This window comes from Duganella sp. Root198D2, assembly GCF_001428585.1.
Lineage (GTDB): Bacteria > Pseudomonadota > Gammaproteobacteria > Burkholderiales > Burkholderiaceae_D > Rugamonas.
Genome location: NZ_LMIC01000019.1, coordinates 1 through 54,599 on the forward strand (window position 1 = coordinate 1; position 54,599 = coordinate 54,599).

The following is a 54,599-nucleotide window of genomic DNA, read 5'->3' on the forward strand; positions in this document are numbered from 1 at the left end:
GGAAACACGCTGAACAGCGAAACGGAGGCGGAACCACTGACACTGAAACAAGCAGCTTGAATTATCAAATTAGGCGACAACTAGCTTGAAAATTTCCGGGTTCGCCCAGTCCTTCCTTTTCAGCCTGTACAGCGAACAGTCCCTCGCTGGTCTTATAGAAGGTCACTGCCCGGCGATTGGAGTCGCCGGATTCGGAGTTCGAGAAGTTGAAGTCATCGCCATCCATGGCTGAATTGGTGACAAGCAGCCACTGGGTCTCATTTTTCTCTGGCAGGATGAAAACCGTATATACGTTGTGGCTGCTCGCAGTCGCGGTCGAGACATAGCTCTTCACGATCCGGACAACCATATCGCCGGTTTTGATGTCGTTCACGCCGTCTTTCAGCTTCAGTTCGGTCTTTGCGGCAACTGGATTGACGGTTGCGGCCCAGGCAGGGACGGTTATGCACAGTGCCGACATGGCCAGCACAGCGAATTTGCTTTTCAATTTCATGGAGTTGGCCGCAGGTGAGTAATGTTGTTGTAATTATATGTTGTTGCCAGGAAATGCCGCGCACGGGTGCCCCAGCCGGGAGGTTCAGTTTACTAAGTAACGAGCGTTCCCGAACAGACCAGCCCCTGTAGCCGGGGCATGCTGCACGTACCTGATCTGTATCGGAGGACATCATGAACTTTCCAATCAGAACTGCGCTGGCGACCATGATCGCTCTCTTCAGCGCGCAAGCTCTTGCACAAATCACGCTTTATCCACGGGAAGGCTGGCGCGGCCGCCCGGTTAACGTTACGCGCTCTATCAGCGACCTGCGCAGTGCCGGATTCGATAACCGCGCTTCGTCCGTGGTGGTTGAACGTGGCCGCTGGGAGGTTTGCCCGCTGCCCAACTTCGAAGGCGAATGCAGGATCCTGAGGCGCGGCAGTTATGAGTCGCTGGAAGGCATGGGCCTGAATGACAATATCTCGTCGATCCGCGCCGTGTCGTCACGCCGTCGAGTGGATGAAATGGCGTATGCTCCTGAACCGGCAGCCCAGCCAAATTATGAATACCGCATGCGGCCGAGCGAACGCGTGTATGAAGCGCCGATCACTTCCGCCCGCGCCGTTGTCGGCCCGCCGGAACAGCGCTGCTGGGTTGAGCGCCAGCAGGTTGAAGCCTCGGGCGGCAGCGGCACCGCGGGTGCCATTGCAGGCGCCCTCATCGGCGGTGTGCTGGGCCACCAGGTGGGCGGCGGTTCCGGCCGCGATATCGCCACTGTCGGCGGCGCGATTGCAGGTGCGGCTGTCGGCTCCAACGTCGGCCGCAACACCGGCAACCAATACGCCCAGAACGTCCAGCGCTGCGAATCGATTCCAAGCCGCACGCCGCAATATTGGGACGTGACTTACGACTTCCGCGGCACTGAACACCGCGCCCAACTCTCGACGGAACCTGGGCGCACCATCACGGTTAATCGTGATGGCGTGCCGCGCATGTAGCTGGATCAGGCCTGCTCGGCGAGCACAGCGTGGAATAGCCGGTTCAGCTCGCCGTTCACGTCGCTGCTCCGGAAGCGGACCACATCCGGCCGTTCAAGCCGCTCGAGTTCTGTCTCAATAAAGCGGTTAAGGCATGGGACTGGCTCGGAGAGTCCCATTTCCGGCGCGCCTTTCTTCTTCTCCAGCAGTGCTGCGATGGCATCGAGCAGTTCCGTCTCGCCTTCCAGCAAATGCAGCAGCTTGCCGAACTCGATCGGTGCGGGGGTGCCATAACGCTCCAGCCAGCGAACTGCCAGCAGAGGACGCAGCACGTAAAAGTACTTCTTTAATGGCACCATATCGGCGCGTAAATAGCCTCGATAGTTGGTCTTTGCCATGCTCCTATAATGGTAAGTGCCGTTTTCGCAGGAATACACCTTGGGTAGCAGCGCGCGGGCACTGTCTGCGAAACCGCCGTGCGAACGGTACAGTATTGGAGACTGGAGCCATTCCACGAATGCAGGGTTTGACTTGCGGAACAGACGCAGCGCCTTGCGGATGTCCCAGCCATTGATGTCGATCTCATCGACGATCTCGTATTCGATGACGTCGCGTTTCTCTTCCAGGTCGACTGCCACGTACCAGTCGCGCGGGTGCGCATAAATGAAGCGCACGTCGTAATCGCTGTTCGGCGAGGCAAAGCCCCAGGCTCGGCTGCCGGACTCTACTGCCAGCAAGACGCGTACATTGTGTTCGGCTTCCGCAGCCGCGAGCCGGCGCATGATTTCGGCCCGCACATCTTCAGGTATCAATTCTCTCTCCATTGCCGCTTGGAAGCAGCGGCAGCCAGGCATTATGGCGCAATCGGGGTATGATTGCGCTATGAAAGAATCAATCCGCACCAGACTTGAATCCATGCGCGCAGCGATGCGCCGCCATCAGGTTGATGCCTGCATGGTCCCTTCCTCCGATCCCCATCTGTCCGAATATTTGCCGGCGCGCTGGCAGGGGCGGGAATGGCTGTCGAGCTTTACCGGCTCGGTCGGCACTTTCATCGTCACCCAGGATTTTGCCGGCGTCTGGACGGACGGCCGCTATTGGACGCAGGCGGAAGCGGAGCTGGCCGGTACCGGCGTGCGGCTGATGAAGATATCATCGGGCGCAAGTGTGCAGTATGTGGACTGGCTGGCCGAGACCCTGAAGCCGGGCCAGGTGCTGGCCGTGGATGGTGCGGTTCTGGGCCTGTCGATTGCCCGCCTGCTGCAGGCGCGCGGTATTGCCCTGCGCACCGACCTGGACCTGCTGGAAGAGGTGTGGACCGATCGTCCCCACCTGCCGGATGCCCCGATCTTCGAGCACCAGCGTCCTTATGCCGACATGACCCGCGCGGCCAAGCTGGCGGCATTGCGGGCCGAAATGGCGCGCCAGGGAGCGACCCACCACATCATTTCGACGTTGGATGATATCGCCTACCTGTTCAACCTGCGCGGTTCGGACGTCAACTACAACCCGATCTTCCTTTCACATGCACTGGTCGACCGGGAGCGCGCCATGCTGTTCGTCGGCGCCGGCAAGATTGAGCCAGGCCTGGCGGGCTTGCTGGCGGCCGACCAGGTCTTTGTCGAGCCCTACGAAGCAGCAGCGCAGGCACTGGCCACGATCCCTGCCGGCAGCACGCTGCTGCTGGACCCGCGCCGCATTACTTTCGGCACGCGCCAGTCCGTGCCCGAGGGCGTGAAGATAATCGAAGCGGTCAATCCCACCACCTTCGCCAAGTCCCGCAAGACCGCACGCGAAGCCGATCATGTGCGGGCGACGATGGAGCAGGATGGCGCGGCCTTGTGCGAATTCTTCAGCTGGCTGGAACAAACCCTGGCTGACCAGAAGCGCGAGCCGCTGACTGAATACGCCATCGGCCAGCATCTGCTGGAAGCACGCCGCCGCCGTCCCGGCTTTGTCAGCCCAAGTTTCGGCACCATCGCAGGCTTCAATGCCAACGGCGCGATCATGCACTATCGCGCACCGGCGGAAGGCAGCGCCGTAGTGGAAGGCGATGGCTTGCTGCTGCTCGATTCCGGCGGCCAGTACACTGGCGGCACCACCGACATTACGCGCGTGGTGCCGGTGGGGGCCATCAGTGCGGAGCACAAGCGCGATTTCACCCTGGTGCTGAAGGGCATGCTGGCGCTATCCGTCGCCCGATTCCCGCGCGGCGTGAAGTCGCCGATGCTGGATGCGATCGCCCGTGCGCCGCTGTGGGCGGCCGGCATCGACTTCGGCCACGGCACCGGCCATGGCGTCGGCTTCTTCCTCAACGTGCATGAAGGCCCGCAGTCGATTTCGCCTTCCACCCCGCCGGATGCGCATACCGCAATGGAGCCGGGCATGATCACCTCCAACGAGCCCGGCATCTACCGACCCGGCAAGTGGGGCATCCGCATCGAAAACCTGGTGCTGAACGTGCCGGCGCCGGAATCGGAATTCGGCGAATTCCTGCGCTTTGAAACCCTGACCCTGTGCCCGATCGATACGCGCTGCATCGACAAATCCCTGCTGCGCGAAGACGAAGTGCGCTGGCTGAATGAATATCACGCCACAGTGCGTCAACGACTGTCCAGGCATGTCAGCGGCGACGCGCTGCGCTGGCTGAATGAAAAGACCGAGGCAATATGAGCCGCTCCACCAAAGCATCCAACGCGCTGGCCCGCCTGAAAGAGCGCTCCGGCAACCAGGCCTATTCGCTGACCATGACCGGCAGCGGCCACTTCTTCCTGACGGAAGGACCTGGCCAGCCGCCGCTTTGCGCGCCGATGGAGCTGGACGATTTTGTCGCCTTCGTCAACGCGCAAGGACCGCAAAAAGTGAAACGCGTCAGCAAACTCGATGTAGCATTCGAAAAGCAGCTCGCAGCCAAGAAAACACCAAAACCATAAAGTGAGGCGGCTATGCCCAGCATAGAGTTCCTGCGTGCTTACTGGTCGTCCGGCGAACTGGCGACCAACCTCGTGATCTTGATGAATATCGGCGGTGCGCTCCTGCTTGGCCTGCTGGTCGGCTATGAGCGCTCGTACCACGGCCGAGCGGCGGGCATGCGTACCTATGGCCTGGTGTGCATGGCGTCGGCCGCGCTGACGGTGGTATGCGGCTACCCGTCGCTGTGGTTCGGCGGCCATATGTCCGAGCTGGTGGGCACCGATCCGACCCGCGTGGTGCAGGGTATCGTAACCGGCATCGGTTTCCTGGGCGCGGGCGTGATCATGCGCGAGGGCTTCAATATCTCGGGCCTGACGACAGCTGCGTCGATCTGGGCTTCGTCGGTGATTGGCGTGTCGGTGGGGCTGGGCTTCTACCTGGGCGCCATGGGGCTGGCTTTCCTGTGCGCGATGTCGATGATCTTCCTGTCCAAGGTTGAGGCGTGGCTGCCGTCGCGCCACGCAATCGCAATCACCATGCGCTTCAAGCCGGGCTTTGAGCCGAAGGAAGACCAGTTGCGCGCCATGGCGCTGGAACGCGGTTACCAGATCGCCGGCGGCTCGCTGACCATCGGCATGGACCAGGGCAAACTGGAATGGCGCTTTGTCGCGCTGGCATTGAGCAAGCGCAGCGGTTCGCCGCTGTCGCGCATCGCGGAAGAGATGACCCATTACGAAGGCATCGACAGCTTCCAGGTCACCCACGCACGCAACTAGGAGACAGGTTTGGTCATCCATTCACAAGACGTTCTCGATTTCTGGTTCCTGCCGATCGGCGCCAAGGGCCACAATATGCAGCGCCCCGAGTGGTGGCGCAAGGACGATGCATTCGACCGCGCGATTTTCCAGCAATTCGGCGATGTGGTCGAAGAGGGGCTGCTGGGCGGGCTGCGGCAGTGGGACGATGAAGGTACGCAGGGTACGCTGGCGCGCATCATTGTGCTGGACCAGTTCACGCGCAACGTCTATCGCGGCACGCCGAAGGCCTTTGCCGGCGATGAACTGGCGCTGGAGGCGGCCAAGGCACTGGATGATTCAGGCGCCAACCAGACCTTGCCGCCGGCCCAGCGTGCGTTTTCCTACATGCCGCTTGAGCATTCGGAGAACCTGTCGATGCAGATGCGCTGTGTCGATCTGTTCGAGATGCTCGCTGCGGATTCGACGGGCTATGCAGGCATGCTGGACTTCGCGAAGAAGCATTACGAGGTGATTCGCCGCTTCGGGCGCTTCCCGCACCGCAATGCCATCCTCGGCCGCGAGTCGACGCCGGAGGAAATTGAATTCCTCAAGCAGCCGGGGTCGAGTTTCTGATGCGCGGATTGACCGTAGTTGGCGGCGGCCACGTTGGCCGCGTCCTGGGCCGCCTGTTTTCCGCGGCGGGCGCGTTTGCCGTGCAGGATGTGCTGGCACGTTCGGCCGACAGCGCGGCGCGGGCGGCTGCTTTCATCGGCAGCGGCGCCGGCGCGGTATCGTATGCTGCGTTGCGTCCGGCCGAGGTCTATATGCTGACTGTCAGCGACGACCAGATCGTGCCGGCTTGCGAAGCGCTGGCGGCGGCCGTGCCTTTGCAGGGTGCGGTGGTATTCCATTGCAGCGGGGCGCTGGCATCCGACCGGCTGCAGGCTGCGCGTGCGGCCGGCGCGTACCTCGCCAGCGTGCATCCGATCCGCAGCTTTGCCGATGTGGAGGCGGTGGCGGCGGGCTTCGCCGGCACCTTCTGCGGCGTGGAGGGCGACCGGCAAGCGCTGGACGTGCTGCTGCCTGCGCTGGCCGCGATCGGCGCGCGGGCCGTGCAAATCGACCCTGCTGCCAAGACCGTGTACCACGCTGCCGCGGTATTCGCGAGCAATTACCTGGTCACCGTGATCGACGCTGCCTTGCGTGCTTACCAGGCGGCCGGGATTCCGGAGGCTGTAGCGCGCGAGCTTGCGCGCCCGCTTGCGATAGAGTCTATGGAAAATGCCTTCCGCCTCGGCGCGGCGCCGGCGCTGACCGGGCCGGTGGCACGCGGTGATATGGCAACAGTGTTGCGGCAGCAAGATGCCGTGATGGCATGGGATGCGGCAACTGGCCAATTGTATCGCTCGCTGGTCCCGCCCACCATCGCGCTGGCGGATCGCAAACGGGCCGGCCAGCCTTGAGACTGCCCTTGCAAATCAGCAGTGCAAAAGTATAGTTGAAGAGCAGGTAATGCTTTTTGCCCTGCTACTGTTGTGGGGGAGCAAAAAGATTGCCTCAGCGAGTGACAAAATTGGGCGTTAGCAATAAGCTTGTCCACCTAAGCCACACACAGTTCTAGGGGAACGCTATGTTATTTTTGAAATCCACGTCTGTCACCAAGGCGCCTGGCATCTACGAAGTGGACATTGCCGCCAAACCGCCTGGCAAGACTTTCGGCGTGTACATGGCAACCGACCCGGATAATCCTCCGACTTCCGTGCTCGAAGCGCTGGCCGCTGGTGGCTTCAAGCAAATGCACAGCTCCGGCTACACCCACAAGGACCGTGGCAAGGTGCTGGACCTGCACTTCCAGAAGGATGGCACCGACCTGTTCAACGGCTGGAAGGCAGATGAAGCCGAGGCCAATATGGCCATCATCAACAAGATCTTCGGCGACATCGGGGTGGCGATCACCCCGCGCGTCATGTCGCTGGCTGAAGCTTACGCCTGAACTTCAATGTGATAGAGGGCCCAAGGGCAAGAGCTGAAGCGCTCGCCGACGGGCCTGCTTGCCATTTCCGGCACCCGATCGGCATCGTAAATCGCCCATAGGGGACCCAGTCCGCCCAGCGCCATCGGGGCGCCATCCATGTGGGTAGCAACGATATAGCGCTGCGCCTTGGCGCGCGCCAGCGCCACTGCCACCGCATAGCCATCGACCGCACGCAGGATCAGGTTGCTGCTGTCGCCGGCTTGCGCGCCGGCAGCTTTCAGCAGGTCTACCAGAAGCGGCCCGGACAGGACATGCGGCTTGCTATCGTATTCCAGGGTCGGCTTGATGGTGATCGCTGGCAACGCGGCCAGGGCAGCAAAATCGAAGGTGAAGGCCTTCTCGAAAGTCAGGCGCTGGCGGTGCATCATCTGGTCCGCGACGCGGTCAAAGCTGCCACGGTTCGGCTTGGCAATGGCGCCGGTCACGGTCAGCAGTGCCGGACCACGCTCAGCCTTCGGGCTAGCGGCGCCCAGCGATGGGAGGGCGCCTGCCGCTGCCACGGCGCCGAGGAATTGACGTTTGTTCATTGTTATATGATAACGCCATGGACCTGTTTTCTGCTGAAGCCGAGTTATTCCCGATTCCGATTGATGACGGCGAGCTGTATTTCATGCAGCAGCTGCCGCTGGCTGTGGATAACGCGCAAGTTATGCAGGCCCTGCTGGACGAAACGGCGTGGAAGGCGGAAACGATTTTCCTGTTTGGCCGCGAAGTGGCACAACCGCGCCTGAGCGCCTGGTACGGCGAGCAGCGCTACACCTACTCGGGCCGTACTTTCGAGCCGCTGCCGTTCACCCCGCTGCAGCGGGAAATCAAGCATGCCGTCGAGGCCGTGAGCGGCAAGCGCTTCAACAGCTTGCTGCTGAATTACTACCGTAACGAGCAGGACAGCATGGGCTTCCATAGCGATGATGAACCGGAGCTGGGCCTGCAGCCAGCCATTGCCTCGGTCAGCTTCGGCGCCACCCGTACCTTCATCCTCAAGCACAAAAAGCAGCCAAAAACCGTCAAGCTCGATCTCACTGACGGCAGCCTGCTGTTGATGGCCGGAAAACTCCAGCATTGCTGGCGGCATGGCATCAACAAGGAGCGAAAACCCCGCGGTCCGCGTATCAACCTGACATTTAGGCTTATCTGAAGCCAAGTTCGCTCATTTTGGGTTGAATATTGGTAATTCAAGCCCGCTTACAAATGCACACAATTCTTACCGCTTCGTCTCCCCCTTGAACTTTTTGCAGTGTTATCGTGCTTTCCATCGCACTTCCATAGACGAAGCGCGATCCCAAGCAAGTCCGATTTACTTTTGCTGAAAGATCACGAACATGAAAAAAATCGCATTCGCACTCATCACTTCCGCCGTTGCCCTGGGCGCGGCTTCCGTCCAGGCCCAAGAGTTGAAGCCGTACATCGGCGCGGGCGTCGTGGCGAACTCGAACAAGTACACCCTGCCCAATGACACCAGCGACGGTGACAAGAAAACCACCGAATATGGCGGCAAGATCTTCGGCGGTGTGCAGATCGACAAGACCTGGGGCGTGGAAGCTGGTTATGTAGACTTCGGCAAGCAGTCGTACAACTACACCACCGGCGCTGGCACCGGCAGCATTGAAGGCAAAGCCAAATCCTTCTACCTGGCCGGCAAAGGCACCTTCCCCATCAACCAGCAGGTTTCACTGACCGGCAAACTGGGTGTCTCGCACAACAAGAACGATGTGAATGCCACCGGCCTGGCTGCCGCGTACAACGGCGATAGCAGCCGTAACGCGCTGTACGCCGCGGTTGGCGCAGAATACGCCTTCACCGAGAAAGTGTCGGGCGTGCTGGAGTACGAACACTTCGGCAAGAACGACATTGACCAGGGCCGCCGCAAGGGCGCGTTCAACCTGGGCGTGAAGGCAAGCTTCTGAGTCGAGGGGGAGGGCAGTTCAGCTGCTTCCCCCCGCAAAGTCCCGATCGAGGCCGGGTGCGACAACGGCAGCCTTGCGCTGCCAATGTCCTTGTGCCCGCCTCACCCTCCATTCGGACATCGGGTCCGCTGCATGGGGTAGTCGAAGGCTTTTGCCTTGCCTTTCGAGACGCCTTCGATGCGCGCCTCGATGCCATCGGCGCCATCGCGCTGGTAAATGATCCGCTGCGGGAAGTCATGCTGCGGGTTTTCAAAGATCACTTCACCGTCGCCGATCGACTTGATCGGGAAGGCCGCTTCCAGCTGGCGGCTAGGCTTGGCCACATAGGCCCAGATGCCGGGTTCTGTTTCCCGGATCATGGTGTGTTCCCACTCGACCGTTTTGCCGTTCTTCACTGTGCGGGAGACGCCCAGCATGGTGCCGCCGGCCGGCAGGGTCCACATTTCCACTGAACCTTTTTCGGCGCCGGTGTGGGACCAGCAGCCGGCCAGCCAGGATAGCTTGTCGATCGGGGCCTCGTGCGCAATGGCGCCTGCGCTGGCCAGTACCAGTCCACAGAGGAATTGCTTGCGCATTTGGGGCTCCTTTTCTAAAAACCGGTAAACCGGGGTCAGGCACAAGTGCCTGACCCCAATGATCTTGCAGCCAGCGGCTTCGGTATGCCCGTGTTAGCCGTGCAGCGGCTTGTAACGAATACGCTTCGGCTTCGCGCCTTCCTCACCCAGGCGCTTCTTCTTGTCGGCTTCGTATTCCTGGTAGTTACCCGCAAAGAAGGTAGCCTGGGAATCGCCTTCAAAGGCCAGGATGTGGGTGGCGATACGGTCCAGGAACCAGCGGTCGTGGGAGATCACCATCACGGAACCGGCAAATTCCAGCAGCGCATCTTCCAGCGCACGCAGGGTTTCCACGTCCAGGTCGTTGGACGGTTCGTCCAGCAGCAGTACGTTGCCGCCCATCAGCAGGGTCTTGGCCAGGTGCAGGCGGCCACGCTCACCGCCGGACAGGTTGCCAACGATCTTCTGCTGGTCCGAGCCTTTGAAGTTGAAGCGTCCCACATAAGCGCGCGACGGCATTTCGAAACGGCCCACGCTCAGGATGTCGGCGCCGCCGGACACTGCCTCGAACACGGTCTTCTCGTTGTCCAGCTTGTCGCGGCTCTGGTCCACCAGCGAAATCTTGGCAGTCTTGCCGATTGCCACTTCGCCGCTGTCCGGTTGTTCGATGCCGGCGATCATCTTGAACAGGGTCGACTTACCGGCGCCGTTCGGGCCGATGATGCCGACGATCGCGCCCGGCGGCACGGTGAAGGACAGGTTGTCGATCAGCAGGCGGTCGCCAAACGATTTGCTGACGTTCTTGAACTCGATGACATCGTTACCCAGGCGTTCGGCCACAGGGATGAAAATCTCCTGGGTCTCGTTGCGCTTCTGGTATTCGTATTCGCTCAGTTCATTGAAGCGCGCCATACGGGCCTTGGATTTGGCCTGGCGTGCCTTCGGATTCTGGCGCGACCATTCCAATTCCTTCTGCAGCGCTTTCTGGCGTGCGGATTCGGTCGCTTCTTCCTGCTTCAGTCGGTCCTGCTTCTGGTCCAGCCACGAAGAGTAGTTGCCCTTCCACGGGATGCCGTGGCCGCGGTCCAGTTCCAGGATCCATTCGGCGGCGTTGTCCAGGAAGTAGCGATCGTGGGTGATGCCAACCACGGTGCCTGGGAAGCGCACCAGGAACTGTTCCAGCCATTCCACGGATTCCGCGTCCAGGTGGTTGGTCGGTTCGTCGAGCAGCAGCATGTCCGGCTTGGACAGCAATAGCTTGCACAGCGCCACGCGGCGCTTCTCACCGCCGGACAGCACGCTGATCTTCTGGTCCCATGGTGGCAGGCGCAGCGCGTCGGCAGCCATTTCAAGTTGCAGGTTCAGGTTGCCGCCGTCGGCAGCGGCGATGATCGATTCCAGGCGCTCCTGCTCTTTGGCCAGCGCGTCGAAGTCAGCGTCTTCTTCCGCGTAGGCGGCGTAGACGGCTTCCAGCAGGGCTTGCGCATTAAAGGCTTCGCCCAGGCCGGATTCCACTTCCTGGCGTACGGTTTTTTCAGGATCCAGCTGCGGTTCCTGCGGCAGGTAGCCGATGTTCAGGCCCGGCATCGGGCGTGCTTCGCCCTGGATGTCGGTGTCGATGCCTGCCATGATTTTCAGCAGGGACGATTTGCCGGAGCCGTTCAGGCCCAGCACGCCGATCTTGGCGCCCGGGAAGAAGGACAGCGAGATGTCCTTCAGAATCTGGCGTTTCGGTGGGACGATTTTGCCCACGCGGTTCATGGTATAGACGTAATTGGCCACGGTATGTGTTCTTGTCGGTTCGTAAAGGCGCTAGTTTAGCGCATTGTGGTGGCGCATAAAAAAAGACCCGGCGCTTGCCGGGTCCTTTCAGTCTCTGGTGCGAGTACTTATGCTTTGCGGCGGCGCGTCGTGGCCAATGCAGCCAGGCCCAGGCCGGTCAGCAACAGGCTGGTCGGCACAGGTACCTGGGCTGGCGGCACAGCTTCCTGCGCTTCGAAGTCAAGGCGCACGTCGGTCACATTGAATTGTCCCAGGACGGAATTCACGGACAGGTTCAGGATGCCGTCCACAAGCAGGTCATTCAAAGCCAGGGAATCCAGGTTCAGTTGCACCACCAGGTCGCCGCTCAGGGAATCGTAGTGGCTGATGAACTGGTTGTACCAGCGGTTGTAGCCGCCATTCTCGCTGCCGGTCTTTTTCTTGGTGTCTTCGATTTTTCCACTGTCGCTGTTGAAGGCATTGTGATCTTCCGCAGAGTCGGTGCCCGAGGCACCACCGGCGGTGACCTTCATCTGGTCGGCGATGGAGTCGCTGTAGTTGGTGTTGAATTGCTTGACATGGAAATTGTCGTTGACGACCTTGCACTGGCCTTTGTTGCAGTCGGTGGTCACACGGTCTTCCGAGTAATTCACGTTCGTCACGGACGAACCAGTGATATCGAAGTCGGCGGAGGAAAAGCCGGATACGGTCAGCACGCCGGAGCTGATCGACGAGCTTGCCAGGCCTTTGCCCGCCAGCAGGCTGTTCACGTCGATTTGCAAGTTCCGGCTTTGGCCAGTCGTCAGGTATTGATCAAGCGACAGTGCGGACGACAGCGGCATTGCTGCAGCCTGGACAGATGCTGCGCAGAACAAGGCGGCGATACCTACCAGAAACTTTTTGCTAACCATTATTGCTCTCCCGAAGTGATACCAGGAAATAAGCAATTGCCATGCCAGAGTGCAAGGAAATTTCCCTAGGTCATTGATTCAATTACGGAAAAGTCAATTGAGTGAAAGTAATTGCGATTGCCATTGTGCTAACGCTGTAAGAATTTCCGACACTCAACTCGCCTTTCTGCTGGTTAACCATCCCTCCAGCATATAGATCGCCAACGCGCTCCAGATGAACAGGAAACCCACCAGCCGGTTCGAAGAAAACGCCTCGTGGAAGACCCAGACGCCCAGCAGCATCTGCAGCGAAGGGGACATGTATTGCAGCATGCCCAGCACCGACATCGGAATACGCCGCGCGCCTGCAGCAAACAGCAGCAGCGGAATCGCCGTGGTCGGACCCGCTGCTGCCAGCAGCCAGCGCGTGCTGTCCGATTCGGCATTCAGGAACACGCTCTGGCCGTGGTACACCAGCCAGCCGAGGTAAGCGACCGCCAGCGGGAACAGGATCATGGTTTCAAACGACAGGCCTTCCAGCGCCGCCAGCGCAGCAGTCTTGCGCAACAAGCCATAGGCACCAAAACTCAAGGCCAGCACCAGGGCGATATACGGGACCTGCCCGGCTTGCCAGGTCAGCCAGGCCACGCCCGTGGCTGCGACGCCGATGGCGATCCACTGGCCGCGGCGCAACTTCTCCTTCAGCACCAGCATGCCCAACAGCACATTCACCAACGGATTGATGAAATAGCCCAGGCTGGCATCCACCACGTGGCCGTTGTTGACGGCCCAGATGTACACAAACCAGTTCGCGCTCAACAGGAAAGCGCTGGCCAGGAAGCTGCCCACCACTTTGGGCTGGCGCAACACTTGCGGCAGCCATTTCCACTGACGCCGCACCGCCAGTACCAGCATCAGGAACAGCAGCGACCACGCCATGCGATGGGCGAGGATCTCGGACGCCGGTACATTCTTAATTGCGTGAAAATACAGGGGGAACAGGCCCCAGGACAGGAAAGCGCCTGCGGCGTACAGCATGCCGGTATTCATGAGAGCGATGATTTTCTATGCGTAAAGGTGGAAAATAGCATACTCGCCAAGTTTTCACCGGCGGCGTAAAAAACTTGCAAAAGGCCTATAGTTGGCCTATTGTGCGATGCACCAAAACCAATTTTGGGTGGAATCTTGTCACAACATAAGAAAAGCAGCGTAGCTGCACTGACGCTGGCCGCCATTGGCATCGTCTACGGCGATATCGGCACCAGCCCTCTCTATACCCTCAAAACCGTCTTCGACCCGACCCACGGGCTGGCCCTCAACCAACCCAACCTGCTGGGCATCATTTCCCTGATCTTCTGGAGCCTGACGCTGATCGTCTCGCTCAAGTACGTCAGCCTGGTGCTGCGCGCCGACAACCGTGGCGAAGGGGGCATCATGGCGCTGATGGCGCTGGCCCTCAATTCCGTCAACAAGGCCGCGCCGAAAGCACACTTCCCGCTACTGCTGATCGGCACCTTTGGCGCCACCATGTTCTATGGCGACTCCGTCATCACCCCAGCCATTTCCGTGCTGGGCGCGATCGAGGGCCTGGAAGTTGCGGCACCGGGCCTGGCACAATATGTGGTGCCGCTGACCATTGTCGTGCTGGTGACGCTGTACTCGGTGCAGCGCCATGGCACGGCCGGCATTGGCCGGTTCTTCGGGCCGATCATGCTGATCTGGTTTGTCGTGCTGGCCGCCATGGGCGTGGTGAACATCATCGACACCCCGGCCATCCTTTCGGCGCTGAATCCTTACTATGCCATCATCTTCATGCGCGACAACGGCTTCATCGCCTTCGTTGCGCTGGGCGCGGTGGTGCTGGCCATTACCGGCGCTGAAGCGCTGTATGCCGATATGGGCCACTTCGGCAAGAAGCCGATCCGCATGGCCTGGTTCTGGGTCTGCTTCCCATCGCTGATCCTGAACTACCTGGGGCAGGGCGCGCTGCTGATCCGCAGCCCTGAAGCCATCTCCAACCCATTCTTCAACCAGTTGGGCGCGTGGAGCGTGTACCCGCTGGTGGTGCTGTCCACGGCTGCCGCGGTGATCGCATCGCAAGCCACGATTTCCGGTTCATTCTCGATGACCAAGCAGGCGATTGCGCTCGGCATGCTGCCGCGCATGCGCGTGCAGCACACCTCCGCCAGCGAGATCGGCCAGATTTATATCCCTGTGGTGAACTGGCTGCAGCTGATCGTGGTGCTGATTGCAGTGATCAGCTTCAAGAGCTCGGATAACCTGGCCAGCGCCTACGGTATCGCCGTGACCGCGACCATGTTCGCCACCACCATCCTGACCTTCTTCGTGATCCGCTACCGCTGGCACCTGCCGCTGGCGCTGTGTTTCGGCGCGACCGGCTTCTTCATCGTGATGGACGTGATGCTGTTCTCGTCTTCCGCACTGAAGCTGTTCCACGGCGGCTGGTTCCCGCTGCTGCTTGGTACTGCGCTGTTCACCACCATGCTGACCTGGCGCACCGGCCGCGAGCTGGTGTTCAAGAACCTGGAAAAGCACGCCATCCCGCTGGAAGAATTCCTGAACTCCCTGTTCATGGCGCCGCCGACCCGCGTGCCGGGTACCGCGGTGTTCCTGCGCGGCGAGAGCGATGGCGTGCCGCACGCGCTGCTGCACAACCTGTCGCACAACAAGGTGCTGCATGAACGCGTGGTGTTCTTCACCGTGCATATCGTGGAAGAGCCTTACGTTCCGCCTTCGGAACAGGTACGCGTCACGGCCCTGGGCCACGAATGCTACCAGCTGAGTATCAATTACGGCTTCAAGGATGAGCCGGATGTGCCGGCCATCATGGCCCTGTGCGAAGAAAAAGGCCTGAAGTTTGAGATGATGGAAACGTCCTTCTTCATCGCGCGCCAGACCGTGATCTCGTCGCCGGGCGATGGCATGGCGCCATGGCGCGAGCACCTGTTCGTGGCGATGTCGCGCAATGCACGCGCGGCGGCGGACTACTACCAGATCCCGCCAAACCGCGTCATCGAACTCGGCACGCAAGTGGAGATCTAAAAAAAAAACGGCCTGCGGGCCGTTTTTTTCGCTTAGCGCAGCATCTCCAGGTGCGCGATGCCGTCCTCGTCATAGGGCTCGCCGACTGCTTTGAAGCCGAAGCTGCCATAGAATTTTTCCAGGTGGGCCTGGGCGCCGATACGAATGCGGTGGCCGGGATGCAGCGCTTCCGCGTTGCGGATGCCTTCCGCGATCAACGCGCGCCCAGCGCCACTGCCGCGAGCAGCCTGCGCCGTCAACACGCGCCCCAGCGCCATTTCAGGATATTTGATGCCCGGCGCGATGCAGCGCAGGTAGGCGGCCAGCGTACGCTTGCCGTCAACCGTTTGCCAGCCGAGCAGGTGGTGGGCGGCCGCATCATAGCCGTCCATATCGGAGTAAAAACACTGCTGTTCGATGACGAACACCTCCTGCCGCTGCCGTAGCATTTCATACAGGTCTGCATTGGGGATGCTGTTAAAGTCCTGCCACTGCCATTCAATCATTGGTCGCCTCGCTAGGTGGGAGGCGACCATTTTATGCCAGCTTATTGATCGATGCGGATCTCGCCATTGCGCAGGGCCAGGGCCAGTTCGGCTTTCACCTGGGCGCGGGTTTTACCGCGGGTTGGGGCGGCAAAGTCCAGCGGATACAGTTCGCCGTTCAGGATTTCACCGCGCTGCAGGGCGGCGATGGTCTCAGCCTTTACTTCTGCGCGGGTTTTGGTCGACATGAAACTGGTGTCGGCCTGGTAGCCTTCGCCGCTGTTGCTATCAGGTGGCGCTGCCTGGGCGGCAGTGGAGAGGGCCAGGGCGGCGGAAGCGATGATGGTTGCAAATGCTTTCATGATATTTCTCCTCTTAGGTGGACCCGGCCGCTTGTGCTGCCGGGTCCTGGTTGGCTTATACGATGGTCAGGGTGACGTCGATGTTGCCGCGTGTCGCGTTCGAGTACGGGCAGACGATGTGGGCGGCGTTCACCAGTTTTTCTGCGGTGGCGCGGTCTACGCCTGGCAGGGAAATCTTCAATTCCACTTCAATGCCGAAGCCGGTCTCGATCGGGCCGATGCCGACGGTGGCGTTGATCGAAGCGTCAGCCGGTACGGCGATCTTGTCGCGGCCGCCAACGAACTTCAGGGCGCCGATGAAGCAGGCCGAGTAGCCGGCTGCGAACAGTTGCTCCGGATTGGTGCCGAACGCGCCATTGCCGCCCAGTTCTTTTGGAGTGGTCAGCTTGACGTCCAGTGCGTTGTCGCTGGAGCTGGATTTGCCTTCGCGGCCGCCGGTGGAGGTTGCGTTTGCGCGGTACAGGATGTTGGAGATCTTTGCCATGATGATGTTTTCCTTTTAGTGAGTAGTGAGCGATTAACTAGCGTGCTATTTGTTTCCAGTTTCCGGGGCCTTGTTTGCTGCCCATGTCCACACTATAGGTAGTGTGCGATTCAATTGCAAGCTATTTTTAAAGAATTTTTCGCTCATCCTGAACTCACTCGGTTTGAGCCAGCAGTTGCTGGATCCGCGCTTCGGTTTGCTCGTACTGGCCTTCACCGAAGTGGGTGTACACCACCTGGCCCTTCTTGTTGACAAGATAGAAAGCTGGCCAGTAGCGGTTGTTGTACGCGTTCCAGGTTGCGTAGCGGTTGTCCTGCGCAACTGGATAACGTATGTCGAACCGCTTCAACGCGGTGCGCACATTCTCGGTCTTGCGCTCGAAAGCGTACTCCGGCGTATGGACGCCGACCACGACCAAGCCCTTGTCCTTGTACTTGTCGTGCCACTGCACGACATGCGACAGGGTGTTGATACAGTTTATGCAGTCATAGGTCCAGAAATCAACCAGTATCACCTTGCCACGCAGTTGTTTCATCGTCAGCGGCTCGCTGTTGAGCCACTGGGCAATGCCGCTGAATTCGGGCGCTTCGAACGGGGCAGTTGCGGCACTGGCGCCGGCGCTTGCGCCGAACAGGGTTGCGGCGGCAGCCAGGAATTTCATGGTGTTCTTCATATTCACAGTCCTTTCAGGGTTGGGAGGTGTTGGGCGGCCCAGGAATAGGCCAGGGTGTCGTATTGCAGGTAGATCGCGATGGCGGTGACCACCACCAGCACGCCGAAGACTTGCTGCAGGCGCTGGGCGTGGCGGGCCACGGAGCGCACCCGCTGGGTGGCGTACTGGCCGCCGTAAATGATCCCGAGCATGGGCACGGCAGCGCCGATGGCGTACAGGGTGAGCAGCAGGGCCGACCAGGCCGGGTCCTGCGCTTTGACCACCAGCACCAGGATGGAAGCCAGCACCGGGCCGGCGCACGGCGTCCATACCGCGCCCAGCGATATCCCGAGCAGGAACGCGCCGCCGTTGCTGCCGTCATCTGCGCGCGGCGCGGCACTGGCATGGCGGCCCGGCAGGCGTGCGATCAGCCATTCATAAGGCGCCGGCCACAGGCGGAACAGGCCGGACAGGGCCAGCAGGGCGATGGCGGTATTGCGCAGCACCTCCTGCGCCACGTCGATGGTGGCCGACACCACGCCCAGCAGCATGGCGAAGCTGGCAAAGCTCAGGATGAAGCCGGCCACGATGAACAGCGGGCGGCGGCGGTTGCGCTGGTTGACGCCGGAGCCCAGCAGGATGGGCAGCATCGGCAGCACGCATGGCGAGGCGATGGTCAGCAGGCCGGCCAGGAAGGCCAGCGGAGTGTCGAGCGGGTTGGTCATGGTCAGCTCCGTGTTTTGGAATGACTCCATTGGACCGCCCTCAGGTATCCGGCATATTTCGCCGCACCCCCTCGTGTGCAATGTTTTGTGTACCTGCTCCGGCTGTACACACTGGGATACAAATCCCGGCCGGGCATTGGGTATCATGGCTCCATGGAAAACCAAGACCACATCCTGATCGTTGACGACGACCGCGATATCCGCGAGTTGATCGGTGCCTATTTACAGAAAAACGGCCTGCGCACTTCTCTGGCAGCCAACGGCCGCCAGATGCGCACCGTGATTGAGGACGACACGCCGGACCTGGTCGTGCTGGACCTGATGCTGCCCGGCGAAGACGGCCTGGCCCTGTGCCGCGACCTGCGCGCCGGCAAGCACAAGGCCGTCCCGGTGCTGATGCTGACCGCGCGCAACGACGAGACCGACCGCATCATCGGCCTTGAAATGGGTGCCGACGATTACCTGCCCAAGCCCTTCGCCGTGCGCGAACTGCTGGCACGTATCAACGCCGTGCTGCGCCGCACGCGCATGCTGCCGCCAAATATGCAGGTCAACGAATCGGTGCCGATGCTGGCCTTCGGCGACTGGCGCCTCGACACGGTGGCGCGCCACCTGCTGGACGCGGACGGCACGCAAGTGGCGTTGAGCGGTGCCGAATACCGCCTGCTGCGCGTCTTCCTCGACCATCCGCAGCGCGTGTTGACGCGCGACCAGCTGCTGAACCTGACCCAGGGCCGCAATGCCGACCAGTTCGACCGCTCGATCGACCTGTTGGTAAGCCGCGTACGCCAGCGCCTGCGCGACACCGCGCGCGAACCACGCTACATCAAGACCTTGCGCAGCGAAGGCTATGTCTTCTCGGCTACCGTCACGCTGGCCGCAGGGGAGCTGTGATGCGCCCGCATTGGCCACGCTCCCTGTTCGCGCGCCTTGCCCTGCTGCTGTGCCTAGGGATAGCAGTGGCGCAAGGCTTGTCGTTCTGGCTCACCATGCGCGAGCGGAACGAGGCGACCACCAACATGATGATGGGTTATATCGAACGCGAGGTCACGACTTCAGTGGCCTTGCTCGACGCCTTGCCAGCCGCGCAACGTGCGCAATGGCTGCCGCGCCTGGCGCGCCGCAGCTATGAATTCAGGCTGGAGGAATGCGATGAATCACTGCCGCACCTGGACGTGCTGGAGGCGAATGCAGTGCGCTCGTTTGAGGAAGGTGTCGGCAAGAAGTACAAGCTGACTGTGCACCAGATCCTCGGCGAGCACGAACGCTATCAGGTACACCTGCGATTAAGCGATGGCATGCCGCTGACGATCGATTTCCGTCCCATGCGCAGCGTGCCGATGTCGCCGTGGTTTGGCGCCCTGATGGTGGCGCAGCTTGCAGTGTTTGCCTTGTGCTGCTGGCTGGCGGTGCGGCTGGCGACGCGGCCGCTGGAACAGCTGGCGCTGGCCGCCGATGCGCTCGGCCCCGCCATGCAGGGTGCCCACCTGCCGGAAAGCGGGCCATCCGAAGTCGCACGTGCGGCGCGCGCCTTCAACGCCATGCAGCAGCGCATCGCCGGCTATATGGCTGAACGTATCCAGATCCTTGCCTCGATCTCGCACGACCTGCAGACCCCGATAACGCGTATGCGCTTACGTGTCGACATGATGGATGACGAGGCGCAGCAATCCAAACTGCGGCAGGACCTGCAAGCGATGGAGCAGCTGGTGAAGGAAGGCGTGGCCTATGCGCGTACCCTGCACGGTACTTCCGAAGCGGCGACGCGCATCGACCCGGACGCACTGCTCGACAGCATGGTGCATGACTACGCCGACGCCGGCCAGGACGTCACGTTGCACGGTGCGGTCGGCCAGCCGATGGAGTTGCGCCCGCAAGCATTGAGACGCGTGCTGGGCAACCTGATCGACAATGCGCTGAAGTTTGGCGGCAGCGCCGAGGTGCACGTTGCGCGGGCGGATGGCGCGCAAGCCGATCGCGGCGGCATCCTGATCCAGGTACTGGACCGGGGCCCGGGCATCCCGGCCGAATCGCTGCAAGCCGTCTTCGAGCCCTTCGTGCGGCTGGAATCCTCACGCAGCCGGGAGACCGGCGGCACCGGCCTGGGCCTGGCAATCGCCCGCCAGCTCGCAACCGCCATGGGCGGCAGTTTGACGCTGCACCAGCGCGAAGGCGGCGGCCTGGAAGCGCGGCTGGCGCTGCCCGGCTAAGCCTAGACCATTGCGCAGTCGAAGCCTTCCAGCACGTTGACGATGTTGGTGCCCAGTTCGCGCAGCGGCGTGCCGCCTTCGAGCTGGAAGGACGTGGGAATGCCAAGCCAGGCCAGGCGTTCGCCCAGGCGCAGGAAGTCGGCGGCAGTCAACCCAAAGCCGCCATGCTGTTCGCCGTGGAAGATACTGCCGCCCAGCGCCACCACCAGCGCCTCCGGCCGGTACATCGACAAGCGTACGCAAGCCGTCTCCAGCGCGGCGAACCAGGCCTGCGCATTGGCGTCCGTCGCCAGCGGGATATTGACGTTGTAGCCAAGTCCGGGACCGGCGCCGGTTTCGTCGGCATGGCCGCAGTAGAAGGGGAAGGTTGTTCGCGGCTCGGCGTGGATCGACAGGCACAGCACGTCGCCCCGCTCGTAGAAAATGCCCTGTGCGCCGTTGCCGTGCTGGTAGTCGAGGTCGAGGATGGCGACCTTGGACATGCCGTCATCCAGCAGGTGCTGGGCCGCCAGCGCCGCATTATTCAGGTAGCAGTAGCCGCCGCAAAAATCGGCGCCAGCGTGATGGCCTTGCGGCTGCGTCAGCACAAAGGTGCCGCGCTCACCGACGCGCAAAGCGTGCGCCGCATTGACCGCGCAGTCGGCACCGCCTTTCGCCGCGCTCCAGGTGCCGGGGCCGATGCCGGTGACGGTATCCATCGAATACAGGCCAAGACGGGCCAGGAAATCGTCCGGCTCGATATCGGTGCGCATGGTGCGCACCGCGAGCTGCCTGGGCGCGATCACAGGCTTGCCGATGAACTCCTTCAACGCCTGCGCTTCGCTCCACGCGTTACGCAGGAAGGCCAGGTAGCGCGGGCTGTGCGTGCGCTCCAGCGCCGTCAACGGCACGCTTTGCGGGGTAACGATTGCGCCCAGCCCGCGCCGCTCCAATTCGGCTTGTACGGCCTTGACCCGCTGGTCCGTACCGCCAAATTGTTGCGCGTGCTGTTCGTTAAAGAAGGTGAGCAAGGGTCAGGTGCACTGGTTCGGGCACAGGTTGCTGGCGCGGTAGGCCTTGACGTAATCGTCGAAGCTGCCGGTCTGGGTGCGTTCCAGTTCTTCCTGCTCCGCGATGGAGGCGCGCGCCATGTCGGTGAAGCGCGCCACATCTTCCGCGCTCGGCGGATGACTGCGGAAGTAAGCCGCATGCTTCTCGCTCTGGTGCAGGCCGAAAGCGGTGAACGACTTGCCGTTCGCGCGCAGCGCCTGCAGTACGCGTGCCGAAGGCGTGGTCTCCGGGTCGTGCAGCTTGGCGGCCTGCGCTTCCAGGGCTGCCTTGTGCTCGCGGCCGCCGTGTTCGCGGTCCAGCAGTTCCGCCACCGGCTTGAAGCGCTCCAGCAGGTCCAGGCCCCATTCCTTCAGCGTGACTTCCTCACCGTCGCGGGTCAGGGTCAATCCTGGCCGACGGCCTTCCTTCACGGTGCGTGCGAAATTGCGTGCCAGCAGTGCACCGTGTTCCGGCGTGATCAGCGGGCTTTCTTCCAGCGCGGTGAACAGCAGGAACACATCGAGGAAGCGGCCAGTCTGCACATTGATGCCGACCGGCTCGAACGGGTCCACGTCCATGCAGCGCACCTCAATGTACTGCACGCCGCGGTTGCACAGCGCCTGGATCGGGCGCTCGCCGGTATTGATCACGCGCTTGGGACGGATCGTCGAGTAATACTCGTTCTCGATCTGGATCACATTGGTCGACAGCTGGACCCACTCGCCATTGACCTTGGTGCCGACCTTGGCATACGGCTCGTATGGCTGGTTGACCGCCTTGGTCAGCGTGGCCACATAGGAATCCAAACTGTTCTCATGCGGATGCAGGCCGGATTGCGCCTCGTTCTGGTAACCCAGGTCGCTCATGCGCAGGCTGGTCGCATACGGCAGGTACAGCGTATCGCCCGACAGCTTTTCCAGCTTGTGCGGACGGCCGCGCAGGAAGCCTTCCGCCAGCGCCGGCGATGCGCCGAACAGGTACATCAAGAGCCAGCTATAGCGGCGGAAATTGCGGATCGTCGCCAGGTAGGCTTCCGACTGGTAGGCTTTCGGCGTAACGTGGGTCGCGCCCTCGTTCTCGGCCAGGATGCGCCACAGGCGCTCGTCCAGCGAATAGTTGTAGTGGATGCCGGCGATGCACTGCATCGCCTTGCCGTAGCGCAGGGCCAGGCCGCGGCGGTAGACGTGCTTCAACATGCCCAGGTTGGACTTGCCGTACCAGGCGATCTCGATGTCCTCTTCGGCCGGCAGCTCGCACGGCATGGACTGGCTCCAGATCAGCTCATTGCCCAACCTGGTGTAGCTGAAGCGGTGGATCGCATCCAGTTTTTCCAGCGTGGTCTTGATGTCATGCTCCGCCGGCGTGATGAACTCCAGCAGGGTCTCAGCGTAATCGGTGGTGATGTGCGGGTGCGTCAGGGCCGAGCCCAATGGCTGGGGATGGGGCGTACGCGCCAGGTGGCCATCCGCTTGTACACGCAAGGTTTCCCGCTCAATGCCGCGCAGGCCGCCGCCCAGCACCGCGCGGTGCTTATCGTCGGCCAACAAGGCCAGGCGGCGCGTCAATAGATTGGACAATTTGCTTCCTTTCCGATGCAGCAAATCAAATTGGTGCGAGATTAACCGAAAACCGAAAAGCGCGTACGATGGCCGCCAAAAACGGCCCGGAAGCCGCATGTTGCCGTATTTTACCCGGGCCGGCGGCCGCCGCTGACCCGTTCGATGCCCGCCAAATCTTGCCAGCTTTGCACATCAGTGTAACCGGATGACAACAGCAGCGCGCGCACGGCGACCGACTGGTCGTAGCCATGTTCCATCAGCAGCCAGCTACCGGGCGCCAGTTTGGCCGGGGCGCCGGCAATGATGGTGCGCAGGGCGCTCAGGCCATCCGCAAAATCGGTCAGCGCGCCGCTGGGTTCGAAACGCAGGTCGCCTTCGGCGAGGTGGCGGTCGCCATCCGCGATATAGGGAGGGTTGGAAACGATCAGGTCGAACTGCTCGCCTTCCACGGCAGCGTACCAGTCGCTGTGCAGGAAGCGTACTGCGGCGTTGTTGCGCTGCGCATTGCGCGCGGCCACGGCCAATGCTTGCCGGCTCACGTCCAGCGCCGTCACGCCGGCATCCGGCCTGCTATGGGCGATGGCCACGGCGATGGCGCCGCTGCCGGTGCCCATGTCCAGCACCTTGCCGCGCGGCGGCAAGCGTACCAGCGCCAGTTCCACCAGCAGTTCCGTATCGGGACGCGGGATCAATACCGCCGGGGTAGTTTCAAAATCGAGGCCGAAAAATTCGCGCTGTCCGACGATGTAGGCCACCGGCTCGCCATCATGGCGCCGCTGCAGCAGGGCCGACACGCGCGCCGCCTCGTCGGCGCTCAGCACGCGCTCGGACTGGGTAATCAGCGCCGTGCGGGTGATGCCCAGCGCATGGCAAACCAGGATGCGCTGGTCGACCGGATCGAGCAGAGGCTTGCGCTGCAAGGCGCCAAGCGTGATGCCGGCCATGACCTGGTCTTTCATGCGCGCTTACGCAGCAGCAGCCACGCGCTGACGATGGCCAGGATGCCGAACCAGATGCAGGACCACATCGGGATCACCAGGCCAAAGAATTTTTCATTCGCGTCCTGGCACAGGCCTTCCGCGTAGAACAGCCACGGCAGGTATTCCGAGGTCGGGATCTTGTTCAGCATCGTTTCCATTGGATCGATGCCGCAGGACAGGCCAGGGTGGGCCAGGATCCACAACTGCTTGATTGCCACGCCCATGCCGCCCAGCGCAGCAAGCAAGCCAACGCCAGCCGCAATCTTTGGCTTGGTCGTAAAGGCACCGATCAAAGCCGCGAAGCCGATCGCGATGAACAGGTAGCGCTGTATCACGCACAGCGGGCAAGGCATCAGGTACAGGACGTGCTGCAGATACACCGCCGCGCCGATCATGCCAAAGCTCACAAAGGCGATCGCCAGCAGTACATTACGGTTGCTCATCGTCATCAAGTTATCAAGGTTAAAGTCCGGCCAATTCTCGCACAAAGCGCTGAAGGCTTCCTTAAACTAAGTCGGGGTCAGCTCCGGCTTCTCGAGGAGCTTCATGTCCGATTGCCGGAGCTGACCCCGACTTTCATCTTAGTCGCCCAAAGCGGCGAGCTGTTCGGCCTGGTGCTCGGTGTTCAGGGCGGTGGTCAGTTCGCTCAGGTCGCCGTCCATGATCATGTCGAGCTTGTACAGCGTGAGGTTGATGCGGTGGTCGGTCATGCGGCCTTGCGGAAAGTTGTAAGTGCGGATGCGCTCGCTGCGGTCGCCGGAGCCGATCAGGCTCTTGCGGGTGGCCGCTTCTTTCGACTGCTGCTCGCGCAGTTGCACGTCCTTGATGCGCGCCGCCAGCACCTTCATCGCCGAAGCCTTGTTCTTGTGCTGCGAGCGGTCGTCCTGGCACTCCACCACGATGCCCGACGGGAGGTGGGTGATGCGCACCGCCGAATCGGTCTTGTTGATGTGCTGCCCGCCGGCGCCGGATGCGCGATAAGTGTCGATGCGCAGGTCGGCCGGGTTGATATGCACGTCTTCCACTTCGTCTGCCTCCGGCATCACCGCCACCGTGCAGGCGGAGGTGTGGATGCGGCCCTGGGTTTCCGTTGCCGGCACCCGCTGCACGCGGTGGCCGCCCGATTCGAACTTCAGCTTGGAGTAGGCGCCATTGCCGATAATGCGCGCGATCACCTCGCGGTAGCCGCCCAGATCGCTCTCGGATGCCGACACGATCTCCACCTGCCAGCGCGAACGTTCGGCAAAGCGTGTGTACATGCGCAGCAGGTCGCCCGCAAACAGCGCCGATTCGTCTCCACCCGTGCCGGCGCGAATCTCGAGGAAGATATTGCGCTCGTCGTTTTCATCCTTCGGCAGCAGCATCTTCTGCAGGTCCAGCTCGAGCCCGCCCAGGCGGGCCTTGCCGGCTTCGATTTCTTCCTGCGCGAATTCCTTCATGTCCGGATCCGACAGCATGGCTTGCGCATCCTCGATATCGCCCAGCACTTGCAGGTAATCCTTGTACAGCGCCACCAGCGGCTGCAGCTCGCTGTGCTCGCGCGTCATCTTGCGGTAGCTGTCCATATTCGACGTCGCACCTTCGGACATCAGCAGTTCGTCCAGTTCGACAAGGCGGTTTGCCAGTTGGTCCAGCTTGGCCAGCATTGATGGTTTCATACGTTCCTGAATTCGATGGGGTAACACGGGTAGCCGCGGTGAGCGGCAGCAGGGAGTGGGGCGCCGCTAACGGCGGCCGCGGAACAGTTGTGGCAGCAGTTCGGCCAGCTGGGCGCGTTCGTCGCCCTGGGCGCGGTGCAGCGCTTGCTGCGGTCCGTGCATGAACTTTGCGGTCAGGCCTTTGGAGAGCGCCTCCAGCACTGCATCGACCGATTCACCTTTGGCCAGCAGCTTGCGTGCGCGTTCCAGTTCCAGCAGGCGAATCACTTCGCTGTTTTCCTGCAGGCCCTGGATCACCGGCACCACGGCGCGGTCATCGATCCAGTGCATGAAAGACTGCACGCGGGTTTCGATAATCGCTTCCGCCTGTGCCACCGCGGCCTGGCGATTTTCCATGCCGGTCTGCACCACCTTGCCCAGGTCGTCCACGGTGTACAGGAAGACGTCGTTCAGGCGGCCCACTTCCGGCTCGATATCGCGCGGCACAGCCAGGTCGACCATGAAAATAGGCTTGTGGCGGCGCGCCTTGATGGCGCGCTCCACCATGCCCAGCCCGATCAGCGGCAGCGACGAAGCGGTGCAGGAAATGACGATATCGTATTGCTGCAGCTGGCTGCCAAGTTCGGCCAGGCGCATGGCCTTGCCATTGAAGCGGTGCGCCAGCGCCTCGCCGCGTTCCATGGTGCGGTTGGCTACCGTAATCGATTTCGGATTCTGCGCCGCGAAGTGCGTGGCGCACAGCTCGATCATTTCACCGGCGCCGATGAACAGCACGTTCTGCTCGGAGATCTTGTCGAAAATGCGTTGCGACAGGCGCACCGCCGCAGCGGCCATCGACACGCTGTGCGCGCCGATTTCTGTGGTGCTGCGCACTTCCTTGGCAACCGAGAAGCTGCGCTGGAACAGCTGGTGCAGGTAGGTGCCCAAGCCGCCAGCTTCGTCGGCGGTGCGGATGGCGTCCTTGATCTGGCCCAGGATCTGGGTCTCGCCCAGCACCATTGAATCCAGGCCGGAAGCGACGCGGAAGGTATGGCGCACGGCATCGTGCTGCGGCAGCATGTACAGGTGCGGGCGCAGCTCGGAATAATTCAGTTTGTGGAAATCGGCCAGGAATTGCGCGCCGGCGTCGAGCGGGTTGGCAGCATTGCTGGCCGCATAGAGCTCGGTGCGATTGCAGGTGGACAGGATGGCCGCTTCGTCGCCGCCTTTCGAATCCGCGCAGGCAAACCAGTTGCGCGCCGCAGCAACCGCGGTACCGAGCTGCTCAGGCGCGAACGCCAGCCGTTCGCGCAGGGCGACGGGTGCAGTGGTGTGGTTGAGGCCGACGGCGAGAAGTTGCATCTTGGTCCAGACGGAAGATTCCAGACGCCATTATACCTTGCGCCGGTTTCCCTCTCAGGAACCGAGCTTTTCCAGCCGGTAGCCGTAGCTGTAGACCGGCACCAGGCGGAAGCCGTTTTCCGGCTTCAGTTGCAATTTATTGCGGACGCGCGAAACGTGGGTATCCATGGTGCGCGACGGCACCTCGGTTTCGCGGATCCAGACCGCTTCGTGGATGTAGGCGCGCGATAATGGGCGGCCAATGTTGCGGAAAAACAGCAGCGCCAGGTAGAACTCTTTGTGGGTGACGTCCAGCACTTGCCCGTCCATCAACAAGCGTCCGGGGCGGGTTTCGAAGACGTATTGTCCGAACTGCAACTGCTCGGCGCCGTTCTGGCTCGGGTAGGCCAGGCGCAACTGGGCTTGCACGCGCGCCACCAATTCGGCGCGGCGCAGCGGTTTGACCAGGAAGTCTTCGGCGCCCACCGACAGGCCGGCCACGATATCGTCTTCGCCGGAACTGGTGGTCAGGAACATCACGGGGCCGGTTTCAGGCAGCTTTTCGCGGGCCTTGCGAATTACCTCGGCAGGATCCATATCGGTAACCTGCCAGTCGAGGATCAGCATGTCGACGCTGTCCTTGCGCATATTGGCCAGCAAGTCCTTGGCCGTCTGGTAACCATGGCAGGCATGACCAGCGGAAGTCAGGACCTGGCAGATCAGGTCCGCCTGGCTTCGGTCAGCATCAAGGACAACGATTCTCATGGTTCTTTACAGCAAAATGTTAAGAAGCAGTCACACGAATATAACAGAGATTTACAAGAAATAGTTACCAATTTGATCAAAGATTGCCGTATGGTACTACTCTGCCGGGTCCCGTGCGAGGCTGCGCCTCCATCACACGGTACACTGCTTGGGCGGCTAGCACAATGGAGCAGGTCTTATTTTGCAAGTCGATTGGGGAGCAAAAACATGAAAAATGACTGGACTGTGCTGCCCTCCACCGAGGCAGATATCGATGCAGTACGTGAGCGCTGCCGGCGCCTGGTGCGGCGTCGCGCCGCAGTTTCAGCCGGGGTGGCGGCGGTGCCGATCCCCGGGATCGACGTGGTGTCGGACCTGCGCCTGTTCACCCAGTTGATCGATGATGTGAACCACGAATTCGGCCTGTCGCCGGACCAGATCGACCGCATGCAGCCCAAGTTGAAGCTCATTGCGTACGAGGCGGTCATCAGCTTGGGCGGGATGCTGGTAGGGAAAGTCGTCACGCGCGAACTGGTCGGGGCGGTGCTGAAGCGCAGCGCGGGCAAGATTGCAGTCAAACAGGCGGGCAAACTGGTGCCTATTGCTGGTCAAATTGCTTCAGCTACTATTGGTTTCTTCGCCTTCCGGCAGATTGGCTACCAGCACGTGGAAGCCTGCGCCAAGGTGGCAAGGCAGGTCATTGCGGCTCACGCCAAGGCGTAAGCCACAAGGAAGCGTTCAGGCGTCCGGCAGGACCACGTTCACATCAAGAACTTCCAGGTTGCCCTGGCGATCCAGCGAGATCTTGATATCGTCGGCCGACACCTTGGTGTACTTCGAAATCACGTCGACCAGCTCTTTGTGCAGCGCCGGCATGAAGTCCGGACCGGCGCGGCCGTTGCGCTCGCGAGCGATGATGATCTGCAAGCGCTCCTTCGCCGCACTGGCCGTTTTCGGCTTGTTCTGGAACAGGAAAGAAAGCAGGGCCATTATTTAGCTCCAAAGATACGCTTCAGGAAACCAGGCTTTTCATAGTCGGTAAACTTCAGCTCAACTTCTTCGCCCAGGAAGCGCGCCACCACGTCGGTGTAGGCTTCGGCCACATCGGTTCCCTTGAAGTGGATTGCCGGGTTACCCTGGTTGGAAGCATGCAGTACCTGCTCCGACTCAGGGATGATGCCGATCAAAGGAATGCGCAGGATTTCTTGCACGTCTTCAAATGACAGCATCTCGCCCGCTTCTACGCGCTTCGGCGAGTAACGGGTGATCAACAGGTGTTCCTTGACTGGTTCGCCGCCGGACAGTGCGCGGCGCGACTTGGCCTGGATGATGCCCAGGATGCGGTCGGAGTCACGCACCGACGACACTTCCGGGTTGGTCACGATCAGGGCTTCGTCGGCGAAGGTCAGCGCCATCAGGGCGCCGTGTTCGATACCGGCGGGCGAGTCGCAGATGATGTACTCGAAGTCCATCTTGATCAGCTCAGCCAGCACGCCTTCCACGCCGTCTTCCGTCAGGGCATCCTTGTCGCGGGTCTGGGACGCCGGCAGGATGTACAGGTTCTCGCAGTGCTTGTCCTTGATCAGGGCCTGGTTCAGGGTCGCTTCTTTATGCACCACGTTGATCAGGTCATACACAACGCGTCGTTCGCAACCCATGATCAGGTCCAGGTTGCGCAGGCCGACGTCAAAATCGATGACGACGGTTTTGTGGCCGCGCATGGCGAGGCCGGTGGAGAAGCTGGCGCTGGAAGTCGTTTTGCCGACACCGCCCTTGCCGGACGTAACTACAATAATTCGTGCCACAAAGAATCCTTTACTGAACTGTTATTTTGCGGAATTGACAGATTGTATATCCAGACTTTCGCCGTTTAGTCGGATTTGTACCGGCTTGCGTGCGTTTTCGGTCGGGAAACCATCTTCAAAAGTACGATAAACACCTGCGATCGAGACCAGCTCAGGGCTCATCGACATAGCGAAAATACGGGCCGAAGCGTCGCCGGAGGCGCCTGCCAGGGCACGGCCGTTCAAAGTGTTGTAAACGTGAATACTGCCATCCGCGATGATCTCGGCGCCGTTGTTGACGACGGCCATCACGATCAGGTCGCCGCCGCGCGCATAGATGCGCTGGCCGGCCCGGACCGGGGTGTCGATGATCATGGTACCGCTGAAAGCTGGTGCCGCCGGCGCCGCCGTTTTGGCAGGACCCGGGACCGGCACAGGGGCCGGAGCTGGCGCTGGTTTCGGGGCAGGGGGCGGCGTTTCTTCGCGCTTGCCGCTGTCCAGTTGCAGGCCGTGTTGCTGGATTTCTTCCACCATGTCCGGCTTGGCGTTGCGCACAGCCACCGGATTCAGGCGGTATTTTTTCAGGAGGGCGATGGTTGCCGCCCAGTCAATGCGTTCGCAGCCCGGCGCCAGGTCACCGATGTCGATGACGGCCAGGTCCCCTTCGAAGAAATCGGAAACGCCGCCGGTCATCTCATGCATGGCGGCGTCGAGGGCGACGAGATCGCTCGTGTACATGATGGCGGACACGGCGACAACGGTGGAAATCTTGATTTCGATAGGCTTCTGGAACGTACTCTTAGGCATGACAATCGCAAAGTAACGGGCTGGGCCCAGGCTGGGTGCATTGTACTTTGCTTAAGCTTGCTTGGGGAGGGGAGCCTAGTGTTTATGCGGCTTGCAGGCCCAAATGGTCGACGAACGGTGCGAAATCCCGGTCGCTGTAGAGCAATGCATAGTGCGATTCAATGCAGCGTGTAGCGATCAATGTGTCGATGGTTTTCCGGACTGTGACGCCAAGTGATCGCAATCTGCGAAAATTCGTGGCCGCCTGGATTGCAATCTCGACACCGCCGATATCGATTAATTCCAGGGTCAAGAGCAACTTTCTCGCTTGATTGAAGTCGCGCTGGCGCCGGAATCCCTGCAGCACTTCAGCCAGAATCAGGTCGCCAGTCGCGATGGGTTCATGTCCAAGCAGCCGATCAAGACGCTCGAATTGGGCGTCGCGTCGCCGCGGAAATAGTCGATCCAAACGCTGGAATCAACCAGGATCATTTATCGATCCTCATTGCGTCGAGATCACCCTCCCACGGCAACTTGCCTTTGAAACGTCGGATCTCCTCCTGTTGCTTTAGGCGCAACAGTGTTCGAAGGCCCATTTCGACTGCTTCGCGCTTGGTAGCCACGCCAGTTAGTCGCAATGCGTCATTCATCAATTCGTCATCTATCTCGATGTTAGTGCGCATGGTGTGTACTCACGGTTGGTCTTATACACATACTAGGCCCGCACTGTTTCCGGTGCAAATAAGAGATGGGACGCATGCTATTCTTTTCAAAATATTAATTTTTTATCTTTAGCTATGCCTAAAATATACGTTGAAACAAACCTTTTCCCGCCAATCGGCCCTTACAGCCATGCAGTCAAGGCCGGCGGGCAGGTTTTCATCTCGGGTTCACCCGGTGTTGATCCAGCAACGGGACAGCTTGCCGGGCCGGACGCCTATACCCAAACCAGGCAGACCCTGAGAAACATCGAGGCCATGCTGGCAGCCGCCAACGCAAGTCTGGACGACGTGGTGCACATCCAGGTCAACCTGGTGGACATTGCGGACTTTGCGGAAATGAACCGGGCTTATGCCGAGCAGTTTTCCGAGCCATATCCGGCCCGCACCGTCATCGGCGTTGCGGCGTTGCCCAAGCCGGGCGCGCGCCTGACGATAAATGCGATCGCGGTTTTGAAGGGCTGATCATGGATAACACGTCGCGCTTTGCCGCGCTGGCGGAAACCTTTGCAGTCGTGCCCAGTGTCGACTTTGGGCAAGGTGTCAAAAAAGGTTTCGGTTCTTCAGCGTTGAAGGTCAATGGGAAGATCTTTGCCATGGTATCGGCGGCCGATGAATTCGTGGTCAAACTGCCGCGCGGGCGGGTCGAAGAGCTCGAGGCCTTGGGCATCGGCCATCAGTTCGACCCAGGCCACGGGCGATTGATGAAGGAGTGGCTGGCGCTTCACCCAAACTCGACCGGTCAATGGCGAGACCTGGCACATGAGGCGCTGCACTTTGTTGGTGGTGAAAAATAATGCTCGAGATCGAATTGGTACAGCTCACTCGCCAGGAATTACTTGGCTTGTCGGAGTCGAAGTCTGCCGACTATTTCGCTGAAACCCTGGAAGGGGCGCTTCCGCCACCGCACGTTGCGGCCCGCGCGCTCAAGCAGCTTGAGGCCGGCGTGCCGGACTTATGGTGCGTGCCATTCCTGATCATCGCGCGGCCAGAAGGCATGGTCCTTGGGGGATGCACATTCAAAGGGCCGCCTACTAATGGCGATGTTGAGATCGCTTACGGCGTCGCCAAGCCTGCGCGAGGCCGCGGGGTTGCGACTGCTGCCATCGGCCAGCTTCTGGCTTTGCCGGCAAAGGACTGTGGCGTGCGCCAGGTGGTTGCCGAAATCCTGCCATCCAACGCTGCCTCGTCAAAGGTCGTTTCCCGCCTGGGTTTCTCCGCGCAGGAAACAGTTGTCGACTCGGATGGCGAGGCCGTTGTCCGTTGGATCTACTCTATGCAGTAATCTCTGCGCGAAGTCTTTGGGCGGCGGCGACCATGTTTTTCAGCGCCGCCGACGTTTCTGGCCAGGCGCGGGTTTTCAGGCCGCAATCGGGATTGACCCAGAGTTGAGAGGACGGCACCACTTTCGCGGCCTTGCGCAGTAATGCGACCATCTCATCGCTGCCCGGTACGCGCGGCGAGTGGATGTCGTACACGCCGGGCCCGATCTCGTTCGGGTAGCGGAAGCTGGCGAAGCCGCCCAGCAGCTCCATCGCGGAGCGGCTTGACTCGATCGTGATCACATCGGCATCCAGCGCGGCAATCGCTGGCAGGATGTCGTTGAACTCGGCGTAGCACATATGGGTGTGGATCTGCGTCGCATCATCGGCGACAGCGGCGCTGATGCGGAAGGCTTTGCTTGCCCATGCAAGGTAGGCATCCCAGCGGCTGCGGCGCAGCGGCAGGCCCTCGCGCAAGGCCGGCTCGTCGATCTGGATGATGGCAATGCCTGCGTTTTCCAGGTCGTGCACCTCATCGCGGATGGCGGCGGCGATTTGCTGCGCGGTGTCGGAGCGCGGCTGGTCGTCGCGCACGAAGGACCATTGCAGGATCGTGACCGGGCCGGTCAGCATGCCTTTCACTGGCCTGGCGGTCAGGCTCTGTGCATACGCGGCCCAATGCACGGTCATCGCTTGCGGGCGCTGGACATCGCCGTAAATGATTGGCGGCTTCACGCAGCGCGAGCCGTAGGATTGCACCCAACCGTTGGCCGTGAACGTGAATCCTTCCAACTGTTCGCCGAAGTATTCCACCATGTCGTTGCGCTCGGCTTCGCCATGTACCAGGACGTCCAGGCCAAGTTCTTCCTGCCGGCGGATGGCATGTTCGATTTCTTCGCGCATCGCCTGCTGGTAATCCTGCGGAGCCAGTTCTCCGCGCTTGAAGGCTGCGCGTGCGGTGCGGATCTGCTGCGTTTGCGGGAACGAGCCGATCGTCGTGGTTGGGAATGCCGGCAGCGCCAGGCGTTCGCGCTGCATCTGCTGGCGCTGTGCAAACGGCGAGTTGCGGCGCGAGCTCGCCGTGTCGGCGGCGAATGCCGCGATGCGTGCCGCGACTTCCGCTTTATGCACACGGGTACTCGAGCGGCGGCTGGCAAGCGCCGCGCGCGCTTCGGCAAACCCCCGTGCGACTTGGCCGGACACGCGTTCGTCCGCAGACAATGCGGCTTTGAGCAGTGCCAGCTCAGCCAGCTTTTCTTCCGCAAAGGCCAGCCATGGTCGAACTTCCTCGTCCAGCGTTGTCTCGGTCGCCAGACTGTACGGCACGTGCAGCAAGGAGCAGGACGTGGAAAGCCAGACCGGGCCGCTACGCTTGGCGATAATCGGCAGCAGCGTCGCGAGGCTGGCATCCATGTCGGCCCGCCAGATGTTGCGCCCATCGATGATGCCGATCGACAGCACCTTATGTGCCGGCAGCCAGTCGGCCACGCTGGTCAGCTCGCTGGCAGCGCGCACGGCGTCGACGTGCAGGCCGGCGACCGGCAGGCGGCAGGCCAGGCTGACATTCTCCTCAAGGGGCGAGAAGTAAGTGGCGGCCATCAGTTGCGCACCGGCCTGGTTGAGGAGCCAGTAAGCCGGTTCAAAGGCGTTGCGCCAGGCGATCGGCAGGTCGAGGCCAAGGATAGGTTCGTCCAGTTGCACCCACTCGGCACCAGCGGCACGCAACTGCATCAGGAGCCGGCTGTACTGCGGCAGCAGGCGGTCGAGCAGGTCGAGGCGATTGAAACCGGTGGCCGCATCGCGTTCCTTGCCGAGCCAAAGGAAGGTCAGGGGACCGAGCAAAACAGCTTTGACCGGCTGGCCGGTGGCGTGCGCTTCTGCGACTTCATCCAGCAAGCGCTTGCCGTGCAACTCGAACTCGGTGGACTCGTTGAACTCAGGCACCAGGTAGTGGTAATTGGTGTCGAACCATTTGGTCATTTCCAGCGCTGCACCATTGTGGCCACAGCCGCATCCTTCATGTGCACCGTCGCCACGCGCCATGGCGAAATAGCGCGCCAGCGGCGATTCGCTGCCCTTAAAGCCAAAGCGTGCCGGCTCGCAGCCAAACAGCTGGATGTGGTTTGCCACGTGGTCGTAGAAGGCGAAATCGCCGACAGTCACGAAATCCAGCTCATGCTGGCGCTGGGTCGCCCAGTGCCGGGCACGGAGATTGCTGGCTGTGTCTTGCAGCGCGGATTCCGGCAGTTCACCGCGCCAAAAGCGCTCCAAAGCGAACTTCAGTTCACGCGCTGCACCGATGCGTGGAAAGCCTGGGATATGAGTTTGAACTAGTTTCATTTTTGTCATGCTTAAGAAATATTGGTGAAGTACAGTTTGCGGCATGACGGCATATAATAAAAACGAAACTTTTTATGCATTAACTTGAAAACTTTTCATACATGCTCGAGATTCGTCACCTGCGCACGCTGTCTGCGCTTCGCTCCTCAGGTAGCCTGGTCAAGGCCGCACAACTGCTGAACCTGACGCAGTCGGCTTTGTCGCACCAGATCAAATTGCTGGAAGATCGCTACGGTACGCCGCTGTTTGAGCGTAAATCGATACCAATTGGATTCACGGCAACTGGCGAACGGCTGCTGAAACTGGCCGATACGCTGCTGCCGGAAGTGGAAAGGGCAGAGCGAGACGTGCTGCGCCTGTCGCAAGGCGATACCGGCCAACTGCGCGTGGCGCTTGAATGCCATACATGCTTCGATTGGCTGATGCCGGTGATGGACGCCTTCCGCACCCGCTGGCCGGAGGTGGAAATCGACCTGGTTTCCGGATTCCACAGTGAACCGGCAGACCTGCTGCGTAACGGACATGCCGACCTGGTGATCGGCTCCGACTACAGCGCCGAGTACTCCACCTTCCCGCTGTTCCGTTTCGAAATCCTGACCGTGATGGCGCAAAAGCACCGGCTCGCCGGTCAGCGCCGTTTGTCGGCCCAGGACTTTGAAGGCGAAACCCTGATCACCTACCCGGTGCCCGAAACACGCATCGACCTGATCCGCGAAGTGCTGCGTCCGGCCGGCGTCGAATTCCAGCGCCGCACCGCCGAACTCACGGTCGCGATACTGCAACTGGTTGCAAGCCGGCGCGGCGTCGCCGCCTTGCCGAACTGGGCCATCAAGAATTATGTCGACTACGACTACGTCATCGCGCGCCCGATCGGCGAGTCCGGTTTGTGGAGTGACCTGTTTGTTTCGGTGCCGCCCGCCTTGCAGCACAAGGCTTTCGTGGCCGACTTCGTCAACGTGATACGCGAGCAGTGCGCCGCTACGTTGGACGGTATCAAGTTATTGTCGTGACATCGCCAGGGGATTTATGCAAAATGAAAGCAGCCTTGATGTTTATCAAACGTTTGTCAGGAATCGCGCACTAACATGGGAAGTCTTGCGGTATCTCAGCCATCGAATAACTGAAGGAGCATGGGCATGTACGCGTTCAACGACGATTTTTCCCGCGCCGCACACGCGGCTTTTGACGTGCAACTCGCCAGCTTCGCCAGCATTTGTGATTGGCATCGTGAAACCGCACTGGCTTCTCTCGCTGCCATGACCGCAGCCTCCAACGAATTCCTGGCCATCCAGCATCCACAAGACCTGCTGCAAATGGCAACCGACCAGGGCAAGCACGCTATTAACCGTGCGCAAGCATATGGACGTGAGGCAACTGAAGTGGCTTTGAATAAGCCACCGTTCCGGTAGGCCATAGCTGGCCTCGCGCATGGCACTTAGCTAGAATGCATTGAAAGATTTTCATACCACTCCCGGAGAAGCAGAATGGATGACGTAGTAATTGTTGCAGCAGGCCGTACCGCAGTTGGCAAATTCGGCGGTTCCCTGGCCAAGACCCCGGCAGCAGAGCTGGGCGCCCACGTGATCAAGGGCCTGCTGGCCCAGACCGGCATCGACCCTAACCTGGTCAGCGAAGTTATCCTGGGCCAGGTATTGACCGCCGGCGTTGGCCAGAACCCGGCACGCCAGGCCGTGATCAAATCCGGCCTGCCAAGCGCCATCCCGGGCTACACCATCAACAAGGTTTGCGGCAGCGGCCTCAAGGCAACCCACCTGGCCGCGCAAGCGATCAAGTGCGGCGACGCCAACATCATCATTGCCGGCGGCCAGGAAAACATGAGCGCCTCGCCGCACGTGCTGAACGGTTCGCGCGACGGCTTCCGCATGGGCGAGGTCAAAATGACCGACACCATGATCGTCGACGGCCTGTGGGACGTGTACAACCAGTACCACATGGGCATCACCGCCGAGAACGTCGCGAAGAAATACGATATCTCGCGCAGCCAGCAAGATGAATTCGCGCTGCAGTCGCAGCTGAAAGCGGAAGCCGCGCAAAAAGCCGGCAAGTTCAAGGATGAAATCCTGCCGCTGGAAATCGTGCAGAAGAAGGGCAGCATCTTCTTCGACCAGGACGAATACGTGAAGCCAGGTTCGACCCTGGAAGCGCTGTCCGGCCTGCGTCCAGCCTTCGACAAGGCCGGCTCCGTCACCGCCGGCAATGCCTCCGGCATCAACGACGGCGCAGCGGCCGTGATGATGATGTCGGCCAGGCAGGCTAAGGAACTGGGCCTGACTCCGCTGGCACGCATCAAAGCCTACGCCTCGTCCGGACTGGACCCAGCCTATATGGGCATGGGCCCGGTCACCGCTTCGCAGCTGTGCCTGAAAAAAGCCGGCTGGTCGCCGCAAGACCTGGACCTGATGGAAATCAACGAAGCGTTCGCTGCGCAAGCCTGCGCGGTGAACAAGGAAATGGGCTGGGACACCAGCAAGATCAACGTCAACGGCGGCGCAATTGCAATTGGCCACCCGATCGGCGCTTCCGGCGCCCGCATCCTGGTGACCCTGTTGCATGAAATGGTCCGCCGTGACGCTAAGAAGGGCCTGGCCTCGCTGTGCATCGGCGGCGGCATGGGCGTAGCACTGGCAGTTGAGAGGGAATGAGCTTTCGTTTAGATAAAAATAGGGGAACATTAAATGGCACGAGTTGCATTGGTAACGGGCGGCATGGGTGGTCTGGGCGAAGCGATCTGCATCAAGATGGTCGCACTGGGCTACAAAGTGGTAACCACGTATTCCCCGAGTAACAAGACGCACGAGTCGTGGCTGGCCACGATGAAGGACCAGGGCTATAACTTCACCGCCTATCCTTGCGATGTGTCGGACTTTGATTCGGCGGCAACCTGCATCGCAGCAGTCGAGCGCGACATCGGCCCGGTTGATGTGCTGGTGAACAACGCCGGTATCACGCGCGACATGACCTTCAAGAAGATGGACAAGGTCAATTGGGACGCCGTGATGAAGACCAACCTGGACTCCGTGTTCAACATGACCAAGCCGGTAGCCGATGGCATGGTGGATCGCGGCTGGGGCCGTATCATCAACATCTCTTCGGTGAACGGCCAGAAGGGCGCTTTCGGCCAGACCAACTACTCCGCGGCCAAGGCCGGCGTGCACGGCTTCACCAAGGCGCTGGCGCTGGAAGTGGCGCGCAAGGGCGTCACCGTCAACACCATTTCGCCAGGCTACATCGGCACCAAGATGGTGATGGAGATCCCGAAAGACGTGCTGGATTCGAAGATCATCCCGCAAATCCCGATGGCCCGCCTGGGCAAGCCGGAAGAAGTGGCAGGCCTGGTGGCCTACCTGGCTTCCGACGAAGCAGCGTTCCTGACCGGTGCCAACATCGCCATTAACGGCGGCCAGCACATGTCCTGATCGCAGTAAAGAGCAACGCAACACCCAAACGCCGTCCGGCCCTCGTGCTGGCCGGCGTTTGTTCTTTTGGAGGCGCCATGAAGAAAATGCTGCCCTTGCTGCTGCTGGCAGCCTGCAGCCCCGATATCCCGCAGGACAAGCTGCTCGACATTCTGAACCAGCGCGCACCGCTGGTCGCGCACATCGGCCATGTCACCAAGGTGGACGTGCTGAGCACGGCGAAAGCTTCCGCCAATGGCCGCAGTTGCGAGGTGCGCCTGATGCACGTGACCGGCAAGAAGGGCTCGACCTACGTCAGCTTCCTGCGCCGCGAAGAACGGAATGGCACCGAATCCGCACTGACCTGGGCCGACGACCGCCAGGCTGCCAGCGGCAAGATGGGAGAAATGCTTTCGGAACATTGCAACAACAAGTGATTGACTGTTGCGACCCGGCTCACATATCGTTCTCTCTCAACAATAATTCGCTGGGGAGACGACGATGCATATGATGGGCATGAATATTTTTGCCGTGCTGCTGGCCGCAGTTTCGAGTTTCATGCTGGGCGGGCTGTGGTACTCGCCGGCTTTGTTCGGCAAGATGTGGAATGACGAGAACGGCGGCGTCAAGCCGGACTCCCACCCGGCCCGTGTGTTCGGCGTGGCCTTCATTTTTTCCCTGCTGGCGGCCTTCGCCTTCGCGCGCTGGATCGGCCCGGCGCCGACGATGGACTATGCAATCAAGCATGCCTTGTTGGCCGGTTTCGGCATGGTGGCAGCGTGCTTTGGTATCAATTACCAGTTCGCCAACCGCAGCTTCAAGCTCTGGCTGATCGATGGCGGCTACCATACCGCGCAATTCCTGGTTTTCGGCCTCATCCTTGGCCTCTGGCACTGATGACCGGGCCTTACGAATGCAGACCGATCCCTCACAATCTGGATATTGTTTGTCCAGCGTGCCGGGGCCGCGCGGAATTTGAGTTCGCTGAAGTCGTCCGCATCAAGCTGAAAGCGGACGTGCAGTTCTTCCAGAAGAGCAGCATGTTCGATTACCAGCAGTTCCAGGATTCATGCGGGCATTCGTGGCATGCAGCGATCTATTTCCAAGGTCTTCATGGACGCCCGCAACCGGTGATTCAAGAACTTCCGGAAGGTTATGCCGCGGGAGATTGGGACCACTCGAGGTATCTCAAAAATCGAAGCGGCTGGCCGGTCGGCTCAATCCGATGCGGATCTTGCCATATGCGCGGCAAACATGTGCTGAAGTGGCCGGCTGAAGCCTACTTTGCGATCTCGTATCGTAATCGTGTGCTTTGGGCCTTTCACCGGGAATCGGCAATCGATCTGATGCAGTACTTGCAGTCCAGGGAGCGAAGCCGGTCCCGCTATCGCTGGGGCTTTTTCCTGCTTTATGTACCGACCGTATTCAAAACGGGCAAAGCGCGAGAGTACGTCGTAAAGCAACTGGGCAAATTGCTGCTATATTGACAACTTCGAATATTTGTCATGCCTACGTTCATATGCGCCGTCGACTCTTAGCAGCGCTCCCTGTTCTCCTGCTTGCACTTTGCTCACGAGCTAATGCACAAGAGCGAACAGCCGATCCATTAGGATCTTTGTCGCAATGCATCAGCACTGACGGGTTTCGCTACCAGACCAAGGACCGACTCCCGGTGACAGCACGCTTTCGCATGATCAAATTGTCGAGCGGTCCGGTACATGTATCTACTGCCGACGGCTATCGGCTAATGATCTATCGAAAGAGCAGTTCGCCTTTAGTCAATCTGAAGATCGAACGTTCCGCCGAAGGACGGTTCGCCGAAGACCGTCGATCGATAATCGATCAAATGAAAGAAATTGCAGCCGGTACTAAACCCCCTGATCAAATAGATCTCGAAACAAGCACGCAAAAGGGCATCGAGCTGCTAGCGATAAACAACAGGGATATCGATAATGTCTCCGGCGTCATTAGTATGTACACACTGCTGGACGCGGCGAATGGCAATGTCGCGACTGTCTATTTGTTGAATCAGCGCCCGGAAGTTCGGGAATATGCCAGCAACGCGGAATATGCAGAATTACGCGACCGATTCATTGGCTTGCTCAGCGACTGTATGGCGCGCCCTGAACAGGATCGCTCGCCAAGCGGCAAATGACGGGGCCATGTCGATTTAGGCGCTATTCAATCGTCGTCACTCCTGAAGGGGCACCAAGAGTGCCTGGCTGAACCCGCAATCACCAGGAGAACATGATGACACACACCATTACTGCATTCGAACGTTCGCCCGACGGCGGCATGGGCCTCGCGCGCGATACGCGGGTTCGCTGGGCGTTTGAAGAAGTGGGGCAGCCGTACGAAGTGCGTCCCGTTTCGTTCGCCGCGATGAAGGAGCCGCCGCATTTGGCGCGGCATCCCTTCGGGCAGATTCCCACTTATGAGGAAGGCGAGCTGGTGTTGTTCGAGTCAGGCGCGATTATTTTCCATATCGCTTCCCGCTATCCGGGCTTGCTGCCGGACGAAGCCAACGCGCGGGCCCGTGCGATAAGCTGGATTTTCGCCGCGCTCAACACTGTCGAGCCACCGATCCTGGAAATCGTCACTGCAAAATTCCAGGAGGGTGGCAAGCCTTGGACCAAGGAGCGCTTGCCTCTGATCGCGGATCGTATCCGTCAGCGACTGGGCCAACTCTCTGCTCGGCTGGGCGAGGCTGAATGGCTGGATGGCGAATTCAGTGCGGGCGACCTGGTGATGATCTCGGTGCTGCTTCGGGCTAGGCCATCAGGTATCCTGAACGAATTTCCGCGCCTGGCCGCTTATGTCGCACGCGGCGAAGCGCGGCCGGCTTACAAGCGGGCCTTTGCGGCGCAGTTGGCGTTTAATACTGCCGAGCCACCTGCTGGCTGACGGTGCTATTCTTTGAAGAGAGATTGGATCACTTATGTATGCGCTGCCCGAACTCGACGAACAAATCCTGCAGCCAGGCGTGAAAGGCCTGCCTATTGTGGAGCCGCTGCGCCAGCACATGGTCGGCGCACAACACTGGAACGTGCTGGCGGCGGATACGAGTTTTCCGCTGGCCGTGCTGAAGGCCTCGGCGCTGCAGCATAACCTGGCGTGGATGCGCAGCTTCTGTGAGCGCCACGGCGTGCTGCTCGCGCCGCATGGCAAGACCACCATGAGCCCGCAGCTCTTCGCGGCGCAGATCGATAACGGTGCCTGGGGCATCACGCTGGCCACCATTCCGCAAGTGCAGATTGCGGCGCGCTTTGGCGTGCGGCGCGTGATACTGGCCAATGAATTGGTGGCGCCGGCCGATATCCGCGCCGTACTGCATCTGATGCAGGAGGACCACTCTTTCGAATTCTTTGCGCTGGTCGATTCGCTGCAAGGTGTCGAGCGGCTGTCGCGCGCGGTGCAGGAATTTGGCCTGGAGCGGCCCTTGCTTTTGCTGGTGGAGTTGGGCCTGAAGGGCAAGCGCGCCGGTTGCCGCGAGGCCGAGGAAGTCATGGCCGTGGCACGCGCCGTCGCTGCTGCGCCCGGCCTCCAGCTGGCTGGCATTGAAGGCTACGAAGGCCTGGTGGTCACCGATAACCGCGCGGCGGATGTGGAAGTCGTCAACGGCTTCCTGCAGCGCATGGCGGAAATGCTGAAGGCTGCCGCGACCGAAGGCTTGTTCGGTGGCGAGCAGGTGATCATCTCCGCCGGCGGCTCGGCCTACTTCGACCGCGTGGCGCGCGAATTTGCCGGGCTGGCGGTGCAGGGCAAGAAAGTGCTGCCGATCCTGCGCAGCGGCTGCTACCTGACCAATGACCATGGCTACTACGGCGGTTTGACCAGTGAGCTGGTCAGCCGCGAAGGCAAGGCTGCTGGCGAGGGCCTGCGCCCGGCTCTGGAAGTCTGGACCATGGTGTTGTCGCGCCCCGAGCCGAACCTGGCGATCCTGGCGCTGGGCAAGCGCGATGCGTCGCACGACCTGGGCCTGCCGCGCGCCATTGCCGCGCATCGGCCGGGCGCGCAAGCGCTGGTGCTGCCGGAAGGCGCCGTGATCGACAAGATGAACGACCAGCATGCCTACCTGCGCTGGCCGCAGGGCGCCAAGGCCGACCTGCAAGTGGGCGACCTGGTCGGCTGCGGCATCTCCCACCCCTGCACCACCTTCGATAAATGGCCCCTGATGCTGGTTGTGGATGACACGTACAACGTCCTGCAAGCCATCAATACCTTCTTCTGAGCGGTTACAATCTTGGCTTCACGCATAGAGGATAACCATGCCCGACGCCTTGCCACACTTGTTCCCGCCGATCCAGCCCCGCAATAGCGGCATGCTGGCTGTCGATGACATCCATACAATTTATTGGGAAGAAGTAGGCAACCCGAATGGTATCCCGGTGGTCTTCTTCCATGGCGGCCCAGGCGCGGGCATGTCGCCGCAGCACCGCCGTTTCTTCAATCCGGATCACTACCGCGTCATCCTGTTCGACCAGCGCGGCGCCGGTAAATCGACCCCGCTGGGCGAAGTGAGTAATAACACCACCCAGCTCCTGATCGAAGATATCGAGCGCCTGCGCATCCTGTTCGGCATCGACAAATGGCTGGTATTCGGCGGTTCCTGGGGCTCCACCCTGGCGCTGGCGTACGGCCAGGCCCGCCCGGAGCGTTGCCTGGGCTTTGTCCTGCGCGGCATCTTCCTTTGCACGCAGAAGGAAATCGACTGGTTCCTGCAAGGTTCCGAATGGTTCCATCCCGAGGTGTACGACGAATTTGTTGCCCCTATCCCGGTGGAAGAACGCGGCAACCTGCTGCAAGCCTACGTCAAGCGCATCATGGATCCGAAGCCGGACGTACACTGGCCAGCCGTGCGCTCCTGGAGCAAGTTCGAAGGCCGCCGCGTCTTCCTGCTGCCACAGCCGGATGAGCCGCCATCGGACACCCTCGACCTGGGCGTTGGCCGCATGGAATCGCATTACATGGCCAACCTGGGCTTCTTCAGCGACGGCCAGCTGCTGTCCAACGTCTCGCGTATCGCCCACCTGCCCGCCGTGATCGTGCAGGGCCGCTACGACGTGATCTGCCCGCCCGTCTCCGCCTGGCGCCTGCAGCAGGCCTGGGGCGCCAATGCGGTGATGAAAATGATTCCTGATGCGGGCCACGGCGCCATGGAGCAGGGCATCAGCCGTGCCCTGGTCAACGCTACCGAACAATTCCGCCAGCAAGGACGCTTCGCATAATGAATCTGCAGCTTGGCGACATCGCCCACATCATCCAGCTTGCGATTGCCCCGGTTTTCATGCTGTCCACCGTCTGCACCAATCTGTTGGTGCTGTTGAACCGCCTGGCGCGCATCATCGACCGCTCGCGCGTGCTGGAAGAGCGCCTGGACGTTGCTTATAACGATACGTATATGAACGAGCTGGACATCTTGTACCGCCGTTCGCACCTGATCAACGTTGCCATTGCGCTGAGCACCGCCTGCGGCCTGTTCGTCTGCCTGGTGGTGGCCCTGCTGTTCGTTGGCGATGCCACCAACGTCCCGCTGGACAAATACATCGCCGGCCTGTTCATCGCAGCGATGATCTGCCTGATCGGCAATTTCGGCTACCTGCTGCGCGAGATCTTCATCGCCTCGACATTCATGCGTGCCCACCGCCACGTGCGGCACATCGAAAGAAATCCAAACTAAGAATCATCATGCACGACTACAAACGCCCACCTACGCTGCACCGCTACGGCCCGCGCAGCGAACTCGAACAAGCCCTGAAGGACGGCCAGTTCGTGCTGCGCCCTGTGGGCAGCTTCCTGACCCTGAGCTTTCGCAAGCCTGGAACCGCGACCTGTTCGATCATTTCAGCGCCGACAGCTGCCTGGTGATCCACAACACCGAGGAATTCGGTGAGCGCATCCACCGCGCCGTGCAGCGCACGCTGCCGAATTGGGCCGGCATTGACGGCGCCATCGAATACGGCGGCCGTGCCGCTTTGGGCGCGGCCTTCACCAAGACGCGTGAAGATGCGATGGAGAAAGAATGGCAATTCGCCTGGCGCTCGATGCAGACGGCATCCACCATGAATGCGGTGGTGATCCGTATCGGCAGTCTTGAAAATTTTGCGGAAGTGCGCGACCGCGACCATTACACGGCCTAAGCCGCAGCGCTTACGGGACGCTGGGCACTCCGCCCAGCCCGCGTGCCAGCTCGGACTGTTTCGGCAGCGCCGGCTGGCGCTCCAGGTGGGCCAGCACCGCATTCATCATGCGTTCGATATCGCCGCGGATGATGTTGGTGCCTAACAAGCCCGGCACGTAGAAATTCGGCATCAGGCGACCGCTATACACCACGCGGGTGCCGCCGGTTTCCGGAATGGGAATCAATTCCCATCGTGCCTCATAGTGTTTCATGTCACCCGAAACCAGGGCGATGTCGATCGACGACATCGGTTGCTCCGTTGCACGCACGACAAGATGGATGGAACGTGACATGAAGAGGAAACGGGCCGTACCAAATTGCTCAATGATGACTTCATTGCCATTACGGGAAAGCACCCGGCACGACGCCATGTCGGGCACGAATTCTTCCATGCGGTCGTAGGTGGTGAGGGTGCGCCAGACTGTTGGCAGGGATGCATGAACGGTGCCGCTGGCGTTCACTTCATAGAGCTGTTGCGCGTCTGCCTTCACCCGGTTGACGGATACTTCCAGCTTCGGAATTTCCAAACGGGCCGCCTGTCCCGCGCCAAAGGCGGGCGCGGTAAAACCGAGGAACAGTACTAATAACAGTCGCTTCATGCTACCAGCGTAAGGTAACTGGTGGCAGAATACAAGCGCCGCGCGCTCCCATCGTTAGACAGCGCACTGAACTCCCGCCATTCCGCCATGACCACGAATTTCCCTCATCTTCTTTCGCCCCTCGACCTGGGGTTTACCACCTTGCGCAACCGCGTCATCATGGGTTCCATGCATACGGGGCTGGAGGACCGCTTCTTCAATTATGACAAGCTGGCCGCCTTCTACCGCGAGCGCGCCAAGGGCGGCGTGGGCATGATCGTCACCGGCGGCATCTCGCCGAATCGCCAGGGCTGGCTGCTGCCCTTCGGCGGCACCATGAATTTCATTGGCGACGTGTTCAACCACCGCAAGCTGACCAGTGCCGTGCACCAAGAGGGCGGCAAGATCCTGATGCAGATCCTGCACGCAGGGCGCTATGGCTACCAGCCGTTTGCCGTGTCGGCCTCCGACAAGAAATCGCCGATCTCGCCCTTCAAGCCGAAGGCGCTGACGGAAGGTGGCATTGAATCGACCATCAAAGCCTACGTACGCGCCGCCAAGCTGGCGCAGAAGGCCGGCTATGACGGCGTGGAGGTAATGGGCAGCGAAGGCTACCTGCTGAACCAGTTCCTGTGCGCCCGTACCAACCTGCGCACCGACCGCTGGGGCGGCAGCATCGAGAACCGCATGCGCCTGCCGGTGGAAATCGTGCGCCGCATGCGCGAAGCAGTCGGCCGCGATTTCATCATCATGTACCGCCACTCGCTGCTGGACCTGGTGGACGGCGGCAATACCTGGGAAGAGGTGGTGGCAGTTGCCAAGGCCTTGCAGCACGCCGGCGCCACCATCCTCAACACCGGCATCGGCTGGCACGAAGCCCGCGTGCCGACCATCGTCACCTCGGTGCCGCGCGCCGCCTTTGCCGAAGTGGCGGGCCGCCTGCGCAAGGAAGTGACCATTCCTGTTGTCGCCTCGAACCGCATCAATATGCCGGCCGAGGCCGAGGACATCATCCTGCGCGGCGATGCCGACATGGTGTCGATGGCGCGCCCCTTCCTGGCTGATGCCGAGTTCGTCAACAAGGCGGCCGCCGGCCGCGCCGACGAAATCAATACTTGCATCGGATGCAACCAGGCCTGCCTTGACCACACCTTCCAGAACAAGCGCGCCAGCTGCCTGGTGAACCCGCGCGCCTGCCATGAGACGGAGCTGGTGTACAAGCCCGCGGCCGCACGCCGCAAGGTGGCGGTGGTTGGCGCCGGCCCTGCCGGCCTGTCGGCAGCGACGGTGGCGGCGGAATGCGGCCACGACGTAACCCTGTTCGACTCCAGCGACCGCATTGGCGGCCAGTTCAATATTGCCAAGCAAATCCCCGGCAAGGAAGAATTCAACGAAACCCTGCGCTACTTCGGCCGCAAGATCGAGCTTACCGGCGTCAAGCTGCAGCTCAATCATCGCGTCACGCGCGAAGAGCTGCTGGCGGGCGGCTATGACGACGTGATCGTCGCCACCGGCATCCGCACGCGCAAACCGAAGATCGATGGCATCGACCATCCCAAAGTGCTGTCCTACCTCGATGTGATCCGCGATAAAAAGCCGGTCGGCAAGCGCGTAGCCATTATCGGCGCGGGTGGCATTGGCTTCGACGTTGGCGAATACCTGCTGCACAACCCGGAGCATTCCCTGCCGATTGCAAAGGAACACTGGACGGCCGAATGGGGCGTCGACCTGCATGCCAATACGGGCGGCGGCCTGGTGCCGGCCAAGGCGGCGGAACCGGTGCGCCAGCTTTACCTGTTACAGCGCAAGACCAGCAAACTGGGCGCCGGCCTGGGCAAGACTTCGGGCTGGGTGCACCGCGCGGTGCTGGCTCGCAATGGCGTGGTGATGATCCCCGGCGTGCAATACAAGCTGATCGACGACCAAGGCCTGCACATCCAGGTGGGCGAAGAAGAACGCCTGCTGGCTGTGGACAACGTGATCATTTGCGCCGGCCAGGAAAGCCTGACCGAACTGATGCCGCCGGAAGGCGAAGCCGCTGCTGCGGGCACCCCGCGCTTCCACAAGATCGGCGGCGCAGCCCTTGCGGCCGAGCTCGACGCCAAGCGCGCCATCAAGGAAGGCGCCGAGCTGGCCGCGCGCCTGTGAAAATGTCCACTTCGGGGTCAGGAACGTTGGTGGACATTTCGCTGCGCTAAGAGATTTCTTTGGCGACGTGCGCCGCCATTGATTTCGCAAGTTCCTGCTCGCCGATGAAGATGACGCCAGCGCGTTCGCTGCGCAGCAAGGCCGCTTCCTCCTCGCTGTGCGTACGCACGGCGATCTTGATATCCGGATTCAGCGCCCGTGCCGTTTCGATCATGGCACGCACGTGGAAGGTATCCGGCGTTGCCACCACCAGCATGCGCGCCTTGTGGATATGGGCCTGGATCAGCACCGCTGGCTCGCCGGCATTGCCCGCCACAGCGGCGATGCCATCCTGGCGCAACTGGTCGACCAGTTCGCGATTCTGCTCCGCCACTACGTAGTGGATACCCTGCGCCGCCAGCGCCTCAGCAATGTTCCGGCCAACGCGCCCATAACCCACCAGCACCACCTGGCCCTCCAGCTTGGACTGCGCGGTGGACATCGGCAACTCCGCCAGCGGGTCGGCAGTGCGCGCGTATTGCGCCGCCAGCGCCTTGTTCTGGCGCAGCATGCGTTCCAATGGCCCTGCCAGCAGGAACATCAGCGGATTCAAGGCGATCGACAGGATGGCTCCTGCCAGGATCAGGCTCTGGCCCTCATGCGGCAGCAGTCCGAGCGAGATGCCCAAGGCCGCCAGGATGAAGGAGAACTCGCCGATCTGCGCCAGGCTGGCCGACACCATCAGCGCCGTGCTGGCGGGGTAGCGCAGCAGCACCACCAGCGCGAAGGCCGCAATCGATTTGCCGAACAGGACGATGGCCACCACCGCCAGCACACGCAATGGCTGTTCGACCAGGATCATCGGCTCGAACAGCATGCCGACCGATACGAAGAACAGCACCGCGAATGCATCGCGCAGCGGCAGCGATTCATGCGCAGCGCGGTGGCTCAATTCCGACTCGCGCAGTACCATGCCGGCGAAGAAGGCACCCAATGCAAACGAGATACCAAACAGCACCGTCGCGGCATACGCAATGCCGACAGCCGCAGCGATCACGCACAGCGTGAACAGCTCACGCGACTTGGTGCGCGCCACTTGCCACAGGATCCACGGGAACAGCTTGCGGCCCACCAGCAGCATGAAGCCGACGAACAGCGCCACCTGTCCCAGCGTGACTGCCAGCGCCTTGAGAACGCCGCCTTCAGCAGCGCCGTGGCCATGTGCCGCGTCACCGGCAATGCCGCCCAGCGCGCCAGCCAGTGCCGGCAGAAGGACCAGCACGAGCACCGTCACCAGGTCCTCGACCACCAGCCAGCCGACGGCGATGCGGCCATTGAAGGAATCCAGCGTACCGCGCTCCTCCAGCGCCCGCAGCAGCACCACGGTGCTGGCCACTGAAAGCGCCAGGCCGAAGACAAGGCCGCCACCCAGGCTCCAGCCCCAGAAATGCGCCAGCGCCATACCCATGCCGGTCGCCGCCGCAATCTGCAGGATGGCGCCAGGCAGGGCCACCTTGCGCACCTCCCACAAGTCATCGAGGGAAAAGTGCAGGCCGACGCCGAACATCATCAGCATCACGCCGATTTCAGCCAACTGGCCAGCGATTGCGCTGTCGGCGACAAATCCAGGCGTAGCAGGACCAATCAGGATGCCGGCTGCGAGATAGCCGACGAGGGCAGGGAGTTTGAGGCGAACGGCGATAAAGCCGAAGAGGAGACCGAAGCCAAGGGCCGCGGCAATAGTGGTAATCAAGCTGACGTCATGGGGCATGCAGGGCCTCCTTTCCCAAGGAGTATAACCGCATGAAAGTCGGGGTCAGCTCCGGCAATCGGACAAAATGTCCGATTGCCGGAGCTGACCCCGACTTTTAACTTAGGCTTTACGGACGACGACGGAGCCGATGGAGTAGCCGGCGCCGAAGCTGCAGATTACGCCGAAGGCGCCGGACGGCAGGTCGTCCTGGTGCTTGTGGAAGGCGATGATGGAGCCGGCCGACGAGGTGTTGGCATACGTGTCCAGGATCACCGGCGCTTCCAGCGACTCGGCGTCGCGGCCGAGGATGGTGCGGGAAATCAGCTGGTTCATGCTCAGGTTGGCCTGGTGCAGCCAGAAGCGGCTCATCTGCTCAACCTTCAGGCCGGCGCGCTCGATCGAGTCCTTGATCATCTGCGCTGCCATCGGGCACACGTCCTTGAACACCTTGCGGCCCTGCTGCTTGAACAGCTTGTCCGGCGCGCCGATGCCGCCTTCGTCGAAGCGGTTCATGAAGCCGAAGTTGTTGCGGATGTTGTTGGAGAAGCTGGTCTTCAGCTTGGTGTCCAGGATGTCCCACTGGTGCTTGGACACGGCGCCTTCCTTGGCTTCCACGATGATCGCGGTGCAGGCATCGCCGAAGATGAAGTGGCTGTCGCGGTCGCGGTAGTCCAGGTGGCCGGAAGTGATTTCCGGATTCAGGATCAGCACGGCGCGCGCCTGGCCGCTTTGCACGGCGCCCACGGCGGTCTGGATGCCGAAGGTGGCGGAGGAGCAAGCCACGTTCATGTCAAAGCCGAAGCCGTCGATGCCCAGCGCCTGCTGCACTTCCACCGCCATCGCCGGGTAGGCGCGCTGCATGTTGGAGCAAGCCACCAGCACCATGTCGATGTCGGCCGGGGTGCGGCCGGCGCGGTCCAGCGCCTGGCGCGCGGCTGCAACGCAGATCTCGGCTTGCAGCGACAATTCCTCATTGCTGCGTTCTGGAATGCGCGGGGTCATGCGATTCGGGTCCAGGATGCCGGTCTTTTCCATCACGTAGCGCGACTTGATGCCGGACGCCTTTTCAATGAAGCCGGCGCTGGATGGTTCCAGCGCGGTCACGGTGCCGGCCGCAATGGCGGCGGCGTTTTCCGCGTTGAACAGTTCGGCGTAGGCGTTGAAGGCGGTGACCAGCTCTTCATTGCTGATCGAGTGCGCGGGAGTAAAGAGACCGGTTCCGCTGATGACGGCTTGTTTCATGATCAATATTTCTTTCTTAGAATGGGTCAGGCGACCGGTAAGATGGCCGATTTTACCGCATCTGCAACGAAAAACGGCGCCCCAGGGGGCGCCGCCTTAATCTTTGCTAGCTTTATTTCTTGGGTGGCGGGTCCAGCTTGACCAGCTTGGATTCGGCCTTGGCCAACTGGACGGGAACGCCTTGCAAGTGGTTCAGCGCCTGCTTGAGCTGGAAGTCCTCGCCGCTGCCGTATTCCAGCGGCTTGCGCTTCTTCTCGACAGCCAGGATGCGCATCTGCTCTTCCAGTTCGTCGCGCTGGGCCTTGCCCGCTTCCTGCTCGCGGTCGTTGGTCAGGTGCTTGGCCAGGTCGGCCTCGCGCATGCGCAGGCTGTTCAGGCCATCGCCGTCCTCGTTTTCGTCCACTGCCAGGTCGGGCGAAATGCCTTTGGCCTGGATCGAACGGCCATGCGGCGTGTAGTAGCGCGCGGTGGTCAGCTTGACGGCGGTATCGGCGGTCAGCTGGCGAATGGTCTGCACCGAGCCTTTGCCGAAAGTTTGCGAACCGATGATGGTGGCGCGCTTGTAGTCCTGCAGGGCGCCGGCCACGATTTCGGAGGCCGAGGCGGAGCCGGTATTGACCAGCACGGCCATCGGGATGCGCTTGACCGCATCCGGCAGCTTGGCCAGCGGATCGCCATCGCCACGCAGCGAATAGTACTCGGCGCGGCCGTAGAAAATCTGTTTGGAATCAGGCAGTTGGCCATTGGTCGAAACAATCGGCGTGTCCTTCGGCAGGAAGGCTGCCGCCACGCCGATCGCGCCTTGCAGCACGCCGCCCGGGTCGTTGCGCAGGTCGAGCACCAAGCCTTTCAGGTGCGGGTCCTGGCGATAAAGTTCAGTAATCTTTGCCGCCAGGTCGTCCACCGTCGGCTCCTGGAATTGCGAGATGCGTACCCAGGCATAACCCGGCGAGACCATCTTGGCCTTGACGCTTTTCTGGTGGATTTCTTCGCGGTTCAGGGTGAATTCCAGCGGTTGCGGTTCATCCTTGCGCATGATGGTCAGCATCACTTTGGAGCCCGGCTCGCCGCGCATCTTCTTCACCGACTCGTCCAGGCTCAGGCCTTTCAGCGAGGTGGTATCGAGGCGGGTGATCATGTCGCCCGGCTTGATGCCGGCGCGGTAGGCGGGCGAATCCTCGATCGGGGCCACGATCTTGATATAGCCTTCGTCGCTTTGGGCAATTTCAATGCCGAGGCCGACGAACTTGCCCTGCGAGCCTTCACGCAGCTCGGCATAGGCTTTCTTGTCCAGGTAGGCGGAATGCGGGTCGAGCGAGGCGACCATGCCGGAGATGGCTTCAGTCAGCAGCTTCTTGTCTTCCACCGACTCCACATAGTCGGATTTGATCAGGCCGTACACGTCGGCAAGCTGTTTGAGCTCTTCCAGCGGCAAGACAGGGTCAACCTGCTTTTGTGCCATCGCGGAAAACTGCAGGGATACCGCTACCCCCGCGACTACGCCGAGGCCGATCAGGCCAGCGTTCTTGAGTTTCTTGCCCATGTATCACCTGTTCCGATTACAGCGGTTAACTCGTCCGCCATTGGATTTCAGTATAAACCTGATTTCCAGCAATCGTAGCTGCCAGCATGGAATAAAACCTTTTGAAAGCCACGATAAATTCATAACTTTGTAGGTGTTTGCCAATGTATTTACCAGAGTAAGTATTTGTAAGAAAGACAGATTGACCGCCATGCCGGGCCTACACTGGGTCCGCTATTTCTCTCTACCCTAAAGTGGTTTATGCCTGCGGCAACCCCGCGGGCATCTTTTTTTCCGGAGCAACAATATGAAACTGATACGCACGGCCCGTGCCGCCTGGCTGGTATTAGCCATGGCCGTCGCACCGGCCTTTGCCGTGCCGGTCATGGACATGCGCGCCGAAGACCTGGTGCCCATGGCCTCCGAATTCCGCAAGTCCCTCAACCTGAATGCCAACCAGCAGACCCTGTGGGCCAAGGTGGAAAGCCAGAGCAAGGCGCTGCTGCGTGAACGCAAGGCGCGCCGCGAGCGCCTGCAGGAGGCGACCAAGCTGGGCTTGCAAGCCCAGAGCGTTGAACTACGCGAGCTGCAGGCCGGGCTGGAGGCGGAGCAAGCTGCCACGGCGGCCGAAGACCGCCAGTTGCGCGAGTGGTGGCTGGGCATTAACGATGCGCTGGATGATGGCCAGCGTCAGGCGGCGTCAAAGTTTCTCGTAGACCAACTGATCCGTATGGAAGATGGCCCCGGCGCTGGCCGTGCAGATCGTCCACCCGGCGAGGAGGGTGCCCATCGCGGTGGCCATGGCGGCCGCGGCGGCGGCATGGGCGGACCCGGCGGCGGCAGCGCCGGCGGTGGACGCGGCATGTAAGTATCTTAAAGTAACAATGGCGGAGGCCCTGTGCCAGCCGGCAGGGTGGGGATTACAATGCCAGCGCGAAGCCAACCGGCCTGCCGCGTGCAACATTGTCCATTCATGAAGAAGCTGATCCCTTTCGCCCTGGCCACGCTCGGCGCGGCCACTGGCGCCGCAGCCCAGCAGGAACCAGTCAAACCAGCCGATAAAGTCATCCCCCAGGTCACCATCAGCGGCGGCCGCCAGGACGATATGACCGAACGCCGCAACTCCACGGCGGGCAAGCAGGTTTTCGGCCGCGAGGAACTGGACCGCAACGGCGACAGCAATATCGGCGATGTCCTGAAGCGCCTGCCCGGCATCACCCTTGGCGGCCGCGCCGGCCGCGGCGGCGAAGTGCGCATGCGCGGCCTGGGCAGCGGCTATACGCAGGTGCTGGTGAACGGCGAACGCCCGCCGGCCGGCTTTTCGATGGAATCGCTGTCGCCCGACCAGGTCGAGCGCATTGAAGTGATGCGCGGCCCGGTGGCCGAGCACAGCACCCGCGCCATCGCCGGCACCGTCAATATCGTGTTGCGCGACGGCTACCAGATGCGCGACATCCAGGTGAAGGCCTCCGACCGCATCGAGCAGGGCCGTCACTCGCCTGAGCTGTCGGTCACCGCGCCGGGCAAGTCTGGTGCGCTGAGCTACACCCTGTCAGCCTCGCTCAACTACGGCCGCCAGCACGACAGTACGCGCGCCCACAACACCGAGACTGAAGCCGATGGCGGCCTGGCCAAGGAACAATTCCTGGAAAGCGAGAGCAGCGGCAGCAACAAGGGGCTGCACCTGACGCCGCGCTTCTCCTACAAGTTCGGGAACGGCGACACGCTGAACTTCCAGACCTTCCTGATGCATCAAAGGTCGCGCAGCGCGGCGCAGACCAACCTGGCGCAGCCGGTCGGCAGCCAGCCGCCCGAGTACAACCTGGCGCAGCAAACCAGCGAGGGCGACGTTACGTTCCTGCGCGGCTTCGGCAACTGGGTGCATCGCCTGCAGGGCGCCAGCAAGCTCGACGTGAAGTTTGGCTTCGGCCTGGGCAAGCGAGACAGCGATTCGCTGCGTTACCAATACGACACGCAAGGCACGCTGCTGGATCGCTTCACTGAAACCGACAACACGCGCGACAAGAGCATCAACACCGGCGGCAAGTACTCTTCTCCGATCGGCGCCGGCCACCTGCTGGCCGCCGGCTGGGACCTGGAAGCCAGCCACCGCGAACAACTGCGCGTATCGCTGGATAAAAACGGCATCGCGCAATTCGCCGATTCCGGCGACAACCTGACGGCAGACAGCCGCCGCGCCGCCCTGTTCGCACAGGATGAATGGGACATCACGCCGCAATGGTCGGCCTACGTCGGTGCACGCTGGGAAGGCATCCGCACCACGTCGGACCGCAGCAGCGGCACAGTCAGCAACACCAGCAAGGTTTTCAGCCCGCTGTTGCACGCGGTGTGGAAAATTCCCGGATACGAAAAAGACCAGGTACGCGCCAGCCTGACCAAGAGCTACAAATCGTCCAATGTGCAGGACCTGATCGCCGCACCATTCCTGTCGCGCCTGAACAGCGCCACCAGCCCTGACCGCACCGGCAACCCGAACCTGAAGCCGGAACTGGCCACCGGCCTCGATCTCGCCTATGAGCACTACCTGGGACGCAGCGGCATCGTCAGCCTCAGTGGCTTCGTGCGCAATATCGACAACCTGATCCGCCGCGAACTGACGTTGCAGCAAACCGAGCTTGGCCAGCGCTGGGTTTCTGCACCGGCCAATATCGGCCATGCGCGCACCAGCGGCATTGAGCTGGAAGCCAAGTTTGCATTGTCCGAGCTGATGGACAATGCACCGCAGATCGACTTCCGCAGCAACTACAGCCGCTTCTGGTCCAGGGTCGACGGCATCCAGGGCCCGGACAACCGCCTTGACCAGCAAGCCAGGCAGACGGCCAACCTGGGCATGGACTACCGACTCAAAGACATACCGCTTACGCTTGGCACAAGCTATAACTGGACGCCGGCCATCCGCACCCAGGCCAGCGACAAGCAAGTAGTGCAGGCCAGCCGCAAACGCGTGCTGGACATGTATGCGCTGTGGCGTTTCGACAGCCGCACGCAAATCCGAATCAGCGCCAACAACCTGCTGGCGGATGATGCGACCGGGTACAACCTGGTCAATGCAAATGGGCTCGCCGCACAGGCGGCCACGCTGAACCCCACATATACCCAGTGGAGCGTTCGACTTGAAACCAAATTCTAAAGGGATAAAGAGAGTGAAACGACACATCCTGAGCACCATCACCTTGAGCCTGATGGCGGCATTCGCCCACGCAGGCGGACATGAAGGCCACGATCACACGCCGGCCCCGACTTCCGGCATCGACACCCAATACATCGACAAGAACGTGCGCGCGCAGGACGATTTCTTCCAGCACCTGAACGGCGAATGGCTGCGCAGCACCGAGATCCCGGCCGACAAGTCGAGCTGGGGTTCCTTCG

The 54,599-nt window shown here is 61.2% G+C and carries 63 protein-coding genes (1 of these 63 running past the window's edge); 34 read left to right on the plus strand and 29 right to left on the minus strand.

From position 1 onward, the window contains the following. Positions 1-64: 64 nt before the first annotated feature. Positions 65-493 (minus strand): hypothetical protein, encoded by a 429-nt coding sequence (locus tag ASE26_RS16880; protein WP_057246605.1) that lies wholly within the window; start codon positions 491-493, stop codon positions 65-67. Between the two features lie 173 nt (positions 494-666). Here ASE26_RS16880 and ASE26_RS31960 point away from each other — a divergent pair, with 173 nt between their 5' ends. Beyond that, positions 667-1,473, plus strand: a complete 807-nt coding sequence (locus tag ASE26_RS31960) for a beta/gamma crystallin-related protein (protein WP_055927177.1) — start codon at positions 667-669, stop codon at positions 1,471-1,473. A 5-nt stretch (positions 1,474-1,478) separates the two neighbouring features. Here ASE26_RS31960 and ASE26_RS16890 read toward each other — a convergent pair whose 3' ends face one another. Then, positions 1,479-2,264, minus strand: coding sequence for a nucleotidyltransferase domain-containing protein (locus ASE26_RS16890; RefSeq protein WP_057246606.1), 786 nt, complete (start codon positions 2,262-2,264; stop codon positions 1,479-1,481). A 70-nt stretch (positions 2,265-2,334) separates the two neighbouring features. On the opposite strand from ASE26_RS16890, the gene ASE26_RS16895 reads away from it, so the two are divergent. The 6 genes from ASE26_RS16895 (at position 2,335) to ASE26_RS16920 (ending at position 7,095) form a co-directional block, all read left to right on the plus strand. Continuing rightward, the gene (locus ASE26_RS16895; RefSeq protein WP_200953773.1) at positions 2,335-4,125 is read left to right on the plus strand and encodes an aminopeptidase P family protein; all 1,791 of its coding nucleotides are present in this window, start codon (positions 2,335-2,337) and stop codon (positions 4,123-4,125) included. Continuing rightward, on the plus strand, positions 4,122-4,385 hold the full coding sequence (locus tag ASE26_RS16900) for a hypothetical protein (protein ID WP_055927168.1): 264 nt from the start codon (positions 4,122-4,124) through the stop codon (positions 4,383-4,385). Before ASE26_RS16895 ends, ASE26_RS16900 begins: the two co-directional genes overlap by 4 nt. A 12-nt stretch (positions 4,386-4,397) precedes the next feature. Beyond that, a complete protein-coding gene (locus ASE26_RS16905; RefSeq protein ID WP_055927165.1) occupies positions 4,398-5,141 on the plus strand; it encodes an MgtC/SapB family protein in 744 nt (247 codons plus the stop codon). Positions 5,142-5,150: 9 nt separating this feature from the next. Then, entirely contained in the window at positions 5,151-5,735 is a 585-nt protein-coding gene (locus ASE26_RS16910) for a DUF924 family protein (RefSeq protein WP_307143412.1), read from the plus strand. Beyond that, positions 5,735-6,565: a Rossmann-like and DUF2520 domain-containing protein gene (locus ASE26_RS16915; RefSeq protein ID WP_057246607.1), complete on the plus strand. Its 831-nt coding sequence runs from the start codon at positions 5,735-5,737 to the stop codon at positions 6,563-6,565. Before ASE26_RS16910 ends, ASE26_RS16915 begins: the two co-directional genes overlap by 1 nt. Before the next feature lie 167 nt (positions 6,566-6,732). Continuing rightward, positions 6,733-7,095, plus strand: a complete 363-nt coding sequence (locus tag ASE26_RS16920; protein ID WP_055927160.1) for a hypothetical protein — start codon at positions 6,733-6,735, stop codon at positions 7,093-7,095. On the opposite strand, the gene ASE26_RS16925 is transcribed toward ASE26_RS16920, so the two are convergent. Continuing rightward, positions 7,086-7,664, minus strand: coding sequence for a hypothetical protein (locus tag ASE26_RS16925; protein ID WP_055927156.1), 579 nt, complete (start codon positions 7,662-7,664; stop codon positions 7,086-7,088). The two genes, ASE26_RS16920 and ASE26_RS16925, sit on opposite strands and share 10 nt — an antisense overlap. A 17-nt stretch (positions 7,665-7,681) precedes the next feature. Here ASE26_RS16925 and ASE26_RS16930 point away from each other — a divergent pair, with 17 nt between their 5' ends. Next, positions 7,682-8,275 (plus strand): alpha-ketoglutarate-dependent dioxygenase AlkB, encoded by a 594-nt coding sequence (locus ASE26_RS16930; protein WP_055927153.1) that lies wholly within the window; start codon positions 7,682-7,684, stop codon positions 8,273-8,275. Positions 8,276-8,459: 184 nt separating this feature from the next. Beyond that, complete coding sequence (locus ASE26_RS16935; RefSeq protein ID WP_055927149.1) at positions 8,460-9,044, plus strand: porin family protein; 585 nt, start codon at positions 8,460-8,462, stop codon at positions 9,042-9,044. A 101-nt stretch (positions 9,045-9,145) separates the two neighbouring features. Here ASE26_RS16935 and ASE26_RS16940 read toward each other — a convergent pair whose 3' ends face one another. The 4 genes from ASE26_RS16940 to rarD all read right to left on the minus strand — a co-directional run bounded on the left by ASE26_RS16940 (position 9,146) and on the right by rarD (position 13,299). Next, positions 9,146-9,619, minus strand: a complete 474-nt coding sequence (locus tag ASE26_RS16940) for a DUF6265 family protein (protein WP_055927146.1) — start codon at positions 9,617-9,619, stop codon at positions 9,146-9,148. A gap of 93 nt (positions 9,620-9,712) precedes the next feature. Beyond that, on the minus strand, positions 9,713-11,380 hold the full coding sequence (gene ettA, locus ASE26_RS16945; RefSeq protein ID WP_055927143.1) for an energy-dependent translational throttle protein EttA: 1,668 nt from the start codon (positions 11,378-11,380) through the stop codon (positions 9,713-9,715). 107 nt (positions 11,381-11,487) lie between these two features. Further along, the gene (locus ASE26_RS16950; RefSeq protein WP_055927140.1) at positions 11,488-12,270 is read right to left on the minus strand and encodes a PEP-CTERM sorting domain-containing protein; all 783 of its coding nucleotides are present in this window, start codon (positions 12,268-12,270) and stop codon (positions 11,488-11,490) included. A 153-nt stretch (positions 12,271-12,423) separates the two neighbouring features. Beyond that, entirely contained in the window at positions 12,424-13,299 is an 876-nt protein-coding gene (gene rarD, locus ASE26_RS16955) for an EamA family transporter RarD (RefSeq protein WP_055927137.1), read from the minus strand. 132 nt (positions 13,300-13,431) lie between these two features. Between rarD and ASE26_RS16960 the strand changes: the two genes are divergently transcribed. Beyond that, positions 13,432-15,312 carry a potassium transporter Kup gene (locus tag ASE26_RS16960; RefSeq protein ID WP_055927383.1) on the plus strand — a complete coding sequence of 627 codons (1,881 nt, stop codon included), beginning with the start codon at positions 13,432-13,434 and terminating at the stop codon, positions 15,310-15,312. Positions 15,313-15,344: 32 nt separating this feature from the next. Here the strand turns inward: ASE26_RS16960 and ASE26_RS16965 are convergent, their stop codons facing one another. From ASE26_RS16965 to ASE26_RS16985, 5 genes are all read right to left on the minus strand, one after another. Beyond that, the gene (locus ASE26_RS16965; RefSeq protein WP_055927134.1) at positions 15,345-15,797 is read right to left on the minus strand and encodes a GNAT family N-acetyltransferase; all 453 of its coding nucleotides are present in this window, start codon (positions 15,795-15,797) and stop codon (positions 15,345-15,347) included. Between the two features lie 41 nt (positions 15,798-15,838). Then, positions 15,839-16,138, minus strand: a complete 300-nt coding sequence (locus ASE26_RS16970; RefSeq protein ID WP_055927132.1) for a DUF4148 domain-containing protein — start codon at positions 16,136-16,138, stop codon at positions 15,839-15,841. A 55-nt stretch (positions 16,139-16,193) separates the two neighbouring features. Next, positions 16,194-16,622, minus strand: a complete 429-nt coding sequence (locus ASE26_RS16975; RefSeq protein WP_055927128.1) for an organic hydroperoxide resistance protein — start codon at positions 16,620-16,622, stop codon at positions 16,194-16,196. A 154-nt stretch (positions 16,623-16,776) separates the two neighbouring features. Beyond that, positions 16,777-17,295 (minus strand): thioredoxin family protein, encoded by a 519-nt coding sequence (locus ASE26_RS16980; RefSeq protein ID WP_055927125.1) that lies wholly within the window; start codon positions 17,293-17,295, stop codon positions 16,777-16,779. 2 nt (positions 17,296-17,297) lie between these two features. Beyond that, on the minus strand, positions 17,298-17,999 hold the full coding sequence (locus ASE26_RS16985) for a cytochrome c biogenesis CcdA family protein (protein ID WP_055927380.1): 702 nt from the start codon (positions 17,997-17,999) through the stop codon (positions 17,298-17,300). Positions 18,000-18,152: 153 nt separating this feature from the next. Between ASE26_RS16985 and ASE26_RS16990 the strand changes: the two genes are divergently transcribed. Then, on the plus strand, positions 18,153-18,893 hold the full coding sequence (locus tag ASE26_RS16990) for a response regulator (RefSeq protein ID WP_055927123.1): 741 nt from the start codon (positions 18,153-18,155) through the stop codon (positions 18,891-18,893). Beyond that, a complete protein-coding gene (locus ASE26_RS16995) occupies positions 18,893-20,209 on the plus strand; it encodes an ATP-binding protein (protein ID WP_055927120.1) in 1,317 nt (438 codons plus the stop codon). Before ASE26_RS16990 ends, ASE26_RS16995 begins: the two co-directional genes overlap by 1 nt. A gap of 2 nt (positions 20,210-20,211) precedes the next feature. Here ASE26_RS16995 and ASE26_RS17000 read toward each other — a convergent pair whose 3' ends face one another. The 7 genes from ASE26_RS17000 to ASE26_RS17030 all read right to left on the minus strand — a co-directional run bounded on the left by ASE26_RS17000 (position 20,212) and on the right by ASE26_RS17030 (position 27,520). Then, positions 20,212-21,219, minus strand: coding sequence for a histone deacetylase family protein (locus ASE26_RS17000; RefSeq protein WP_055927117.1), 1,008 nt, complete (start codon positions 21,217-21,219; stop codon positions 20,212-20,214). Positions 21,220-21,222: 3 nt separating this feature from the next. Continuing rightward, entirely contained in the window at positions 21,223-22,815 is a 1,593-nt protein-coding gene (gene gshA / locus ASE26_RS17005) for a glutamate--cysteine ligase (RefSeq protein WP_055927113.1), read from the minus strand. A gap of 110 nt (positions 22,816-22,925) precedes the next feature. After that, complete coding sequence (gene prmC / locus ASE26_RS17010) at positions 22,926-23,756, minus strand: peptide chain release factor N(5)-glutamine methyltransferase (RefSeq protein ID WP_055927110.1); 831 nt, start codon at positions 23,754-23,756, stop codon at positions 22,926-22,928. Further along, positions 23,753-24,226, minus strand: a complete 474-nt coding sequence (locus ASE26_RS17015) for a disulfide bond formation protein B (RefSeq protein ID WP_082507175.1) — start codon at positions 24,224-24,226, stop codon at positions 23,753-23,755. Before ASE26_RS17015 ends, prmC begins: the two co-directional genes overlap by 4 nt. A 132-nt stretch (positions 24,227-24,358) precedes the next feature. Further along, positions 24,359-25,435, minus strand: a complete 1,077-nt coding sequence (gene prfA, locus ASE26_RS17020) for a peptide chain release factor 1 (protein ID WP_055927107.1) — start codon at positions 25,433-25,435, stop codon at positions 24,359-24,361. 66 nt (positions 25,436-25,501) lie between these two features. Further along, entirely contained in the window at positions 25,502-26,776 is a 1,275-nt protein-coding gene (hemA, locus tag ASE26_RS17025) for a glutamyl-tRNA reductase (protein WP_055927104.1), read from the minus strand. A gap of 54 nt (positions 26,777-26,830) precedes the next feature. Then, complete coding sequence (locus ASE26_RS17030) at positions 26,831-27,520, minus strand: response regulator transcription factor (RefSeq protein WP_055927100.1); 690 nt, start codon at positions 27,518-27,520, stop codon at positions 26,831-26,833. Between the two features lie 207 nt (positions 27,521-27,727). On the opposite strand from ASE26_RS17030, the gene ASE26_RS17035 reads away from it, so the two are divergent. After that, the gene (locus tag ASE26_RS17035) at positions 27,728-28,222 is read left to right on the plus strand and encodes a hypothetical protein (RefSeq protein WP_055927097.1); all 495 of its coding nucleotides are present in this window, start codon (positions 27,728-27,730) and stop codon (positions 28,220-28,222) included. 15 nt (positions 28,223-28,237) lie between these two features. Here ASE26_RS17035 and minE read toward each other — a convergent pair whose 3' ends face one another. From minE to ASE26_RS17060, 5 genes are all read right to left on the minus strand, one after another. Further along, positions 28,238-28,489 (minus strand): cell division topological specificity factor MinE, encoded by a 252-nt coding sequence (minE, locus tag ASE26_RS17040; protein ID WP_055927094.1) that lies wholly within the window; start codon positions 28,487-28,489, stop codon positions 28,238-28,240. Further along, positions 28,489-29,304 carry a septum site-determining protein MinD gene (minD, locus tag ASE26_RS17045; RefSeq protein WP_055927089.1) on the minus strand — a complete coding sequence of 272 codons (816 nt, stop codon included), beginning with the start codon at positions 29,302-29,304 and terminating at the stop codon, positions 28,489-28,491. The genes minE and minD overlap by 1 nt, the downstream gene beginning before the upstream one ends. A gap of 21 nt (positions 29,305-29,325) precedes the next feature. Beyond that, on the minus strand, positions 29,326-30,090 hold the full coding sequence (gene minC / locus ASE26_RS17050) for a septum site-determining protein MinC (protein WP_055927086.1): 765 nt from the start codon (positions 30,088-30,090) through the stop codon (positions 29,326-29,328). Between the two features lie 82 nt (positions 30,091-30,172). Continuing rightward, positions 30,173-30,538 (minus strand): PIN domain nuclease, encoded by a 366-nt coding sequence (locus tag ASE26_RS17055; protein WP_229207081.1) that lies wholly within the window; start codon positions 30,536-30,538, stop codon positions 30,173-30,175. 19 nt (positions 30,539-30,557) lie between these two features. Next, on the minus strand, positions 30,558-30,752 hold the full coding sequence (locus tag ASE26_RS17060; RefSeq protein WP_055927083.1) for a type II toxin-antitoxin system VapB family antitoxin: 195 nt from the start codon (positions 30,750-30,752) through the stop codon (positions 30,558-30,560). 114 nt (positions 30,753-30,866) lie between these two features. Between ASE26_RS17060 and ASE26_RS17065 the strand changes: the two genes are divergently transcribed. From ASE26_RS17065 to ASE26_RS17075, 3 genes are read left to right on the plus strand one after another with little or no spacing between them, the layout of a single operon-like run. Further along, the gene (locus ASE26_RS17065) at positions 30,867-31,253 is read left to right on the plus strand and encodes a RidA family protein (RefSeq protein ID WP_055927080.1); all 387 of its coding nucleotides are present in this window, start codon (positions 30,867-30,869) and stop codon (positions 31,251-31,253) included. Positions 31,254-31,255: 2 nt separating this feature from the next. Beyond that, on the plus strand, positions 31,256-31,585 hold the full coding sequence (locus ASE26_RS31210) for a hypothetical protein (protein WP_200953772.1): 330 nt from the start codon (positions 31,256-31,258) through the stop codon (positions 31,583-31,585). After that, positions 31,585-32,073, plus strand: coding sequence for a GNAT family N-acetyltransferase (locus ASE26_RS17075; RefSeq protein ID WP_055927077.1), 489 nt, complete (start codon positions 31,585-31,587; stop codon positions 32,071-32,073). The genes ASE26_RS31210 and ASE26_RS17075 overlap by 1 nt, the downstream gene beginning before the upstream one ends. On the opposite strand, the gene metE is transcribed toward ASE26_RS17075, so the two are convergent. Further along, positions 32,063-34,390, minus strand: coding sequence for a 5-methyltetrahydropteroyltriglutamate--homocysteine S-methyltransferase (metE, locus tag ASE26_RS17080; protein ID WP_057246608.1), 2,328 nt, complete (start codon positions 34,388-34,390; stop codon positions 32,063-32,065). The two genes, ASE26_RS17075 and metE, sit on opposite strands and share 11 nt — an antisense overlap. A gap of 101 nt (positions 34,391-34,491) precedes the next feature. Here metE and ASE26_RS17085 point away from each other — a divergent pair, with 101 nt between their 5' ends. The 14 genes from ASE26_RS17085 (at position 34,492) to ASE26_RS32080 (ending at position 43,946) form a co-directional block, all read left to right on the plus strand. Beyond that, positions 34,492-35,400 (plus strand): LysR family transcriptional regulator, encoded by a 909-nt coding sequence (locus tag ASE26_RS17085; RefSeq protein ID WP_057246609.1) that lies wholly within the window; start codon positions 34,492-34,494, stop codon positions 35,398-35,400. A gap of 126 nt (positions 35,401-35,526) precedes the next feature. Beyond that, on the plus strand, positions 35,527-35,799 hold the full coding sequence (locus ASE26_RS17090) for a hypothetical protein (protein WP_057246610.1): 273 nt from the start codon (positions 35,527-35,529) through the stop codon (positions 35,797-35,799). A 75-nt stretch (positions 35,800-35,874) separates the two neighbouring features. Further along, positions 35,875-37,053, plus strand: coding sequence for an acetyl-CoA C-acetyltransferase (locus tag ASE26_RS17095; protein ID WP_055927065.1), 1,179 nt, complete (start codon positions 35,875-35,877; stop codon positions 37,051-37,053). Between the two features lie 33 nt (positions 37,054-37,086). Beyond that, entirely contained in the window at positions 37,087-37,827 is a 741-nt protein-coding gene (phbB, locus tag ASE26_RS17100) for an acetoacetyl-CoA reductase (protein WP_055927061.1), read from the plus strand. 77 nt (positions 37,828-37,904) lie between these two features. Continuing rightward, on the plus strand, positions 37,905-38,243 hold the full coding sequence (locus ASE26_RS17105; protein ID WP_055927058.1) for a hypothetical protein: 339 nt from the start codon (positions 37,905-37,907) through the stop codon (positions 38,241-38,243). 79 nt (positions 38,244-38,322) lie between these two features. Next, positions 38,323-38,703: a DUF1761 domain-containing protein gene (locus tag ASE26_RS17110; RefSeq protein ID WP_229208170.1), complete on the plus strand. Its 381-nt coding sequence runs from the start codon at positions 38,323-38,325 to the stop codon at positions 38,701-38,703. Beyond that, positions 38,703-39,293: a hypothetical protein gene (locus tag ASE26_RS17115; protein WP_057246612.1), complete on the plus strand. Its 591-nt coding sequence runs from the start codon at positions 38,703-38,705 to the stop codon at positions 39,291-39,293. Before ASE26_RS17110 ends, ASE26_RS17115 begins: the two co-directional genes overlap by 1 nt. Before the next feature lie 203 nt (positions 39,294-39,496). Then, positions 39,497-39,961 carry a hypothetical protein gene (locus tag ASE26_RS17120; RefSeq protein ID WP_156409957.1) on the plus strand — a complete coding sequence of 155 codons (465 nt, stop codon included), beginning with the start codon at positions 39,497-39,499 and terminating at the stop codon, positions 39,959-39,961. Positions 39,962-40,056: 95 nt separating this feature from the next. After that, entirely contained in the window at positions 40,057-40,710 is a 654-nt protein-coding gene (locus ASE26_RS17125; protein WP_057246614.1) for a glutathione S-transferase family protein, read from the plus strand. Between the two features lie 34 nt (positions 40,711-40,744). After that, positions 40,745-42,037 carry an amino acid deaminase gene (locus tag ASE26_RS17130; RefSeq protein ID WP_057246615.1) on the plus strand — a complete coding sequence of 431 codons (1,293 nt, stop codon included), beginning with the start codon at positions 40,745-40,747 and terminating at the stop codon, positions 42,035-42,037. 37 nt (positions 42,038-42,074) lie between these two features. Further along, positions 42,075-43,034 carry a prolyl aminopeptidase gene (gene pip, locus ASE26_RS17135; RefSeq protein WP_057246616.1) on the plus strand — a complete coding sequence of 320 codons (960 nt, stop codon included), beginning with the start codon at positions 42,075-42,077 and terminating at the stop codon, positions 43,032-43,034. Beyond that, positions 43,034-43,486 carry a DUF2721 domain-containing protein gene (locus ASE26_RS17140; RefSeq protein WP_055927034.1) on the plus strand — a complete coding sequence of 151 codons (453 nt, stop codon included), beginning with the start codon at positions 43,034-43,036 and terminating at the stop codon, positions 43,484-43,486. The genes pip and ASE26_RS17140 overlap by 1 nt, the downstream gene beginning before the upstream one ends. An 8-nt stretch (positions 43,487-43,494) precedes the next feature. Continuing rightward, positions 43,495-43,674 (plus strand): hypothetical protein, encoded by a 180-nt coding sequence (locus ASE26_RS32075; RefSeq protein WP_373922420.1) that lies wholly within the window; start codon positions 43,495-43,497, stop codon positions 43,672-43,674. Then, positions 43,671-43,946: a hypothetical protein gene (locus ASE26_RS32080; protein ID WP_373922421.1), complete on the plus strand. Its 276-nt coding sequence runs from the start codon at positions 43,671-43,673 to the stop codon at positions 43,944-43,946. The genes ASE26_RS32075 and ASE26_RS32080 overlap by 4 nt, the downstream gene beginning before the upstream one ends. A 10-nt stretch (positions 43,947-43,956) precedes the next feature. On the opposite strand, the gene ASE26_RS17150 is transcribed toward ASE26_RS32080, so the two are convergent. Continuing rightward, positions 43,957-44,586, minus strand: coding sequence for an SRPBCC family protein (locus ASE26_RS17150; RefSeq protein WP_082507173.1), 630 nt, complete (start codon positions 44,584-44,586; stop codon positions 43,957-43,959). Between the two features lie 87 nt (positions 44,587-44,673). On the opposite strand from ASE26_RS17150, the gene ASE26_RS17155 reads away from it, so the two are divergent. Further along, complete coding sequence (locus ASE26_RS17155; protein ID WP_055927364.1) at positions 44,674-46,713, plus strand: NADPH-dependent 2,4-dienoyl-CoA reductase; 2,040 nt, start codon at positions 44,674-44,676, stop codon at positions 46,711-46,713. 46 nt (positions 46,714-46,759) lie between these two features. Here the strand turns inward: ASE26_RS17155 and ybaL are convergent, their stop codons facing one another. From ybaL to ASE26_RS17170, 3 genes are all read right to left on the minus strand, one after another. After that, positions 46,760-48,463 (minus strand): YbaL family putative K(+) efflux transporter, encoded by a 1,704-nt coding sequence (gene ybaL, locus ASE26_RS17160; protein WP_057246617.1) that lies wholly within the window; start codon positions 48,461-48,463, stop codon positions 46,760-46,762. 102 nt (positions 48,464-48,565) lie between these two features. Continuing rightward, entirely contained in the window at positions 48,566-49,687 is a 1,122-nt protein-coding gene (locus ASE26_RS17165) for a beta-ketoacyl-ACP synthase III (protein ID WP_055927030.1), read from the minus strand. A gap of 112 nt (positions 49,688-49,799) precedes the next feature. After that, the gene (locus ASE26_RS17170; protein ID WP_055927028.1) at positions 49,800-51,230 is read right to left on the minus strand and encodes a S41 family peptidase; all 1,431 of its coding nucleotides are present in this window, start codon (positions 51,228-51,230) and stop codon (positions 49,800-49,802) included. 286 nt (positions 51,231-51,516) lie between these two features. On the opposite strand from ASE26_RS17170, the gene ASE26_RS17175 reads away from it, so the two are divergent. From ASE26_RS17175 to ASE26_RS17185, 3 genes are all read left to right on the plus strand, one after another. Continuing rightward, entirely contained in the window at positions 51,517-52,077 is a 561-nt protein-coding gene (locus ASE26_RS17175; RefSeq protein ID WP_055927026.1) for a hypothetical protein, read from the plus strand. A gap of 105 nt (positions 52,078-52,182) precedes the next feature. Further along, positions 52,183-54,360, plus strand: coding sequence for a TonB-dependent siderophore receptor (locus ASE26_RS17180; RefSeq protein ID WP_057246618.1), 2,178 nt, complete (start codon positions 52,183-52,185; stop codon positions 54,358-54,360). A gap of 52 nt (positions 54,361-54,412) precedes the next feature. After that, positions 54,413-54,599, plus strand: partial view of a M13 family metallopeptidase gene (locus tag ASE26_RS17185; RefSeq protein WP_057246619.1) — the 5' end (the start) only. 1,820 nt of this gene lie beyond the right edge of the window; 187 of the gene's 2,007 nt are visible here — the first part of the coding sequence; its start codon is at positions 54,413-54,415; the stop codon falls past the right edge of the window.

Coding starts and splice junctions, on each gene's coding strand:
- minC (WP_055927086.1), bottom strand. CDS start 30,090: ATGCCTAAGAGTACGTTCCAGAAGCCTATCGAAATCAAGATTTCCACC.
- ASE26_RS16970 (WP_055927132.1), bottom strand. CDS start 16,138: ATGAAAGCATTTGCAACCATCATCGCTTCCGCCGCCCTGGCCCTCTCC.
- prfA (WP_055927107.1), bottom strand. CDS start 25,435: ATGAAACCATCAATGCTGGCCAAGCTGGACCAACTGGCAAACCGCCTT.
- ASE26_RS17130 (WP_057246615.1), top strand. CDS start 40,745: ATGTATGCGCTGCCCGAACTCGACGAACAAATCCTGCAGCCAGGCGTG.
- ASE26_RS17140 (WP_055927034.1), top strand. CDS start 43,034: ATGAATCTGCAGCTTGGCGACATCGCCCACATCATCCAGCTTGCGATT.
- prmC (WP_055927110.1), bottom strand. CDS start 23,756: ATGAAAGACCAGGTCATGGCCGGCATCACGCTTGGCGCCTTGCAGCGC.
- phbB (WP_055927061.1), top strand. CDS start 37,087: ATGGCACGAGTTGCATTGGTAACGGGCGGCATGGGTGGTCTGGGCGAA.
- ASE26_RS16980 (WP_055927125.1), bottom strand. CDS start 17,295: ATGAAGAACACCATGAAATTCCTGGCTGCCGCCGCAACCCTGTTCGGC.
- ASE26_RS16900 (WP_055927168.1), top strand. CDS start 4,122: ATGAGCCGCTCCACCAAAGCATCCAACGCGCTGGCCCGCCTGAAAGAG.
- ASE26_RS16940 (WP_055927146.1), bottom strand. CDS start 9,619: ATGCGCAAGCAATTCCTCTGTGGACTGGTACTGGCCAGCGCAGGCGCC.
- ASE26_RS17065 (WP_055927080.1), top strand. CDS start 30,867: ATGCCTAAAATATACGTTGAAACAAACCTTTTCCCGCCAATCGGCCCT.
- ASE26_RS17060 (WP_055927083.1), bottom strand. CDS start 30,752: ATGCGCACTAACATCGAGATAGATGACGAATTGATGAATGACGCATTG.
- ASE26_RS17115 (WP_057246612.1), top strand. CDS start 38,703: ATGACCGGGCCTTACGAATGCAGACCGATCCCTCACAATCTGGATATT.
- ASE26_RS17015 (WP_082507175.1), bottom strand. CDS start 24,226: ATGACGATGAGCAACCGTAATGTACTGCTGGCGATCGCCTTTGTGAGC.
- ASE26_RS16895 (WP_200953773.1), top strand. CDS start 2,335: ATGAAAGAATCAATCCGCACCAGACTTGAATCCATGCGCGCAGCGATG.
- ASE26_RS17090 (WP_057246610.1), top strand. CDS start 35,527: ATGTACGCGTTCAACGACGATTTTTCCCGCGCCGCACACGCGGCTTTT.
- ASE26_RS17085 (WP_057246609.1), top strand. CDS start 34,492: ATGCTCGAGATTCGTCACCTGCGCACGCTGTCTGCGCTTCGCTCCTCA.
- ASE26_RS16935 (WP_055927149.1), top strand. CDS start 8,460: ATGAAAAAAATCGCATTCGCACTCATCACTTCCGCCGTTGCCCTGGGC.
- ASE26_RS17165 (WP_055927030.1), bottom strand. CDS start 49,687: ATGAAACAAGCCGTCATCAGCGGAACCGGTCTCTTTACTCCCGCGCAC.
- ASE26_RS17125 (WP_057246614.1), top strand. CDS start 40,057: ATGACACACACCATTACTGCATTCGAACGTTCGCCCGACGGCGGCATG.
- ASE26_RS16920 (WP_055927160.1), top strand. CDS start 6,733: ATGTTATTTTTGAAATCCACGTCTGTCACCAAGGCGCCTGGCATCTAC.
- ASE26_RS31210 (WP_200953772.1), top strand. CDS start 31,256: ATGGATAACACGTCGCGCTTTGCCGCGCTGGCGGAAACCTTTGCAGTC.
- ASE26_RS16975 (WP_055927128.1), bottom strand. CDS start 16,622: ATGGCAAAGATCTCCAACATCCTGTACCGCGCAAACGCAACCTCCACC.
- ASE26_RS17180 (WP_057246618.1), top strand. CDS start 52,183: ATGAAGAAGCTGATCCCTTTCGCCCTGGCCACGCTCGGCGCGGCCACT.
- ASE26_RS17175 (WP_055927026.1), top strand. CDS start 51,517: ATGAAACTGATACGCACGGCCCGTGCCGCCTGGCTGGTATTAGCCATG.
- ASE26_RS16915 (WP_057246607.1), top strand. CDS start 5,735: ATGCGCGGATTGACCGTAGTTGGCGGCGGCCACGTTGGCCGCGTCCTG.
- ASE26_RS17105 (WP_055927058.1), top strand. CDS start 37,905: ATGAAGAAAATGCTGCCCTTGCTGCTGCTGGCAGCCTGCAGCCCCGAT.
- rarD (WP_055927137.1), bottom strand. CDS start 13,299: ATGAATACCGGCATGCTGTACGCCGCAGGCGCTTTCCTGTCCTGGGGC.
- ASE26_RS16950 (WP_055927140.1), bottom strand. CDS start 12,270: ATGGTTAGCAAAAAGTTTCTGGTAGGTATCGCCGCCTTGTTCTGCGCA.
- ASE26_RS16925 (WP_055927156.1), bottom strand. CDS start 7,664: ATGAACAAACGTCAATTCCTCGGCGCCGTGGCAGCGGCAGGCGCCCTC.
- ASE26_RS17075 (WP_055927077.1), top strand. CDS start 31,585: ATGCTCGAGATCGAATTGGTACAGCTCACTCGCCAGGAATTACTTGGC.
- pip (WP_057246616.1), top strand. CDS start 42,075: ATGCCCGACGCCTTGCCACACTTGTTCCCGCCGATCCAGCCCCGCAAT.
- ASE26_RS17120 (WP_156409957.1), top strand. CDS start 39,497: ATGATCAAATTGTCGAGCGGTCCGGTACATGTATCTACTGCCGACGGC.
- hemA (WP_055927104.1), bottom strand. CDS start 26,776: ATGCAACTTCTCGCCGTCGGCCTCAACCACACCACTGCACCCGTCGCC.
- metE (WP_057246608.1), bottom strand. CDS start 34,390: ATGAAACTAGTTCAAACTCATATCCCAGGCTTTCCACGCATCGGTGCA.
- ybaL (WP_057246617.1), bottom strand. CDS start 48,463: ATGCCCCATGACGTCAGCTTGATTACCACTATTGCCGCGGCCCTTGGC.
- ASE26_RS16905 (WP_055927165.1), top strand. CDS start 4,398: ATGCCCAGCATAGAGTTCCTGCGTGCTTACTGGTCGTCCGGCGAACTG.
- ASE26_RS31960 (WP_055927177.1), top strand. CDS start 667: ATGAACTTTCCAATCAGAACTGCGCTGGCGACCATGATCGCTCTCTTC.
- ASE26_RS17030 (WP_055927100.1), bottom strand. CDS start 27,520: ATGAGAATCGTTGTCCTTGATGCTGACCGAAGCCAGGCGGACCTGATC.
- ASE26_RS16965 (WP_055927134.1), bottom strand. CDS start 15,797: ATGATTGAATGGCAGTGGCAGGACTTTAACAGCATCCCCAATGCAGAC.
- ASE26_RS17155 (WP_055927364.1), top strand. CDS start 44,674: ATGACCACGAATTTCCCTCATCTTCTTTCGCCCCTCGACCTGGGGTTT.
- minE (WP_055927094.1), bottom strand. CDS start 28,489: ATGGCCCTGCTTTCTTTCCTGTTCCAGAACAAGCCGAAAACGGCCAGT.
- ASE26_RS16995 (WP_055927120.1), top strand. CDS start 18,893: ATGCGCCCGCATTGGCCACGCTCCCTGTTCGCGCGCCTTGCCCTGCTG.
- ASE26_RS16985 (WP_055927380.1), bottom strand. CDS start 17,999: ATGACCAACCCGCTCGACACTCCGCTGGCCTTCCTGGCCGGCCTGCTG.
- ASE26_RS17150 (WP_082507173.1), bottom strand. CDS start 44,586: ATGAAGCGACTGTTATTAGTACTGTTCCTCGGTTTTACCGCGCCCGCC.
- ASE26_RS16930 (WP_055927153.1), top strand. CDS start 7,682: ATGGACCTGTTTTCTGCTGAAGCCGAGTTATTCCCGATTCCGATTGAT.
- ASE26_RS17095 (WP_055927065.1), top strand. CDS start 35,875: ATGGATGACGTAGTAATTGTTGCAGCAGGCCGTACCGCAGTTGGCAAA.
- ASE26_RS17110 (WP_229208170.1), top strand. CDS start 38,323: ATGAATATTTTTGCCGTGCTGCTGGCCGCAGTTTCGAGTTTCATGCTG.
- ASE26_RS16990 (WP_055927123.1), top strand. CDS start 18,153: ATGGAAAACCAAGACCACATCCTGATCGTTGACGACGACCGCGATATC.
- ASE26_RS17170 (WP_055927028.1), bottom strand. CDS start 51,230: ATGGGCAAGAAACTCAAGAACGCTGGCCTGATCGGCCTCGGCGTAGTC.
- ASE26_RS16880 (WP_057246605.1), bottom strand. CDS start 493: ATGAAATTGAAAAGCAAATTCGCTGTGCTGGCCATGTCGGCACTGTGC.
- ASE26_RS32075 (WP_373922420.1), top strand. CDS start 43,495: ATGCACGACTACAAACGCCCACCTACGCTGCACCGCTACGGCCCGCGC.
- ASE26_RS17035 (WP_055927097.1), top strand. CDS start 27,728: ATGAAAAATGACTGGACTGTGCTGCCCTCCACCGAGGCAGATATCGAT.